This is a genomic window from Geofilum rhodophaeum (assembly GCF_002210225.1).
GTDB classification, from domain to species: Bacteria; Bacteroidota; Bacteroidia; order Bacteroidales; family Marinilabiliaceae; genus Geofilum; species Geofilum rhodophaeum.
In genome coordinates, this window is the sequence record NZ_MWUJ01000001.1 from 115,344 (window position 1) to 173,014 (window position 57,671).

Sequence of the window (57,671 nt, forward strand, 5' to 3'; positions counted from 1 at the left end):
GCGGCTGAAAAAGGATACTTTGGACAAAACCAGGAAGGCAAGCCCTACGTAATCGAAGACTTCTTCTTTGGCAAGGCCGCGCTGCTGGATGTCTTTAAGCCTGAAGCCAGCCATTGGTTTTGGCAAAAGCACCAAGCGCTGATTGAACAAGGCGTGGCCGGCTGGTGGGGCGATTTGGGTGAACCCGAAAAACACCCCGACAGCATCACTTACCACAAAGGACTCTCCCAGGATGTTCACAACCTATACGGCCACCATTGGGCCAAAATGCTGAGTGAGCGCTACCGCAAGCATCATCCCAAAGTACGTCTGTTCAACCTGGTACGTGCAGGCTATGCCGGCAGCCAGCGCTATTCCGTTTTCCCCTGGTCGGGCGATGTAGCGCGCAGCTGGAGCGGCCTAAAGGCGCAACTGCCCATTATGCTGACCATGTCGATGTCGGGACTCCCCTACATGCACCACGACGTTGGCGGGTTTGCCGGGGGAGAAATGGACGATGAACTCTACACACGATGGGCACAGTTGGGTGTTTTTTCCCCGATTTACCGCCCGCATGGGGCGGGAGTGCCCGCTGAGCCCATTTACTACAGCAGCGAAACCCAAAAAATCGTACGCGAATTCATCGAGCTTCGCTATCGGCTTATTCCCTACATCTACACGCTTGCCTACCGACAGACAGCCTTTGGTGAACCGCTGGTACGCCCCCTTATTTATGAACAATCTGACGACTATTTGGTGGACATCTACGACACCTATTATTTTGGGAAAAACTTACTGGTGGCCCCTGTTCTGGAGCCCGGCCAAACCAGTCGCAAAGTTGAACTGCCCTTAGGGGCCTGGTTCCATTACTACTCCGGCACCTTCTATTTGGGTGGGCGCACGGTAGAGGTGCCTGCCCCCCTCAACGAGATCCCCGTCTTCGTGAAAGCCGGAAGTTTCATACCCACCATACCGCTTCAGCAATCGCTCAATCAGCTCAACACCGACCAAATCACCATTACCTATTACCACCACGAATCGGTTAAGCAAAGCAAGGACGAACTCTATCTGGATTGTGGGAAAAACGCCAAAGCACTGGAAGAGGGAGCGTATCAACTTTTCACCTTTAAAGCTGAGAATACCGATAAGGAACTTTATATCGACATCTCTCACAACAACGGGGTTTACCTGCTTCGACCCGGCCGCCGAACCATCGTATTGGAAATCAATCATTGGGGTGGCAAACCCGAACAGGTGAAAATCGACGGAAAAAATGCTGAGTTTCGCTACCTCCCCCGCAATAAGCAAACACAAATCGAATTTACCATGGGCGCGGACCCCGTCAACATCCGCATCAGATAAATCAACCATAAACACAACTAAATGATCAACTACAAACTCAAGATCCTGGTAATCTTAATGGCAGTGTTCGCTGCCTGTAATCAAACCCCACCTGCCCAAAAGGAAGCACCTGTCGCAAGCCAGGCCCCCGTACCCCAATGGCTAAACGATGCCGTAATTTACGAAGTCAACGTACGCCAATATACCCCGGAGGGAAACTTTGAGGCCTTCGCCGACCATCTGCCGCGCCTGAAGGAGCTGGGCGTAGACGTCTTGTGGTTTATGCCCATTTACCCCATTGGACAGGAAAACCGAAAAGGAAAACTGGGCTCCTACTATTCCATCCGTGATTACAAAGCCGTGAACCCGGAATTTGGCACCTTTGAGGACTTCAAAGCCCTGGTGGATATGGCGCATGAAATGGGGATGAAGGTGGTGCTTGATTGGGTGGCCAACCATACCGCCTGGGACCATGCCTGGGTAAGCGAACACCCCGACTGGTACGAAAAAGACAGTACGGGAAATATGTTTGCGCCGATGGACTGGAGCGATGTGGTACAGCTCGACTACGACAACCCGGAGATGCGTGCAGCCATGCAGGATGCTTTGGCGTTTTGGGTAAGGGAGGCAAACATAGACGGCTACCGTTGCGATGTGGCCGGAATGGTTCCGGTTGACTTCTGGGAAGAGGCCACTTCGGACCTGCAGCAAATAAAACCCCTTTTTATGCTCGCCGAAGACGAGGACGAAACAGCCCTACTCAACAAGGCTTTTAATGCCAATTACGGATGGGCCTTACACCACCTGCTCAATGGACTTGCCCAGGGCACAGCCAAAGCTTCCGAACTGCGAAGCCATATTGAGGAACAACAGCAAAGATTGCCACAGGGTGCATTCTCCATGCAGTTCACCACCAACCACGACGAAAACAGCTGGAACGGCACGGCCTTCGATCGCATGGGCGCTGCTTTCCCCACCCTGGCTGCACTGACCTTTGTAGTAGAAGGCATGCCCCTTATTTATAGTGGCCAGGAAGCCGGACTCAACAAACAACTGGATTTTTTTGATGAAGACAGTATCGACTGGAGTGATTTGCGTCTTACACCCTTCTACCAAGAGCTCATACAACTGAAAAAAGACAATCCGGCACTCTGGAACGGCAACGTCGGAGGACGCATGGAATTCCTGAACAACACAAAGCCGGGGCAAGCCCTGGTATTCAAAAGAACACGGGACAACAACAGCATTTACGCCCTCTTTAACCTGTCGGACCAGCCGCTGATTTTGCCCCTCGGATTCGGTCTGGAAGGTCAATACGAGGACGCGCTTACAGGTGAAAAGATAAATCTCTCCAACGAAGATCTGAAGCTGGCTCCCTGGGCCTATCATCTGATCAGCGTAAAAGAATAAATTTCGCTTTCTGCACAACCCAATAAAAAGACCGGTTGCAGGCCAGCAACCGGTCTTTTTATTACTCCGTTTTTAATAGTTCCTGCAACTTCCTTAACGCGAAACTATTTCAATCTGGGCGCTGCGCAGCCCCCTGGCAGTGGCCCGCACCTTAATGGTCCCCGGCTCACGCTCACTACGCACCACCAACATGGCCTTACCCTGAAAGGCCTTGCGCTTATCGGCTACAAAAGGTGCATCCGTAATCATATCGGCACTGCTGACCGCCAAATTAGAACCGGCTCCGCTCACGCTGAAACTGATCTCATGTTCGGCATTCGGAACCAACACGCCGTTTTTGTCCACAACCTTAACCGTAACATACGAAAGATCCTGACCATCGGCATTGATCTCCGAACGATCGGCCTCCAACACGATCCTGGCAGGAGCCCCTGCGGTCTCCAGGCGATGCCGGGCGACCTCTTTACCATCAATTTTGCTGACTGCCTCAATCACTCCAGGCTCATAAGGGATGCGCCACGTCAGCTTCTGATGCAAGGCAGGTCCCAGGTTTATCGGATTCTCCGGATCGTATTCCTCTGCCGTATAGGCCCTGATGTCCTTTGTATAATACTCCTCCGGCACTTGCAACACCCCCATCGAACGACCATTCAAAAACAACTCTACTTCCTGTGCATTGCTGAAGGTGTACAAATCTACACTGTCGCGACCTGCCCAGTTCCAATGAGAGAAAAGGGGCTGATAGCGCAGTTGCACCTCATTCCAGTATTGCTGACGAACATCACTGTTGTCAAAAGCAGCAATATGTACCATCGGCTCGTCGCTGTACAAACTGTGGATGTAATAACTAAAAGGCTTCCAATGGTCGTTCCAGTCGATGATGCCATTGGTCCACCCTTTAGCCGGCCAGCCAAAAGACTCCCCGATATAGTCGGTGCCCCCCCAATAAAATAGGCCCACCGAACTGCGATGGTCAAAATTGAACCACTCATTGCCCAGGTTACCCACCTGGGCCTCGCTCAACATAAAAATCAACTGAGGATGATTGGCCTTATCCACCGGCCAAAATTCCTCCCGATAATTGGTACTGACCACATCCATATAGAACACCATCTCCGGTGGCCCCTCCCGGTAATAATTAGCGCTGCGATACGCTCCGCTGCGTCGCGAGGGATGCAAGCCCGCAGTAATAGCTCTGCTGGGCTCAAAAGACCTGATGTGAGCATATACGTCCTTGAGCATGGGTACCCCAAAATCGTATCGGGGACTGCGTTGCTGATACACCTCATTACCGGCACTCCATATAATGATGGAAGGATGGTTGCGATCACGCTTCAAAAAAGCCTCCAAACTTTGCTTCCAATGCGCTTCAAAACTATTGCCCTGACCAAAAAACTGGTCGGCCCACTTATCAAAGGGTTCATCCACCACCAACATTCCGTTGCGGTCGCACCAGTCCAAAATAAATGAATCGTGCGGATTATGGCTCAGGCGTATGGCGTTTACCCCCAAGCGCTTCAAGCCCTCCAAACGGCGCTCAAAGCCTCTTTCAAAGGCTGCGGCACCCAATGGCCCCAAATCGTGGTGAATATTAACTCCTTTGGCAAGCACCTTACGACCATTAAGCAGCAGTCCTTCCTCAGGCGTAAACTCCACGGTACGAATACCAAAGGGAGTACGATACAAATCACTCAGCTCCCCCTCTACTTCAACACGCGATACTACCTCATAAAGTTCAGGATGCTCAATATCCCACCTTCGTGGAGAAACCACTTTTGCCTGCTGTTTAAAATAATATACTTCCCCGGAGGCCACCGGAACGGTACTCGTCAATGTTTGCAGCACCTTTCCGTCCGGATCCTTCACATCCGAATGTAAGGTTACCCAAACACTGTCGGGGCGACTGTTCACCACCTCCGTCTGTACAGCCACCCGGGCCAGCTCATCGGTCACGAGCGGAGTGTGCACATAAGTCCCGTGATAATCAACATAAACCTCCTCTGTGACCAACATCCATACATCTCTGTAAATGCCCTCTCCGTTGTACCACCGAGAACTTTCCATATCCGTATTGTCGTAACTCACCGCCATTACATTAGGTGCTCCGGCTTTTATAACATCGGTAACGTCTACCATAAAGCCTTCGTAGCCATTCAACTGATGCGCCACCTCCTGGCCATTCAAAAACACTCTGGCATCGCGGTAAACCCCTTCAAACTCGAAAAACACCCGTTTTCCCTGCAGCTCCGCCTCAGGGGTAAAAACTTTACGGTACCAGCCCTTCTGCCGCGGCAAAAAACCATTCTTCTGATCCGAACCCAAACTGTCCTTTACAAAAGGACCTGCAATACTGGCATCGTGCGGAAGATCCACACTTTGCCAACGACTGTCGTCAAAGCCCTCTGCTGCAGCTTCGGTTGTTCCGTCCAGCGAAAACCGCCAGTCAAAATTAAACGAAATCCTGGTCCGCTCGGCCCTTAGGCCTGCAACTACCATAAGGAAAATGAAACTTGAAATAAGTATCCTCATAAACAATTCTATTTAGTTAACATCTGAACAATTAAGCCGACTAAGTCTTCAAAAATACCCAATACTGCAAGTAATCGCAATACACTATTTGGCACACATTTTGAACTATTTGACACCCATACAAAGACACAAAGGCAAAAAAAACTATCTTTGTTAGCAGACCGGCAAAACCTCCGGCTGCCCATCCCGACCCCGACCTCTGCTGTGCATTTCAAAAATCCCAAATACCACCATGACCGATTTTTTTAAATACTTAACATCCAGCACAGAAGACAAACAATGGGGCATCACCCTCAATGTCGTAGGCAAAGGTACTGTTCAGCCAGGGTCGCCCTATCCGGTACCCGACCATCCCAGCGCCTACGAATTCAAGTGGAAAACAGGCCGGGTATTGTCCGAATACCAAATCAATTACATTACCGAAGGCGATGGTGAAATTGAAACAGAGAACGGAAAAATAAAAATCAAAGCCGGCACGGTAATGCTGATCAAGCCAGGTATGTGGCACCGGTACCGACCCGACAAAAAAACCGGGTGGACCGAGCTCTATATCGGGGTTGAAGGAGACATTATTGACCGCTTGTTTACCAATCCCATTTTAAATGCCCGCAGTCCCATCATTGAATGTGGACTAAAAGAATCGGTACTCGACTGCTACCACCGCATTTTTGAGCTGGCCCAAAAAGAAAAGCCCGGTTATCAACTGATTGCCTCAGGTATTGCCATTCGTTTGCTGGGCTCCCTCGTGGCCCATGTAAAAAACCGTCAGTTTAAGGGCACCCCCCTCGAAGTCGCCATGGAAGACGCCAAATTTAAAATGCGTACCCAGCTCAACCAGGACATAGACTTCACCGAACTGGCCTCCTCTCTAAACCTGGGTTACAGCTATTTTCGAAAGATGTTTAAGAAACATACCGGCGTGTCACCCGGCCAATACCACCTCCACCTGCGCATTATGAAGGCCAGGGAGCTGCTTGCCTCCACCGATCTTCCAATCAAGCAGGTTGCGGTGGAAACCGGCTTCGAATCGATTCATTACTTCAGCCGCCTATTCAAAAACAAAATGGGCTATTCCCCCTCTGAAGTCCGCAAAAATTAAAAAAGGCCTCCTGAAAAGGAGGCCTTTTTTAATTAGATCATTAATGAGTGTAACATTAATAATATCCTTGATTTTGCAAGGCTTGCGCCTGCTCATCGCTCAAATTGGAGCCGTCTTCATTTAAAACGCCATCGATAAATGACTGAGGAATGGGACGTAAAACGTGATGCGCCTTCACACCATCGGCCTCAGGATTAAACGCTTGGGCTCTCACAACCAGGGTTTCGGTCCTGGCCAAATCTTCCCAACGAAGAAATTCACCATACAACTCACGTGAACGCTCATTAAGTACAAAGTGCAACATTCTCTCATAATCCCCACTGGCACCAACAGCCGATAAAATGGCTTCGTCTTCGGCAGGCAACTCGGTGTACGATGAAATTTCGAGACTGGATGCAGCTGTTGTCTCCGGAATATTCAAAGACTCGTAATAGGAATTACGGTTGGTATACGCATCGAAAGGCTCATCCAAACCTCCATTTGCAGCCTGACTCCCATCGGTATGCCAGGCGCGATCCTCACCAGAGGTGTACGCAGCCCTGCCACGCAACTCATTAATCACATCAATCGCCTCCTGATAGCTGCCTTTTCTAACCAAGGCCTCCGCCTTAATCAGGTAAGTCTCTCCAGTCCTGGCCAAAACTCCGTCGCGTTGACCATCTGCCTTTACTGCAGTTCTGGAACCATCCTCGTACTTGGACAAGGGAACGTAGCGGTTGTTGCCCCATGTTTGAGCAACCCATTCACCTCCGGAGTAGGCCACATAAGCATTAGGAACTACTCTACCTGTCTCCTCATCAACAAAAGTGTAAGATCCTGTTCCCATTTGACTTACATCAAAACGGGCATCATCTTCTTCATTGACAATATAAATAATACCCAAATCACCATTCACAATACCATGCTCATTATCTGGAGCAGCATTGTTCACGCGGTACTTTGTTTTGAAGGACTTCCAAAAACGAGAGTCGTTTTCCTTATCAAAGACATTCAATCCATACTCTGTTGTCCTCAAACGCTGAAAGTCCAAACCTCCGGCCACTGTTCGTGTCATCATAGGCAAATTGGAATATTGCGCCGGGAAATAACAATAGGTACGATTTCTAAAACGTCCCGCAGTAGATGCATCGTCATTAAACTGGGCAGCCATTAAAATCTCAGGCAGCATTTCTGCCTCACAATCTACTCCAGTCCAGTTCCAAAGATCTCGATAATCAGGGGCCAGGGGACGCTCTGCAATCACAAAATCGGCCAGCGTAATGATCTCATCCAAATCGGCATCCTTATAAGAGGCATTCCAATCTGAGTTACGCTCTGAATTACGGAACAACAAGGCTTTAGCCAGCATGTGAGCGGCCAAAGGTTTGGTAAATGTACCCTTGCCTCTGAATTCCTCCACGGGAAGCAGGTCATAAGCCTTCTCCAGATCGCTCACGAGACTGGCAACACAATCCTCTACAGAGCTGCGTGCAAAGTTGCGCTCAACACTATTGGAAGGAGTAAGTCTCAGCACCACCGGTCCATACTGCTGCACCAAACGCAGATAATTATAGCCTCTCAAAAAGTAGGCCTCTCCAAGACACTGCTCCTTTAAGGTTTCATCCTCAAAAACACTTTCATTGGCAATGATGATGTTGGCTGAGTTGATGCCAAAATACATCTGGTCCCACAAGTGATCGGGAGAAGGGTAGTTCTTATTGGCAGCACCGGTTACATAAGGCGCCAAACGGGAATCGTAAGTATTCCACATTTCACTGGTAAGGTCGGTTCCACTGGAGAACTCATCCGTTCCATAATTGGTAAAACCATAAGCCCACTCGTAAGCAAAATGATACCGAATGTTACCGTATAAACTTATCGCCAGGTCATTCAAGCCCTCTTCACCTTCAAAATGCTGGGTGCTAAAGGCTGTAGTAAGATCTTCTTTCAGAAAATCATCGCTACAGGAACTCACTCCGACTGTAAAAACAGCAGCAAGTGCGCCCAAAAATAAATTCCTATATATCTTCATAACAAAAATAGTTTAACTGTGAATCTCTGAACCTTTTTAGAAGCCAATATTTAAGCCGAAAACAAAACCTCTGTTATAGGTTGAGCCACCCAGATCCATATCTCTCCAATCAATGGCTGAGTAAATGGTGCCTGGATTTTTAGCCTGCACATACAACTTCACACTTTGCAAGCCAAGTTGATCCAATGCAGAGGACGGCAGATTGTATCCGAGCGAAATGGTTCGTATTTTGAAAAAGGACCCGGAACGATAGCCAAGAATAGAAGAGAAGGCATCTCCACCAGCCTCATTGTAAATAGGCTTTTGAAATTCCGCATCGGTATTATCCGGTGTCCAATAGTCGATCTCTCGCTGATTGTAGCGACCCAACTGACCTTCACCTCCGGTGGCTACCTGGTAGCCAAAACGACCATAGGTAATGACATCCAACTCAAATCCTTTGTAAGAAAAGGTGTTGTTAAATCCAAGAGTCCAGCGCGGATTTCTATTGCCAATAATCACACGGTCCTCCGAATCAATTTTATCGTTTCCATCCTGGTCGACCGGCTTGGCCATACCAACTTCAAAGTTGTGCCCATTGGCATTGAATCTATCCATTTCGGCAGCATCCTCCTGAGACCACAAGCCATCTCCCTCAACCCCATAGATAACGCTAATAGACTCTCCAATGAACCAGGTGTTGTCTACCATATCGTTTTTACCATAGGCCAACATTTCGATTTGATCCTTTTGCCAGGCTGCATTAATATTACTTTTCCATTGGAAATCACCTGTATCAATATTCAATGTGTTGACAGAAATATCCACCCCTCGGTTGGATGTTTCGCCTACATTGGCATAAGTCGATCGATACCCCGAAACGGTGGGGACAGACATATTCATCAACAAGTCTTTGGTCTGCGAAGTATAAACATCCAAAGAACCGCCAACGCGACCATAAAACAATGAAAAGTCGAGACCAAAGTTGTACTGTGTAGTGGTTTCCCATGTCAACTCTTGATTGGCCATAGGAATAAGTGTAGAAGTATAATTGGGCTCGTTAATGGAGTAGGCTTGCTCGTTTGCTCCACCACCAAAAGGAACAAAGAAGGACTGAATTCGAGCCAGGGTTTGGTAGGGGTCAACAGCAGCATTTCCGGTAGAACCAAAACCCAAGCGGGCCTTTAACTGGCTCACCCAAGACAGGCCTTGCATGAATTCTTCCTGCTCCATGCGCCAGCCAAGAGCTGCTGAGGGAAAGAAAGCCCATTTGTGGCCATCGGCCAACTGAGACGCCCCGTCCCAACGACCAGACACGGTCACCAAATAACGGTCCTTAAAGGAGTAGTTTAAACGCCCCATATAGGAGGTCAACTGGCGCTCTGTGAGTCCGGAACCAATTCCCACCTTTGCCTCTGAGGAAGTCACATCCAGCGAACCAAAAGCATTCCAGAGGTAACTTGCTTTGGGCACATTTTGACCGTCCATCGAACTGCTCTCCACATTCCAGGCAGAAGCCGTTTGAAGCAGGGTTAACCCAAAGTTATGATCCTGCACTGTTTTGTCGTACAGCAACATATTATCCAAAGTCCATGAAAAATCACGCTGGTTTCTCAAGCGGGCAAAAGAGGTTCCACCCAGACGGTTAACCGAGTTCCCATCAATATAAACTCCTTCCCGCCAGTTCCGGTAGTCGGGTCCAAAATTCACTCGGTACTTTAACCCTTCCAATGGAGCCAACATCTCACCCAGATCCAATTGACCATAAATACTAGCCAGAGCACGGAATGTTTGACGCTGTTGGGTAGACTGATTCCACTCATCGATTATCGTATAAACATTGCCGTCTCCACCCGGAGTCAGGATGCGCTCACCATTTTCATCATAAGGTACAGCATGGGAGAAAATTCGCTTAGCTGCATCATAAATACTATTGGGCCAGGTAGAAGAAGAGGCACCAAGAGTAGACATTCCATAATCCTGCTCGCTCCAGGAAGCATTGATGGAAGCACCCATACTGAACCAATCCTTGGGTTGCATATCCACACTAACTTTTGTAGTATAGCGCTCGTAGGCCTGTCCGATTTGTGTTCCTTCCTGATCCAGATAACCAAAAGAACCATAGGCCTGAACCTTCTCTGTTCCTCCACTAACACCCAATGAATGCTCCTGGGTAATGGCTGTTTGGGTCACAAAGTCGGTCCAGTCGGTAGACTTCACCTTTGAACCGTCCCAGCTGCCACCAGACCATCCTTGCATGATGTTCTCCCAGGCATAAGCATCGCCGCCAGCTTGAAAAATATCCTCATCGGTGTCAATAGTGGGCTGATCCCCTCTGGGATAAGCCTCTGGGTCCATATTGTGGTAAGCCCAACGTCTCCAGGTAATATAGTCACTGGCACTCATCATAGGCGCCTTATCCTGAATGGTTTCAGTAGTCAGCGTACCAGAGTAATTTACACTCATCTGACCCTCTTTTCCCTTTTTGGTGGTAACCAAAACAACGCCATTGGCTCCACGAGAACCATAAATGGCAGTAGCTGAGGCATCCTTAAGAATGTCAATAGACTCAATATCACGCGGGTTTAGGGTTTCAATTGCGCTGGAAGACATCAGCGGAATACCGTCTACAACATACAAAGGTGTATTACCAATGTAATTACCGCTGGAATTTTGAACCATGGAACGCATTCCCCGAATGGTAATGTTACCCAGTTCACCCGGACGCTCATTGGATGTAATGTCCACCCCGGCAGCTCGCCCTTGAAGCGCCTCCAAAGCATTAGAAACGGGTCGAACATTCAACTCTTCTTCTCCAACCCGAACCATCGATCCGGTTACGTCACTCTTCTTTTGAACACCATAACCAACAACCACAACTTCTTCCAGTCCCAACATATCTTCCATCATTACAACGTCAATAACAGACCTTCCTGAAACAGGAATTTCTTCGACCTGAAAACCAATGAAAGAATAAACCAGAACGGAATTGTCGCTGGGTGCTGTAATCTGATACTTCCCATCGATGTCGGTGATAACGCCAACCCCCGGGCTTTCCTTCACCGTTATGTTCACACCGGGCATTGGCAGCCCTTGCGAATCGCTAACGGTACCAGAAATTGCACGTCCCTGGGCAGAAAGGGAACCAATGGCTCCCCACAAGAACACCATTCCTAAAAGGACCAGCCGGTAAAAACGGCTACCATAAGAGGTCCCCTTACTTGATTGAGGTACTTCTCGAAGTCTTTTGTTCATAATCAGTTAAATTTGGGATTATTAAAAAGTCATCACATTTTGTAATGAAAAACAAATTTACTTGTGTTAACATCCTTTATCAATACACAAAATGATACTTTTTTTTAACTTTTTGGCACAACACTTAAAAACATGGCAATAATCACAACTATAACAACTTGCAAATAGAAGCATCAATAAGTACGGCAACAAAAAAAGACCGACCGCCTCCAATCCCGGAAACAATCGGCCTCTTTTGTTTTATCAACTAATAAATAAAAGAAATCTAAGGCCTACAACTTATAATTAAAGTAAATCATAGGTTAATATTAACACTTTCTTATTTTTCATTCATTTTCATCATTTCCAGGCCGGCATTAAGCACCAATCCCAAACCGTGCTTCTCGTTATCACCAACGGGACGGGTATAGTAGAAAACCAAATCATCAGAAATACCGGTTCCTACGCAAACATTGATAAACTTTCCCTCGGGGGTGATGTGGTCCTTTTTAAGAGCATTCCAACCCCGAAGGGCGATACGGCCGTAAGCCGGATCAATCCAACCCTGATTCACCGCTTTGGCAATACCGTAAACAAAAAGAGCTGTAACAGAAGTCTCCTGGTACGAGTCGGGCTTATCCAACAACTGCTTCCACATACCATCGGCATCCTGGTAACGAGAAAAACCCACAATCTGTTTCTCCAGAATGGCAATCAACTTGTCACGTCCCGGATAGTCCTCTGGGAGCACATCCAACAAATCGCTGATGGCAAAAGTAATCCAACCATTGGCACGCCCCCAATAGGCAACACCATTGCGCTCCAGATCTGAATACCAACAATGATAGTACAACTGCTTTACCGGGTCCCACAAATACTCATCCATCTTGGTAATCTGATGAATGGCATCGTCCCAGTACTTGCTTTCCCCCGAATAAGCACCCATGCGCGAAAGGAAGGACACAGACATGTACAAGTCATCGGCCCAAACAGTCATTTCACGCGGGAAAGTACGACACAAGGTCCCATCTTCCAGACGATCCTGTCCATTCAATACATGATTGGCTGCATTTTTAATGTACTCCTGATATTCTTTCTCAGGATTAATTGCATTTACATCAATCACGCTGGCCCCCATCGCACCGCAATCGTCCAACTCCTTAAAGTTCCACAGCTGACCAAAGGGCCAGTGCCAATGCTTTCGATCGCCCCGAAAGGTCTTTTTAAAATACGCGTAATTATCGAACCCAAAGGCCACATGATTGAGCGCGTAATCAACATACTTTTGCTCATTGAGATACTGCCCCAACTTAATGATGGCCATATTGGTTACCCCCGAAGAATAATGCCACTCCATCAAAGGGCTCTTAAAGCGAACATCCTCGCCTTTGGGAATGTCCTTGGTCGAATCGTATACCTTACCATCACTGACTCCTACAAACTGAGTCACGGGCTGCTCCAGTATATGATCTGCTATCAGACGAACAACCTCCTCATCAGAGGCCTTGGCAACATCGGCCTGGGTTTTTGGCTGTGCATAGGCCTGGCCCATCAGCACTCCTGCCATTCCAAACAACAATAGTGTTTTCTTCATCAAGTAAAAATTAAATAACTAATATTTCAACTACACAATAATTCTTCCAAAACATCAATTTCCATCGGGCTTGCTCACATTGGCACGCACACTATGGGGCAGTTTCCAACTGCTGAAGGGCATGGGTGCTTCTACATCAAAGGATGGCAAATCCCGAATCAAAAAGCGGTCCAAACGAGACGCAGATCCCTGCAGTCCCTTTACTACGGTCAGGGCAATGAGGTAGGCCCCGTAATTATTAAAATGAGTGTTGTCTTCCAAGGCTTTTGTCTGTCCCGGAAAACTCCCCGCAGGATAATGCACAAAAGCATTTTTCGATTCAATGGGCCCCAAAGCTTCAAAAAGGGTCGTGCTTAAGCGGGTAAGATCAACCAGATGCAACTGTTCGCTCCTGGCCACTTTTCTAACCGCATCGGGATAATCACCATGTGTATCCAGCTGCCTGCCAGCCTCATCAAAACGGCGGCGCTGAATGGGTGTAACAACAATGGGTACCCCGCCTTTGTCCTTCACCTTATTAACCAACTCTGTCATCAACGCGGTAAAAGAAGTATAGGGTCCAATACCTTCTCCCTTACGTTTTTGATCGTTGTGTCCAAATTCAATCAACACATAATCGCCCTGCTTCATCTCATGCAAAACTTTGGCAAAGCGGCCGGCGCTTTTGCTCGAGGCCAGGGACTCGCCCGACTCCGCATAATTGGCTACAACAGCCCGATCACCAAAAAATCTGGTAATCATTTGTCCCCATGAGGCATAGGGCTCATTCTCCTGATCCACCACCGTGGAATTGCCCACCAGAAACACAGTGGTTGTTTCTTTCGGCGCGGATTGAATCTGCACAGAATGAATGCTGGGATTTTGACCACTAAACTCCAGGGTGAGTTTCTCGTCCCAGTTAAGATAGCCGTATTCGCGCGACTTGCGCCGTATGGAATCGCCCTTTGCAAAATAGGGTGAACGTCGGTTAACCAGAAAAGAAAAGGTGCGCGTTTCCCCTGCAGGAATGTGCTCAGGACCGGCCATCCAACGACGCGACTCCGCCTTAATGGTGAGTTCTGAATCTTTGTCGGGATGACCGGCCACTACCGTTACCCGGTAGTGGCCTTCCGGTACAGCCACAGAGAAATAAAAGGGGGCTGCTGCGCCAAGGGCCACGGGAACACCATCCCCCGCCAGTACGTTTTCCACCTGGCTGTCCAAATCCAAGCCAAAAACCTTTTCAGGAGAATAGGTCGACAAAGCAGCCACCTTACAGCCCGCTGTATTGCTTTTGGTTGCGCCAAACTCAAATGTTAAAGCACCTCCATTATCCAAAGCGGCAGGTACCGAAGGCACCTCAACTTGCGGAATCAACCGCACCGGCCCCTTTAATCCCGAGGGCATAACGGGCCACCCGGCTGCATCAAAGGTCCGATAGGAAATATCCACAAAGTTAATCTCATGAAAAAGCTGCCATTCCATCTGATTTTGATCCATGTAACGAATGCGGTTGGCCATCAGGTTGGTCACCTCAATTTCCAGTTCATTGCGACCCACTTTTAAAAACTCACCTACTTCAAGAGTATGCGGCGGGCTCCATGAAATACCCAGGTCCTGTCCGTTTAACCTTACACGGGCACTGTGCAGCACCTCACCCAAATCAAGTCGCCAGCTGCCTGCTGCAGCCGTCTCCAGGTCAAATACGGTTCGATAAACTGCGGTTCCCGAAAAAAAGGCGGCCGCTTCATCGGCTCCCTGGGTCCATGGCTGCAAAACCTCCTGCTGCTGAGCAGCCGGAAGCTCCGGGCCACCAGCTACAAACTCCACACTCCAGTCATCCTCCAACACCAAAGCTTCGGCACCATCGGTTCGATAAGACCAAAGCGGCACCTGCGCCATATCCTTGTCCGTAAAAAGGACAAACATCGACGCACCGGAGCGCAATTGAAGACGCACAGCGGTTCCTCCCTCAACGGGTCGACCAACCAAACGACCATAGGCACCATTTTGCGGATCCAGCAAGAGCTTCCCTACGGCCTGTTCATTCAGCACCACTTCGGCATCCAAATCTTCAGCCGTATGGTTAACCAGATAATAGTATATGCCTTGATCGCTGTGTCTTTTAATGTATTTTAGTCCCAAATCGGTCAGGGTTTCACGCTGTACCCCGGCTAATTTTATGGCCGACTCAATTTGTTCGGCAACCAACAATTTGGCTTCACCGGATTGCCACTGGGCAACTCCGTCGGCAAGCGTTTTGGTACTGAAGCCCTTTCTTATGCCAGCCAAACGCTCCAGGCGCTCATCGAGTTCGTTCAAACCCGGCACATCGGTGGGAAAGGACTGAAAAATAACCGGAACACCCTGCTCTGCAAGGGCTATAAGCAGCTCCAGCGTCTCCAACGGCATGCGGGTACATTCCGGAACCACCACCGCTTCGTAAGCATTAACCCCGTCGGAGGTCACCAGGCCCCCTTCATTAGGCTTAAGCGTCTTGAGCAAGGCATCCGAAACAAAATCAAAAGCATAACCCTTGGCCTGCAACTGCTTTACCTGCTCAGAGTTTAACCACTCCCGTGAACCATGAACCGACATCATTTTATCCAGTCCCTCAGCATTGTGCCAGGTATCGTAGATGGGCCAATAAACCAAAACATTGTTGGCCGCTGTACCTCCTTGTAAAATACTCTGACAACGAGTTATGTAGGTATTTAATCCCCCTATATGCGGCCAAAAACTATTGCTGGGTGCAAAATGCACCGAAGCGTAAAACAACCACCCCGGCCAGGGTGCCGTCTTGGGAGAAAAGGTCGATCCGTGGTAAAAAATATGGTTAACGCCCGACAAGAAGAGCTGCTCTGCTTCGGGCTTGGCCTGGGATAAGGGCACTCTGAAATGCTCCCCCAACCAGGTGAAACTTTCGCTCGACACCAACTTTTTTCCGCTGATGTTGGCGGCTGAGGCAGCCATCTTTAAAAACAGTTCGTTGTGATCGGCCTGCTTCACGTAGCCCTCATCCCAAAAGAATCCCTTAATGGGGAAGTAAGTCCCCCCAAAAGTCTCAATCTCTGGAATATCCACCGTGGCATACACATCCAACAAATTGGCAGGGGACCCGTGCGACTGGTTACGCGAAACAGCGCCCTTTTCGTTGGTCCAGGCAGTCCACCGCGTAGAAAAGCGCTCGATCAAGAGCTCCGACATCGTTTCTCTGTAGTCGGCCTTCACCCGTGCACGAACATCCTCATCGCCCCCTCCGGCCAGTTCTCTTAAGTAGGGGGTAAGACTGTAACCGCGTCGGACTTCAAATTCTTTTTCAAAGTCAGCTCCCCAGCTGGCACCAAACAACTCATAACTGTCGTTAAAAAAGGCCCTCACCCCCGGCACATCACCGGCAAAAACCGAATCAAAACGAGCCAGGTACTGTCCGAGAGCATCCTTTGAAAAATGATCAAAAGTATAACCTGCACCACCCGGTGCAGCACGTTTAACCTGCTGGCGGGTACGTCCGTTAAAGGCTGCCAAAACCTGCCATTCGCCTTCGGAGGGTTTCCAGTTCAGAACATCGCCATCCACCCGGTCGCTGAGCTCCTGAATTTCGCCATGGGGACCATAAGCTGTAACTGCAATCAATTTCACCACCCCCAGGGCATGCTGTTTTTCATCGGCAATTTGCAGAACCAAAGGCTCCGAAGTTGGAGTCAGCTTATAATCCTGAATCACCAGACGAGCTGCGGCCAAATCTGCACCGATGTGAGGTCCCCCAAAAGGCCAGCCGGTACCGTTGGTCATATCTACCCCCAAGCCAAGGGAATCGGACTTTGCCACCATATACTGCAGCAATTCCATCCAACGGGGCGAAAGATAGGAAACATACTCCTGCTCATAACCCTTAGCCCCGTAAATGGGGGCAATCTCCACTCCGCCAAAACCCTTTTCAGCAAAAGCTTCGAGGTGCCACTTCAACTCCTGTTCGTTTACCGCACTTCCCATCCACCACCAACGCGTCCAGGGTTTCATTTCTTTAGTCACCTCAGGCCATACGGTCAGCTCTTCCTCTGCCGGAGAGGAGCAGGCCCCCCAAACAGTCAGAACGACCAAAACAACCGGAATCATCTTTTTCCACTTACAGCATTTCATAAGTTTCCTATTTTAAATAAACCATCAATAACTCACCAAAAACCGAAGATCGGTTTGTGCCGGCCGGGGGTTTTTAATCCACAGGCATTTTGCCTCTTGATCGAGCAACCACCCTGCCGCCCCGCGCTGAAAATCCGACCAGCGTTCAAAACGCTCCAAGCGTGCTACCGACCGACCCAGCGTAGCCAATACTTCGCGGGGAAGGTCGCCACGCATCAGCTGCACCACCAATGGTCGTCCGCTCTTTTGTTCCGCCCATCCCGGAATCACCAACTGAAAATATTCCATGGTATTGGAAGTCAACACCTCGGCGGGCTGTGCAGACTCTCCATACCAAAGAAGGCGTCCTGTAAGACCCGGAAACACGCATAAATAAAGTGACTTTTGTTCCTGCGCATGGTCAAACAAGGACCTTCCGGACAAGGGCAAAACCCCTCCGGCCTTAACGTACAAGGGAAGCCTGGCCGAGGGGATTTTTAGTGTACGTCCCCCCTCCAGTCTTTCCCCGGTATAATAATCGTACCAGTTACCTGGTGGTAAATACACCTCCGCATCCACTCCTGCGGCAGCAGAACCGGGGGCAACCAACAACTGTCCACCCAGGACATATTGTCTTCTCCAATGAAGCGCTTCTTCATCTTGTAAATAATGCAAATACAAGGGTTGAACCGCAGCCACAGCGCCATTTTGCTCCGACCGGGCCAAACCCTTCAGCCAGGGTGCCAGCTCTTCCTCCAGACTGGGAGCTTCCTCAAAATAGGGCAGTGCACCTTGCGATACAGTTGACTGTTCCCAATTGCTTAAGGCCTCGGTCAGTGACTTCAAATCGGGGAAACGCCCCAAATCGGACTGGAAAAAACCAGCGCTCGCCTGACCCGCTTCAAAATGCAGCTCGGTTAAGCTTTTTGATTTCGACCCAGATGGAGGCGAGAACACCGAAGTATGCAAACCGTGTCGATCTACCTCCAGGCGCAAATCAGCGGTTTCGACTACATAATTGCGCCCTTCTCTGATCAGAGAAAACTCCGGCCCATCTTCCGCTCCATCCAAAAACCAAAGAGAATCGCTCACCTGCGTGGGGGTGCCTCCTTCATCCAAATAAACGAAGCGAAACAAACTGCTGCTCAGCCAATCAATCCGCAAACTGCCCGCGCTGCCATAGAAATGCACGGAAGACTCCGACTGCCAGGGTTCTTCCTCCTTGCAGCCGAACAGCAAAAAAATCACCAGCAATATAAACAGGCCCCTGCTCATCCTTTCATGGTTTTTTACCGCAACCCCTACTCCATATAAAACACCTCTTCGAGCGGGATGGTAACCGGAGAGTTGTCTTCGTTCACCTCCATAATGTCGGCCATGTGGTCCCACCACTTTTTTACCACCGGATTGTCGCCCATATCCTGGGAGGAACTATCCCCCTTCTGTTTCTGAACGCCAAAAAGGATATTGGTTTCTTCATCCAGGAAAATGGAATAATCGTACACCCCGGTATCCTTAATCATTTGAGCCAACTCGGGCCAAATGGCATCGTGTCGCTTCTTGTACTCCTCGCGGCAACCCGGCTTAAGAAACATTTTAAAAGCAAATCTCTTAATCATAACCTTTGTTTTACAATTACTTAACAGTCTCGGCAGCACCAATAAAATCGGCGAGTGCGCCAGCCGGATACTCATTCAGCAGGTATTTATTCAGGGGGTTGCCCGGGTGCTCACGAATGCCCTCTACCACCAACGATGCGGCTAAAACGGCACCTTCGGCTGTGGGGTGGGTATGGTCACGGGCAAAGAACAGCACATCGGTGACCTTATCGGGCCCCAGGGCGTTCATGGCATCGGCCAACTTATGATTCAAATTGATGAACATTACGCCCTCCTGCTCGGCCACTTCACGCGCCCACCCCCCGTAAGAGGCATCGTTATAAGGTATTTTACCTTCCTCGTTCCACGAATTTCGGGGAATGGGAGCAATAAGGACTGGTGTTGCCCCCTTATCGCGGATTTCCTGCACGTACATGCGCAAATAGGCCCCGTAGGAATATACCGTTTCCTGCTCCCCGGTCAGAATGTTGTCGATGAGCTCGGACTCGTCGCCGGTTCCGCGAATGGTACCCCGGGCACGGGTGGAATCATTAAGGGCACCGGCATCGTTGTGCCCAAACTGAATAAAAACAAAATCGCCAGCTTTTAAACTATCGAGCGTAGGTTGCCAAAGGCCCAGTGTGCGATAGGTGCGACTGCTGGTGCCTCCGCGAGCTACATTCACCACCTCTACCTGCGTGGAGTCGAAAAAATAAGCAAAAGGGGCGCCCCAGCCCCATAGGCCACCGTCGCCACGCCCCTGCCCGTTCTTAACGGTAGAATCGCCAATGGTGTAAATCACAGCTTTAGGCTCCGGATCAGCGGTGCAGGCCAGCAAGGCTACAGCGGCCAGACCGGCAAAAACAAGATTCTTAACAAATTTCATTTTTTTCAATTTAAGTCATCGACAGTACGAACTGTCCTTATTCTATTTCAAACTTTAGAGACACGGGCTCAAGACCCTCGCCAGATACCTTTAACTCAAAACTGCCGCTATCGCCTGTGGCACGAACAATGGCCATGGCCTGTCCCCGCGCGGTGCGACGTTGGGGACCCTGAAAGGACTCATGACTGTCGCGGGCCCCGTTGTCCACACCCAATAACTCCCCATTACCCAGCACTTCAAAAGTCAGCACCTTATCGCGATTGGGAGAAGGGATGCCGTTTTCATCAACCAATTGCACCCGAACCACACTCACATCGTCGGGCGAAGCGCTTAAGGTACTTTTGTGCGCCGCAGCGGTAATGGCTACAGGCTGCCCGGCGGTTTGCATTTCATGAACGGCAACCACCTCCCCTTTGTTGCGGGCAACCGCTTTGAGCGAACCGGGCTGAAAGGTCAAACGATAACGCACCGGAGAGGCATCGTCTGGACGCTGCTTAACGCCCAGCGACTTCTCGTTATGAAAAACTTCCACCTCCTCACAATTGGTGTAAATCTCCAAATGCGCTTCATCGTAGGTATCAAAATCGGTAGGCGTCCAGTCATCAACCAGACCACCCTGTCCGAGGTGGTGCTCACGACGGAAGACATGAACCATGGGGGTTTCTGACCACCAACTTTGGCGTTCGTAAGTACGGGGTTTGGCAAACCCTGCCCGGTCAAGCAAGCCAAAATCATGAGACACCTCCGGCCAGTCGGCCTCTCCCAAATAATCGTAGCCGGTCCACAAAAAATGCCCGGCAATGGAAGGATTATCGCGCCAAATCAGGAAGGCCTGTCGGGTATGTCCGTTCTCTGTGCCAATTACTTTCCAATCGGGATTGGCTTTAGAAGCCTCTGCCAACTCATTCTCCCGGTAATTCTGACCCACTACATCCATCATTTCGGCAAAACCATTCTGATAAACCCCGGCCTGATTGGGACGGAAAAGTGCCATGGTAACCGGACGCGTACCATCCAGCTCATGAATCAGGTCCTGCTGCTTTTTATAAGTCTCAAATCCCTGCTCGTTGTTCAAATTATCACGAATTTCGTTGCCAACGCTGATGATGAATATGGAGGGATGATTGCGGTCACGCAAAGCCACCGCCCGGGTGTCTGCCTCCCACCACTCATCAAAATAAAGCTGATAGCCGTAATCGGCATTGTTCTTCCGGGCCCTCCAGGTATCAAAAGTCTCATTCATCACAAAGAAGCCCATGCGGTCGCACAAGTCCAAAAACTCGGGAGCAAAAGGGTTGTGTGCCGTACGAATGGCATTGATGCCCAGCTGGTGCAAGCGCTCCAAACGCTCTTCCCAAACACCCAAGGGCACGGCGGCGCCAACAGCGCCACCGTCGTGGTGCAAACAAACACCTTTAAGTCGGATGTTCTCCTCATTCAAAAAGAAGCCCTTAGCGGCATCAAAATAAAACGAACGAATTCCAAAAGGCGTGCGCAAGGAATCTACTTTAACTCCTTCTACCCAGACTTCGGTCAGACTCTCATACATACTCGGGGTGCTCAGCGACCAAAGCGCAGGGGCCGACACCTGAAGATCCTGCTCAAAAGTAAAGCGCGCTCCGCCAGCAACACTTTGGCTCACTTTGTCTTCGGCCACCAGACTGCCGTCCGGCCCCAATAAACTGCTTTTTAGTTCCACCTCTGCAGCCTCACCTCCATTAACGAGGGTGGTCTGCACACTCACCCTAGCGGCATCCGGACCCACCTCGGGAGTGGTCACAAACACCCCATTCTCCTCAACATGCACCGGCTCGGTAACCACCAACTTCACGTTGCGATAAATACCTGCTCCGGTGTACCAGCGCGAGGCAGGCTGTAAGCTATTGTCGAGCCGAACAGCCAAAACGTTTTCTTTTCCGTAAAGCAGGTGCGGAGTAAGCTCGTAACGAATGCCCACATACCCGTTGGGTCGATGCCCCAAATGTTCCCCATTGATGTACACAGCGCTGTTGGCCATCAAGCCGTCAAAATGAATCCACACTTTGCGGCCTTCCGCCGAACGCGGAACGGCAAAGCTTTTGCGGTACCAGCCAATGCCGGCAGGCAGATAGCCCCCACCTCTGCCGCTGGGGTTATCGCGATTAAATTCACCCGCTATACTCCAATCGTGGGGAAGGGTAACCACCTGCCAGTCGCCATCACTAAAACGGGCCGCTTCGGCCCCTTCGGCCTCACCCTGGAAAAATTTCCAATTGTCGTTAAACGACGACTCAACCCGTCCGTCCGGATAATCCGGTGCGGGTGCTGAACAAGCCGTAAGCAGTGCTAAAACGAGCACCGATACCCCAAGCCAAAATTTTTGAAATAATTTCATCATTGTATGTTTATAGTTTGTTACTGATCCTTATTCGGGCATATAAACCACCGGTGCCGGAGGGGGAAAATCCATATCTCCAGCCATATAATAACCTGGATGCGGCGGCTGATTGTACGACGAATTTTGCCAACTGATGGCTGCCCGATAAACGGGATCGTGCATCAGGGTATACAAACGATGCCTGGTAGGCATGGTGGTGGTGTACACCCGAAGCGCCGCATTGTCGTCGCGACGCAAAACAACTTCCTCGCGCCAGTCGCCCAGCAAATCGGCCTGCAACACCGGAGTGGCCTTGGTTCCATTGATGGAGTTGGCCCCTTGGGCATCCAACAAAACGGTACTGCTGTTGTTGGTAATGCTCCACTTTTCTATTCTTCGTCCCGAAAGCAGCTCACGACTCAGGTCGCCGTCCCACCATACAACAAAGTTCATCGAACGCGGTCCACGGCCCACCCGCTCACCGGCCATGTTAAAGAGTCCCATCCCATGCGTACCCCAAAAGTGAAAACCGGGTACCTCGGGATCAATTTCAGCGCCTACCCCACGACCTACATCGTTGGGGTTACGGTGGTTGAACAGGAGTTCTCCGCTATGGGCGTGTCGCAAAGAAAAACCATGTCCGCCACTCTCATGCGGCATAAAAATCTGCGGGTAGTCAAAATCTTTAAGCATATAGGTCACATGCGTAGCATCTCCATGCCCCATACCAGTGGTGTGCATACCTGTGCCGTCCGAGGCAATAACGGCCGATCCGGTAACAATATCGTGCTTCCCGTCGCCATTGGCATCAATTACATGTATGGAGTGGTTGCCCTGACCCGCATAAGCTTCGTTGCCGGGGGTATCCGAATCGAAAGTCCACCTGCGCGTCAATTGCCCCTCGCGCCAATCCCATGCAGCCATAGTCAAACGGGTATAATACCCCCGCTGAAAAACCGCCGAAGGTCGCTTCCCGTCCACATAGGCCACAGCGGCATTGTAGCGGTCGATCCGATTGCCGTAGCCATCTCCCCAATCGCGCACCCGGCCACGCTCGGGCCAATAAGCCTCAGTAGCCAGCTCTTTACCGGTGGACCCGTCGAAAACCGAAACATACTCCGGGCCTTCAATAACGTAACCCGTCTCGTTGGTGTAGTTGATGCTGTGGTCGGCATCGGCTGCCGCTCCTTTTGAAATATAGGCCCCTGTACCGTCGCGAGTTCCCGGTGCGGTCTTCACCATTACCTCAGCCCGGCCATTGCCATCAAAGTCAAACACCAAAAACTGCGTATAATGGGCACCCGACCGGATGTTGGGTCCCAGCTCTATGCGCCACAAATGCGCTCCTTCGAGTGTATAAGCATCTAAAATGGTTTGATCGGAAATGCCCCGGTGCGAATTATCCTTGGCATTACGAGGGCTCCATTTCACCACCAAATCGTAGCGGCCGTCTCCATTCAAATCTCCTGTACTCGCATCGCCGGGCGTATATTCGCCGCCATTGGAACCCACTACAGGGCGTTGCAGCGGAATATCAAAATAGCCCGCAGACTCCCCTTCGGTTTGGGTCAGCATTAAAAAACCTGCTTCCTGCTTCTTTTTCTCCTTACCCTGCACCACCGGTCTCAAACGGTATTTGCTGTCGGCCTTTGCTCCGGCATCCCAGTAGCTGGTTGCGTCCACTAAAGGTGCGGCATTAATTTTCTTTCCGTCTCTATAGATGTTAAAACCCAAATCGTAGGGCTCGTCGCCCAAAAGCCGCCACGATAAGTAACAGCCGCTGTCCTTTACTACAGCCACGGCTCCACGGTCAATTTTCTCGACCTGCTTTTGTGCCGAGACTGTTGTTACCAGCCCCAACAGACAAAGCATCAACCCCAAGCTCCTCCATCTTTTACCCATAGCACACATTTTTACAATAAATTCAAAATTACGCAAGTCTGACTTAAGCATCAATGCACAAACTGGCAAAACTTTTTAACTATTTGATACAATTAACAGCATTCTTTTGCGCTAAAGACAAAAGGCTGTCTCCCCAAAGAAAACAGCCTTTTGAGACCTTGACAAATCAGGTGGAATTACTTTACCTTATCGCCATTAACTACTACATTCTTCATAACAAACCCATCCACCAAATGCTCATTAATCTGAGGATCTTTAGCCTCCAGGTTCAGATTCTCAAAGGTGAAATTGGAAAGACGGAAATCAAAAGCATCAATAGCCCCACGCGGATCGGCAGTCTCCACGCGGAACACCGTATTGCATTCCAGGTTAATGTTACGCATGGTAATGTTGCTGGCATAGGACATAATCACGTCGCGTCCTTCGCCCAAATCGAAAAACTGGGTCCAGGGACGAATATACAAGAAGTTGCCTACATGGCTGCCCTCAATGTCTTCAATGAGTACATGCTCATAATTTTGAGGCGTGTCGGGGCGCATCTTTAACCAGAACAAGCGCTGGGCGTGATTGATTTTTATGCGACGCAAAATAATGTTCTTATTGTGAATGGATTCACTACCAAAGGTTAGCGCGCCGTGACAAAAACCATAGGTGCAATCCTCAATCAGAATATTATAATTACCTCCATTATCGGGATTTTTATCGGCGTCCACACCTTTGCCTCCTTTGAGTGCAACCGCATCGTCGTTAACCGACATATAGCAGTCCTTTATCAGAAAATTGGAGCAGGCATCAATATCCACAGCATCGGAACTGGGGGCTTTCACCGGCTCGGCCGGTGAAGTGATGGTGAGTCCCAGCAATTTCACATTTTCACACTTGTAGTAATGCGAAGTCCAAAAAGGCGAATTCATCAAATGCACACCTGAAAGCTGTACATTTTTACTGTTGGAGATGTAAACCAAGCGGGGCCGCATTTCATCCACATTGGTGCAATCCGGATTAAAAGCCCTGCGCAGCCAAAAAGATTTCCAGTAACGCAAGCCATTCCCGTCGATGGCGCCCTCGCCCGAAATGGTGAAACCATCAAGACCATCGGCATTAACCAATGCAGCGAAATATTTCCTGCTTTGCCCTTCAATGCGGGTCATCAACAGTTCAAAATTACTGATGTCGTCGCTGCCCTTTAGTTTTCCACCTTCTTCTACATGCAAATGGGTGCCTTGTTTAAAAAAGAGCGAGCCACTCAAAAAAACTCCCTTTGGAACTATAATCACCCCGCCACCGTTGGCATGAGCCTTATCAATTACCGCTTGTATGGCTTCTGTTTGAACCAGCGTGCTGTCGTTGATCACCCCATGTTCGGTCAGCCGATAGTGCGTCCCCAGGGTATGGATATCTGTCGGAACAATCTCCTGAAACCAGGACGACATGGGCGTCCCATCGGGCCAAACCTCCTGCTTTTTATCCTTTTTCTTGCTTCCAAAGGCCAATGCAGGCAGCAGCATCAGCATCACAACCAAAATCTTCTTACTCATCATACCATAGTTTTAGGTAAGTAAACAATTACGCTGTCTCTGCAAATTTGCTATAATTGGACGAGAAAAACAAGCTTCTTGTTTATACAACCTTTACTGCTTTACAAAGCGGGCACTGAAAACCTGTCCATTTTCCCACACCCTGAGAACATACACCCCTGCACGTAAATCGCCAAGTTCAAGATCGAGCACCCCATTCTGAAGAACCCCTGTTTTAAGCTGAGCCCCCAACAAATTAAAGACTTCAACACGCGCCGTATATCCAGCCCCGCCCTTAAATACGATATGGGCCGTCTCCCGAACCGGGTTGGGGTACACCTCCAGTCTCCTCTCCGGATGCGGCTGCCGGGTCACACTTGTCCCCGTGTCGGTGTAACGTACAATTTCTATATTGGGCACCGGTGCACCATCGGGAAAATAGTAGCCGACGTGCGCCGGTTGATTATAACCCACATTTTGCACAGCCACAGCCATGCGATAAACAGGATCATGCATTAGGGTATAATTCTTCCTTTCGGTAGGAAACCAGCTGGAGAAGATCAACAAAGCCTCATTACTGTTCTCCCTATATACCACCTCCTCGCGCCAGTCGCCCATAATATCGGCCACCAAATTGGCGTCGTTTTTTGTATAATGAATGGTTGAGGCCCCATAATACCATGAGGTCAGATGCCGCCCGCCACTGTAGCCGCCATTAATATTGCCCCCGTTGCGCAAGTCCTTTTCAATATCGCCGTCAAAGTACAAGGGCTGGTCGTAGGCATTGTATTCGGTACTCAGCACAAAGCCCGACTTATTAAAATTACCCAACCCAATACCTACAGCCTCTGAACCCGGATAGCGGGGATCTACATCGGCCGCCCAGCCCCGTCCAATGTCGTTGGGACTGTCCACCCGCCATAGAATTTCACCGCTGCCGGCTTTGCGCATCGAAATCCCATGCACCTTGTCTTCATGTGTCTGATAATACTCCAGTCCTTCGACAAAGGGATCGTGATCGGCCAAGGCATGCGAATCGCCATGCCCAAACCCTGTACTGTACAAGCCGCTGCCATCGTGGTCGATGGCGGCTGCACCGTAAATGTACTCGTCGTTGCCGTCGTCATCCAAATCGCCAATAACCACACTGTGATTACCCTGAGCAGCATAAGCGCCGTTGCCCGGGGCATTGCTGTCGAAAGTCCACACCCGCGCCAGTTCCTCGTTACCATCCCATTTGTAAGCGGCCATACCAACACGTGTATATACCCCACGCTGGAAGACCAAGAGCGGTCCGTGCTCCAAAGTATAAAGCACGCCACCTTTCAGGGAACTGGCACGATGGCCGCGGTCGTCTCCCCAGGTGGCCTCATGCTGACTCACCGGGCCCAGTTGCGGCCAGTGCTCCGCAGTCGCCAGCTCAGCCCCGGTAAGTCCGTCAAACACCGTAATAAACTGAGGGTCCTCCATCAGGTTGCCCGAAGAGCGGGGCAGCACCAAATCGCTGGGATAATCGGCAGCGGGACCTTTATCAATGGCCTTTCCGCTTCCGTCAATGGTACCGGGGCCCGACAAAAAAGCAACTTCTGCCCTGCCGTCCATATCCAAATCGTAAACCATGATGTTCAATTTGGCAGTAGTCACATTAGGGCCACCATGGATGCGCCAAAGGTGCTTGCCGTCCAGATCCACGGCATCCAGACAGGAATAGGCACCGCTACTCGACTCCCATTCATAAACAAACTCATAACGGCCATCGCCCGTGAGGTCCCCAACACTCATGTCGCCGGGAACAAACTCCACGCCATCTACAACCGGAGCCGGAGGCAGCGGCACCCGTTTCAAGGGCACATAGTCCCTTCCGGGATTGGCAACCGGTGGATACAAGGGCCACACTTCACTTTCGGCCGACAGTTCATTTGCAGCACTTTCTGAAATGGTTTCCACCTGATAAAAAGAGGCGGCACTGCCGGCAACATCCATATAATTGGTCTTTGTAGCAATGGGCGCAGCGTTAATTTTTTCTCCATCACGGTAAATATTAAAGGCCACATCTTGCGGATCGCTGCCCACCATGCGCCAAGACAAAAAAATGCCGTTACTGGTCTCCAGGGCCACCAGGCCCCGGTCGAGGTACTCCATAGGGCGCTGCGCCGAAAGCGACCACTGAAAAAGACCCTGCAACAAAAACAAGCTCAGAAAAAAGGAAAACACTTTCATTTTCATAGATATAAATTTAAGGCAAGTTTACAGCCTAAGCACTGAATCCCGCCCATCATTTTGTTGCAAAAATCTATCATCTGCCCCCGAAACACTACAAACCCAGCAAAAAACTTTCGGCCTTATTCATAAAAAGATTATGCCCTTGATTATTTAAGTGCGCCGTATCATCAACACCTTGAAAATACTTTTGTCTAAAGGCCGCATCCCAAACATAAACACCGCTGTATTTTTGGGCATTGTAAATCGGAATGGAGAATTGCCCACAAACCTCCTCCATAACCGCAGCAACCTCAGTGAAGTTTGGACGAGGAACCCGCCAACTCGTATAGAAGGCAATTTTTGCGGACGGATACTTAGCGATAAGCCCTTCGCACAAAAGTTTCAACTGCTCACGAAATTCCTCCAGGCTTCCCAACCTATCGAGGTTATCTGCATCGTTATGACCTGCAACCACCAACACATAGTCGGCCGAATCGCTCATCTCGGAAAAGCGCTCAACGATGGAAGGACCAAAACCTTCCGCGCTGCGATCAAAAGCAATACAATTCCCATTACGCCCATAATTATTATAGCTCATCTCGTATTTATCGGCAATTTTGGCATGCCAGGTCTCCGCTACAGGGCGCCGATGATTTTTTACGTAACTGTCACCAATTATGTTCATGGTTTTCCCGTAAAGGGGTGACTTTTGGATTAACTCCTGCTGGCCCCAAAAAGGCACAGTCAACATCCACATAAAAAAAGCAAATCTAAATCTCTTCATCTTATTCTTATTTTTAGTTTTAAAACATCCTAAGCTTCCCCATGCTATTATCGCCTGCGGTAAGCGGTGGGCGACATATCCATGACTTTTCGGAACTGCCTCGAAAAGTAAAACTGATCATCAAAGCCCAGGCGACCGGCGATTTCGGCCACCGAAAGGTTTTGCTGATCCAATAAGCGACAGGCCTCCTGCATCTTCAGTTGAATAAAATAGGCAATGGGCCCCTTGCCCATTCGGGCCGCAAACAAGCGAGAGTAGTGCGAAACAGAAAGACCTGCCGCAGCAGCCAGCTCGGGCAGCCCAATTTGTTCATTAAGCTGTTCCAGCATAAAATGAATACTGCGACTCACCGGATCGTCCTTCAGCGGCTCATTGACAGCCCTGAATTGCACCAAATGCGTAAAAGAGGCCAGCAAATGTGGCAAAAGCAGATTAACATACTCTACCAACTCAGTACCAAAACCCTGCCGAAGGTTATAAAACACCTCATTGAACAACTGCAGGCGGTCGCGCACCCGTGAATGAGAGGAACGCTCTACAGACACCGGCACCAGAAAAGGACGCGCCAGGCACGCTGCTTTTCGTCCCGAAAAATGAATCCAGTAAAGCGACCAGGGCCGAGACTTATCTGCTGCATAAGCATGGGGCGTACCCTCCGGAATAATAAAAAAGTGATGGGCAGGCAAGGGAATGCGCCGATCATTCAGCACGATTTCACCCCCACCCTCCACATTATAGAGCAAAATGGTTTGGGCCACCCCTTGTGGCCGCTCCCGGTAATGATGCAAAGCCTGGGGATAAAAACCAATATCGGTCAGGTACAAATCGCCACAAAGTGGCGAACAACGCACCCCGTCCAACACTCTTTCAGGAATAACATAACTCTGTTGACCGGGAAAACCATCTTTTTTCTTCATACACAAACCACAGGTATAATGAATAAACCTTATTTGCCACCGACCACCCAATACACATAAAAAGCCTGACAAACAAGACACAGATATGCATAAACACCAATACGGCATACCACAAATATGATAAAATTGTGCATATTATAATAAAATTGTTCATTCTAAACATGCGCACTTGCCCTTATTTTTGAACAACAAAACTGAAACAGCATGACTGCAGTCCGTTACAACCAACCTTTCATCCTTGGCATCACCCTGGTATCTGCCCTGGGGGGACTTCTTTTTGGCTACGACTGGGTAGTGATTGGAGGGGCCAAACCCTTTTACGAGCGCTTTTTCGAAATCACCCACTCCCCTTCACTGCAAGGCTGGGCCATGAGCAGTGCGCTGATTGGCTGCCTGCTGGGGGCAGTCGTTTCGGGATGGCTGGCCGACCGCTTTGGACGAAAGCCCTTGTTAACCACGGCGGCTGCTTTATTTACCCTCTCGGCCCTGGGCACCGGGGCGGTAGACAGCTATACCCCCTTTATCCTGTTTCGTGTACTGGGAGGCTTGGGCATCGGAATGGCCTCTGCCATTTCGCCCATGTACATTGCTGAAACGGCTCCCGCCGCTTTCAGAGGCCGTCTGGTGTCGGTCAACCAACTGACCATCGTCATCGGCATCCTTGCCGCTCAAATCACCAACTACCTCATTGCCGACACCGTAGCACCCGGCGCCGGGGATACCGACATTCAGCTTTCGTGGAACGGGCAATGGGGCTGGCGCTGGATGTTCTGGGCCGAAGCCTTTCCGGCTCTTATCTTCCTGGGACTGTCCTTTCTGATTCCTGAGAGTCCCCGCTTTCTGCTGAAAAAAGGACACCAGGCCAAAGCCGCCACCCTGCTCGGTCGCATAGGAGGTAGGGATTATGCCCAAACAGAAGTCCGGAACATACTGAGCTCCCTGAAAAAGCAAAGCGACAAAACGGAGCGCCCCCAAAGCACCTTACTGAGTAAAAAAATACGTCCGGTACTGATATTGGGAATCGTACTGGCAGTATTTCAGCAATGGTGCGGCATCAACGTTGTTTTTAACTACGCCGAAGAAATTTTCGTCGCCGCCGGCTACACCGTCAGCGACATGCTCTTCAACATCATCATTACCGGCACCATCAATCTGGTTTTCACCCTCGTGGCCATGCGTATGGTCGACAGTCTGGGGCGTAAAAAACTGATGCTGCTGGGGGCAGGGGGACTCACCCTCATCTATTTTCTCTTGGGGGGCAGTTATCTGCTGGGACTACAAGGCATCGTTATTTTAGTGTTGGTGTTGTTGGGTATTGCCACCTATGCCATGACCCTGGCCCCGGTCACCTGGGTCATCTTGTCCGAAATTTTTCCCAACCGCATACGGGGTGCCGCCATGGCAGTGGCCACAACGGCCTTATGGGGAGCCAGCTTTCTGCTGACCTTCACCTTCCCCTTCCTGAATCGCCTGTTGCAAGCCGGGGGCACCTTTTGGCTCTACGCCTTTATTTGTCTCCTCGGCTTTTTATTCCTTCGTAAAAAATTGCCGGAGACCAAGGGAAAGACCCTCGAAGAGATTGAAAAACACATCCACCAATAAGCCAAAACACTACATCAACAACTTGAAAAACCACCACTATGAATGTTAAAGCCTGGGGCGAAAAAATAATTATCCCGACCTACGAGACGGGCGCACCTGAGAAAAACCCCATATTTCTGGAAAAAAGGGTTTACCAGGGCAGCAGCGGTTCGGTGTACCCCTACCCGGTCGTTGAGAAAATAGCCGACGAAAAAAGCGACAAGGAATGGCAGGCCATTTACCTCGAAAACCAGTACCTGAAAATTATGATTCTCCCGGAGCTGGGCGGTCGCATTCAAATGGCCTACGATAAAATAAAACAACGCCACTTTGTCTATTACAACAGTGTGATAAAACCGGCGCTGGTGGGACTAACAGGACCGTGGATTTCGGGGGGAATTGAGTTCAACTGGCCGCAGCACCACCGCCCCAGCACCTACGAAGCGGTAGAAGCCCTCATTGAAGAAAACCAGGACGGAAGCGTTACCGTGTGGTGCAACGAACTCGAACGTATGTTCCGAACCAGGGGAAGGGCCGGGTTTACCCTACACCCCGACAAGGCTTACCTGCAGATAAAAGTCAAACTCTTCAACGGCACGCCACATCCACAAACCTTTTTGTGGTGGGCCAATCCGGCAGTAAAAGTCAACGACCACTACCAATCGGTTTTCCCACCCGATGTGAATGCCGTATTCGACCATGGAAAGCGCGATGTCGCCAGTTTCCCCATAGCCACCGGGCACTACTACAAAGTAGATTATTCGGCCGGCGTAGATATTTCGCGCTACAAAAACATTCCTGCCCCGACCAGCTATATGGCCATCCAGTCGAAGTACGACTTTGTTGGCGGCTACGAAAACGACACCCAGGCCGGTTTGCTGCATGTGGCCGACCACCACGTTTCACCCGGCAAAAAACAATGGACCTGGGGACATGGTGATTTTGGCCGGGCGTGGGACCGTAACCTGACCGACGAAGACGGTCCTTACATCGAGCTGATGTGCGGGGTGTACACCGACAATCAGCCGGATTTTGCCTGGTTGCAGCCTTACGAAGAAAAAAGCTTTGAGCAATACTTCATGCCCTACCGCGATTTGGGGATGGTTAAAAACGCTACCCGGGATGCCCTGCTCAACATCGAAGTCGAAGCAGGAGGCTTGCGTCTTAAACTCTACACAACAGGCACCTTCCCCAAAGCTCAGGTCGTGGTTAAGAAAGGAGAAAAGCTCCTCCTCGACACCCAGATCGACACCTCACCCGCCATGAGCTTCAACGAAATAATTCCGGACGAGACTGAGCTGAGCGACCTCCATGTCGCCCTCCTGAGCAAAGATGGAAAGGTGCTGGTCGACTGGCAAGCCGAGCCTGAAACACTACAACCCATGCCCGAGCCGGCACAGGCGGCAAAGGATCCGGAAGACCTCCGCAGTGTGGACCAGCTTTACCTGCAGGGTCTGCACCTGGAGCAGTACCGCCACGCGACTTACGATCCACGCGACTATTATCTGGAAGCCCTGAAACGGGAGCCGGAGGACTGGCGCTGCAACAACGCCATGGGCCTGTGGCTGCTGCGCAGGGGCTGCCTGCAAGACGCCGAACCCTTCCTGCGCAAGGCAGTAAACACCCTTACCCAAAGAAACCCCAACCCCTATGAGGGAGAAGCCCTGTACCATCTGGGTTTGTGTCTGCGTTTGCAAGGAAAGGACGAAGAAGCCTATCGCTGGTTCAACAAGGCTGCCTGGAATGCCGCCTGGGTCGACAGCGCCAGCTTTCAGGCGGCACGCATGGCCATCGAAAGGGGCGACCTGGGAAAGGCCCTGGAACTGACCAACCGCTCCCTGGCCCGTAACAGCAACAACCCCAAGGCGCACCACCTCAAGACCCTGGCACTTCGCCTGGAAGGTCATAAAACGGAAGCCTTGCAGGAAGCCGAAAACGCCCTGGCTATGGACCCTTTCAACCATGGCCTGCGCTTCGAGCTGTGGCTGTTAACCGGGTCGGCTGCGCACCTGAAGGAGGTGCAGGGACTGGCGGGACCCAACATCCACACTTGCCTGGAATACGCACTCGACTACGCCCATGCCGGCCGTTTCAAGGAGGCCTGTGCTTTTCTGGAAAAGGTGGCCGATGTTAAAGGGCAGACCTACCCCATGACGCACTACCTCACCGGCTATTTCGAGCTGCGGCAGGGAGAGCGGAACTTGGCTGCCGATACTTTTGAAAAGGCGGCCGCCTGCGCCCCCGATTACTGCTTTCCCAACAAAACAGAAGAACTGCTTGCGCTGGAAGCTGCCGTCAACCTGCGGCCCGGGGACGACAAGGCCTGGTACTATATGGGCAACTTTTGGTACGGCGCCCGGCAGCACAACCGGGCCCTCCAATGCTGGGAACAATCCCGCAGTCTCAACGACCGCTTCCCCACGGTGCACCGCAATCTGGCCCTGGCCTATTACAACAAACAAAACAAGCCCCAAGCAGCACTGCAGGCACTGGAAAAAGCTTTTGCCCTGGCGACCACCGATGCCCGCGTGCTGATGGAACTCGACCAGCTCTACAAAAAATGCAACAAAAGTCCGCAAGAGCGATTGTCCCTGCTGCAGAAACATCCCGAACAGGTGACTTTCCGCGACGACCTGTTTCTGGAGTTGATCAGCCTCTACAACCTCACAGGAAAAGCGGATAGGGCCCTTGCGCTGTTGCTGCAACGCCGCTTTCACCCCTGGGAGGGTGGGGAGGGTAAGGTAACGGGACAGTACCTGCTGGCCCGCACCCAGCTGGCCCAAAAGGCCCTGCAGCAGAAAGATTACCCGTCGGCCCTCTCCCATCTTGAAGCCTGCTTTTCCTACCCCCACAACCTGGGGGAAGGCAAATTGCCCAATGCGCTCGAAAACGACACCAACTACTGGCTGGGCATCACCCACCAGGCTATGGGACTTAGCGCTGAGGCCATAAGCTGTTGGGAAAAGGCCGCCCAGGGCAACATAGAAGCCTCTGTAGCCCTCTATTACAACGACCAGCAGTCCGACCAACTCTTTTATCAGGGACTGGCCCTCCGGGCCCTGGGCAGGGAAGAAGAGGCGCGCAGCCGTTTTTTCAAACTGCTGAAATACGGCGAAAAGCACCTGTTTATCCCCTTTAAAATGGATTATTTTGCCGTTTCGCTGCCCGATTTACTTATTTTTGAAGAAGACCTGCAAAAAAGGCAGCTGCAAAACTGCCGTTATTTAATGGGACTGGGACTCCTGGGTCTGGGGCAGAAGGACAAGGCAGGGGTGCAGCTGAAACAAGTGCTATCTGAAAACCGCTACCACCAGGGCGCCTGGCTGCATCAGCAACTTTTCGACCTTTAAACACAAAGCAAACGGACAAAAATCCAAGGATATGAAAAAAATACTAATGGGAATGGCAGCCGTGTTGCTGCTGGGCACTTTGGCTTGTCAGCAAGCCAAAGAAACAACCATAGATCTTTCAGGAAGTTGGCACTTTCGCCTGGACGAAGAAGAAAAAGGCGAAGAGGAACAGTGGTACAGGACCCGGCTTCCGGGAGAAATACAACTCCCCGGGGCACTCAGGGACTATGCCATAGGCAATGAACCGACCCTGAAGACCGACTGGACCGGCAGCATCTACGACAGCTCCTGGTACTTTAATCCGGCCATGGAAAAATACCGGCAAGCCGGCAACATCAAATTCCCTTTTTGGCTGACCCCCGTAACGCATTATAAGGGCATGGCCTGGTTTCAAAAGGACCTGGATATTCCGGCGCATTGGGCGGGAAAGGACCTGATACTGGACCTCGAAAGGCCGCATTGGCAGACCAAAGTGTGGCTCGACTCGGTGGTCGTTGGCAGCGACAACAGCCTTTCGGTACCTCATCGTTTCACCATACCGGGGCGACTGGTAAGCGCCGGACAACACCGACTCACCGTGCGGGTCGACAACGCCATTCGCGACATCGATCCCGGCATCAACTCCCACAGCCTGTCGGACCATACCCAGGGCAACTGGAACGGCATTACGGGCAGCATGAAACTGTTTCCTTTGGACAACATCCATTATAAACAAGTTAAGCTGAGTCCCCGCTTGGCTGAAAACGCGCTGAAGGTGGACATAGAACTCAACACAGCTCCTTCCGGAGGACGTATCACCTTTAAACTGACCGGGAGCAACCACAGCCACAGTCTGTCGCCCCTCACCCTCGATTGGCCGGAGGGCCAGAAAAAAGCTTCCTTCAACATCGATATGGGAGCAGACTACCAGACCTGGAGTGAATTTGCACCCAACTTGTACGAAGCCACGCTGACCCTCGAAGACCAGGAGGGCCAGCAAATACAGTACAGCAGTCCCTTTGGTATGCGGGAGTTTACGCTGGCCGACAAGCATTTTGCCATCAACGGCACCCCCACCTTCTTGCGTGGCACCACCGAATGCAGCGTTTTCCCACTCACCGGCTATCCGCCTACCGACGAAGCCTCCTGGGCACGCATCTTTGAGATTTGTCGAGACTTCGGCCTCAACCACATGCGCTTCCACTCCTACTGTCCCCCCGAAGCCGCCTTCCATGCCGCCGACAAGGCCGGCATTTACCTCCAGGTAGAAGGGCCCAGTTGGGCCAAGTATTCGGTGGAACTGGGCTGGGGACTGCCGCTCGACGACTACCTGATGGAAGAGACCCGGCGCATCATCGACACCTACGGCAACCATCCCTCCTTTGTCATGATGGCCTACGGCAACGAGCCCTCCGGCAACTATGTTGCCTACCTCGAGGACTGGGTGGACCACTTCAGGGCCTACGACAATCGCTTTTTGTACACCGGGGCCTCCACCGGAGGCAGCTGGGCCATCATCAACAACAGTGACTTTTTTGTCCGTGCCCCACCCCGTGGTTTGGAATGGAACAAAAAACGTCCGGAATCGACCTTCGACTACCGCAACAAGACAGAAAACCTGGAACGCCCCTACATCACCTTTGAAATGGGCCAATGGTGCGTCTTTCCCAACTTCGACGAGCTGCCCAAATACACCGGGTCACTTAAAGCCAAAAACTTTGAGCTTTTTCAGGAACATTTGGGCGATCAGCACATGGGCGATCAGGCGCGGGACTTCCTTATGGCCTCAGGGAAACTGCAGGCCTCCAGCTACAAGCAGGAAATTGAAGCCACCCTGCGCACCCCCAACCTGGCCGGCTTCCAGCTCTTGAGTCTGAACGACTTTTCGGGTCAGGGCACCGCCCTGGTGGGCGTGCTCGATGCCTTCTGGGACGAAAAAGGCTACATCAGCGCCTCCGAGTTCAGCGCCTTTTGCAATGAAGTCGTTCCCCTGGTGCGCCTCGAGCAATTCACCTTTGAAAACACCGATGTACTGGACACCTGGATCGAAATTGCCAACTTCAGCGGACAAGTCATCGACCCGGCCGAAGTAAGCTGGCAACTCAATACGGAGGATGGCGAGATTGCAGCCGAAGGAGTTTTTGCCGACCTCACCATTCCGGTAGGCAACGAACACCGCGCCGGTCGCATTCAGCTTCCGCTCGACTTTGTGCAAAGCGCCCAAAAGCTCCGGCTTTCGGTCACGCTGGACCAATACCAAAACCATTGGAACCTGTGGGTCTATCCCAATACTCCGATTCAGGAGCCCTCTCAGGAGCTGCTCCTGGCCAGCGAATGGACGCCTGAAGTGGAGAAAGCACTGAACGAGGGACAAAAAGTACTGCTGTTGGCTGCCGGTAAAGTAGAAAACGGAAAGGATGTGGTGCAACATTACAACCCGGTATTCTGGAATACCTCCTGGTTTCGCATGCGCCCGCCGCACACCACCGGACTGTTGATTCAGGACAGCCATCCCATATTCCATGATTTCCCCACCGATTACTACAGCGACCTGCAGTGGTGGGAGCTGACCAATCGTCAACAGGTGATGAACCTTGAAAATTTTCCCCGGTCCTTCCGCCCGCAAGTGCAACCCATCGACACCTGGTTTTTAAACCGTCGACTGGCCCTGCTTTTCGAGGCCAGAGTTGGAGCGGGAAAACTGGTGGTATGCAGTGCCGACCTGAGCAACAATCTGGAGCAGCGCCCCGCTGCTCGGCAATTAAGACACAGCATTCTGACTTATATGCAAAGTGAAGATTTCGCGCCCACCGAAGCAGTAGATGCGGCCATAGTTGGCGAATTATTCGAAGAAAAAGAAAGGGCCGTATGGCAATCCTATGTTAATGAAGCCCCCTGACAGACCTAAAAAACACGACAACATGAATAAACTCTTTTTCTTGCTGCTTTTCGCCTGGGGGCACAGCCTCCAGGCGCAAAACAGTTACACGCTGTCCCTGCAACACCAGGCTGAAAGCATTCAGCGGGAACACCTAAATCTGGGAGGAACCAATCCCCGGGGCGAAACCATTGACGTCAACAGTCACTACATCGAAAAAAACGGCAGCCCCTTCTATCCCATCATCGGAGAATTTCACTATTCCCGCTTCCCCAAGGCCTACTGGGAAGAGGAAATTTTGAAAATGAAGGCCGGAGGCATCAATACCATCGCCACCTACGTATTCTGGAATCTGCATGAAAGGCAGCCCGGGAATTTCGACTGGACAAACGATCTCGATCTGCGTCATTTTTTAGAGCTCATCCACAAAAACGAGCTGCAGGCCATTGTTCGCGTGGGACCATTTTGTCACGGCGAAATGCGTAATGGCGGCATACCCGACTGGCTTTACGGTCAGCCTTTCGAGATCCGCAGCAACGATCCGGGCTATCTCGACTATGTAGATCGCCTCTACGGACAAATTGGTCGACAACTGGAAGGCCTGCTTTACCAGGATGGCGGTCCGGTAATCGGCATTCAGCTCGAAAACGAGTACCAACATTCGGCGGCCCCCTGGGAATGGGGCTATCCGGGAGGCAAAACCGAACGGACCGTAGCCAACCGCGATGCCGCTCAGGTACACAATCAAATTACGGTAAGCGACGGGCAAAATCCCTGGTTCGAATACGGCAAGCTGCACATGAACAACTTAAAGCAGCTGGCCCAAAAAAATGGGCTGAATGTGCCCCTTTACACCGCCACCGGCTGGGGAAATGCCACCATCGTCGAGCAGGGCAGTCTCCCGGTAACAGCCGCCTACGCCTATCCCTTTTGGGCCAATCCCTACCCCTCTCCCTTCTATTTGTTTAAGGACATCAAGCACCAGCCCGATTACAGTCCCGTCAGCTACGACACCAGTCTTTACCCCTCCCTGTCGGCCGAAATTGGCCCCGGCATTCAAATCAAATACAGTCGCCGCCCCTTTGTCCCCTATGAAAGTGTGCTGCCGCTTATGGTACGCACCGTCGGCAGCGGCTCCAACGGCATTGGTTACTACATGTACCATGGTGGATCCACCCCGCAATTCGACGGCAAGTTTTACAACGAAGAAGCCAACGGCATTCCCCGCGTAAATTACGACTTCCAGGCACCCCTGGGTCAATACGGCCAGGCCCGGGAGCACTACCACGACCTGCGCCTGCTGCACAGCTTTTTAGACAGTTACGGTTCAAACCTCGCACCGATGACTACCCTACTGCCCCCCGAAGCCGCCACCCTGAAACCAGAGAACACCGAAACCCTGCGTTACGCGGTTCGCACAAAAGACAATGCCGGCTTCCTTTTCATCATCAACTTTCAGGACCATGCCGAAGTACAAAGCATCGAAGACGTAAGCATTGAGCTGGAAGGCGACGGGGAGTCCTTTCGCTTCCCCAGACAAGGCAGTCTCAACATCCCCAGGGCCACATCGGCCATCTTCCCCTTTAACCTTCCGCTCGGAGGCGCCACCCTTAAAACCGCCACGGTTCAACCCTTTACCGCCCTTAAAGGCACCAAGGGCTCCTACCATGTTTTCACCATGATCGATGGAATCGCCGCCGAGCTCAATTTCAGCAGCGAAACCAAAATCACCGGAAGCTCCAATGCCGACCTCACAAAGCACCCAGGCAGTCTGACAGTCAAACCCCAAAAACCAGGCCCCTTCTCCTTCATGGCCAATGGCGAAAGCATCCTGGTGCTGCCCATGAAAATGGCCCGAAACGCAGTGAAGATAGGGAAACAACTCTACTTTTCAGAGGCACTTCTGCTCGACAACCAGGAAGGCCTGCAGTTGATCAGCAAGACTACCCACAACCTCATTCATGTATTTCCGCAAGGGCCGAACCATTTTGGTGCATCCCATGCGCAAATCAAAACAGAACGGCCCATAGCTAAAAACTTTTCGAGTTTCAGCGTTCACTTTGAAACGTTCACTCCCGAATACGAATGGGAGCAGGTAAGTGCTCAAAAATACCTCCTGCGCCTTAACACCGATTTTCATCACATCAACGACCTGATGGTAAGCATCGATTACGTTGGCGATCGCGGCTTGGCCTTCATCAACGGCAGCCTGCTCACCGATCACTTTTACCACGGCCGCCAATGGGAAATCAGTCTGAAAGCAGTAGCCCCGGAACTAGAAGAGAACAGCATCCTGTTTTTCTTCCACCCCATGTATGACGACGCCCCTTACCTAAAGGACATTAAGCCCCTCCCTGAATTCAAAGACGGCAAAGTACTGGAAGTAAAAGGACTCCAAATTGTGCCCGAGTACAAAACCCTTTTGAAGCTTTAAAACTCCTTCAAAAAAACATCGATAAAAAGCAAAGGCCCCGGTAATCGCAATTAATAAACCCAAATGCCACAGTACAGAAAACAGCAAAGCAGAGGTCTGAAACACTACGCATTAGCTATTGGAGCATTTACGAAACGATGGATCCACGTCGTAGTCGATAAAAAATGTGAGAAAGCAATGGATAATAGATATGCTGTGTATTTTGAAAATAAAGTGAATCACTAAATTGGTTGTTATTTTGCTTTAGGAGGTAATTTTGGAACAGTTTACCCTGATACAACGCTTCCTATGTTTATTTCAACCCCAAAGGGTACCAGTATTTCATTCCAAAAAAACCCCATTCTAACTTAATTTAAAAGGTCAACAGCACCCTGTTTCAGGGGTATTCCTGAAACAGGGTGCTGCTGTAAAACCAAGTTTTATTGCACCACTACCTTTTGCTGTTGAATGCCCGTTTCGGTGCTCAATTGTAAAATGTAAACCCCTTGGGCCAGCTCTGCAGTCGTCCAGGGAATGGAATAGGCCCCTGAAGCGCGCCAACCCTGATCGAGCACCTTCACCAGACGGCCATTCAAATCATAAAGGGCCAAACGCAACTGCTGATCGTTCCCGAGCTGCAACTTCACTTCTGCACTTCCTTTAACCGGATTTGGCACCACACGCAGCTCATTGACCTCTTTCGCCGTCAAAGCAGATACGCTGCTGAGCACCCCGGCATCGGCAACCACAAAATACATCAATTTTGAAAGTGAACCATCGTTGGTATTACCTCCCAACATTACGGTCTCCCCTGCAAGGACGGATTTCTTATACAAATTGGCCGGAGCCTCGGCGCCGCTGGCATTTTTAAACTTAAGCTCTTCTCCGGTCAGCTCCCAAGCAGACAACCAACCGGGCACTTCAGTAATCGTCTGATGATGCACAACATAAATCTCCGCATCTTTCTGCGCCACAAAGGTTGCCAGCGTTAAGTCGCCAGGATATTTACGCGACTCCATACTCGTGCGGATCCACTCCTTCTCATTCAGGAAATCAGGACCGCTGCCATAGTAAAAAGCCATATCGCCATAAACAGATTCTTCACCATTTAAGGAGGTTTTCACCTCCCAATATGGAGCGCCAGCAAAATCATGTACCAATAAATCCTGAACCACTTGACCCGACCCCCTATTTACATTATCCAAAACTTTAACTGCGGGGGCAGCCATTGGGAAATCCATATCGGTAGCCAAATAAAAGCCCGGATGCGGTGGCTGATTGTAGGAGCTGTTTTGCCAGGAAATGGCACAGCGGTATACCGGATCATGCATAAGTGTGTACAACTTATGCTCCGTTTGAATCGCAGTAGTATAAATACGCAAAGCTTCCGCATCGTTTCGTCTGAAAATCACCTCCTCCCGCCAATCGCCAAACAAATCGGCAGACAGCGCAGGGGTGGACTTGCTGCCATTGTTGGAACTGGTACCATTTCCGGTTAAAATAGTTGTCCCCAAATTGGCTCCAATACTCCACTTATCGATGCGATTGCTGTTTAACAACTCTCTACTTAAATCTCCATCCCACCAAATCAAAAAATTGGTAGAAGAAGGGATATTGCCCACACGAGTGCCATTAAGATTAAACAGGCCATGACCTGCGGCCCAGAAATGAAAGCCTGGGTGTTGGGGATCTAATTCAGCTGCTGCTGCGCGACCAATATCGCCAGGGGCAGGATAATGAAAAAGCACCTCCCCATCATCGGCGTAGCGCAGCAGCACCCCATTACCACCACTTTCGTGTGGCATCCAAATCATGGGACGAGCATCCTCCTTTTTCATATAAGTGATGTGCGTGGCATCGGCATGGCCAAAACCGGTCGTGTGCATTCCCTTGCCCTCGGAAGAGATCACTGCAGCACCGGTAACCAAATCATGCCTGCCATCACCATCGGCATCCACGGTATGCAGGGAGTGGTTGCCCTGACCAAAATACGCTCCGTTCCCTGTCGTATTCGAGTCAAAAGTCCACCTCCGGGTTAATTCACCATCCCGCCAATCCCAGGCGGCAAATGTCATCCGGGTATAGTACCCCCGCTGAAACACCGCTGAGGGACGCTCCCCGTCCACATAGGCCACTGCCGCGTTGAAACGATCTACCCGGTTTCCATAATCATCACCCCAGGCCGACACCGTTCCTCGTAAAGGCCAATAATCGGCTGTTGCCAACTCCTTCCCGGTTGCACCATCAAAAACAGTCAGATACTCGGGACCCGACAAAATATAACCATAAGGATTTCGATAAATGGCACTGTGATTGGCAGAGGCTGCCGGCCCCATACCGATGTAAGCGCCGGTGCCGTCTTTGGTACCCGGTGCCGTCTTTACCATAATTTCGGCTTTACCGTTTCCGTCAAAATCATACACCAAAAACTGGGTATAATGGGCACCCGCCCGGATATTGGGTCCCAGATCAATACGCCACAAATGCGCACCATCCAGGGTATAAGCATCCAGAAACACATTGTCGGTGATTCCCCCCTGCGAATTATCCTTGGCATTGTCGGGATCCCATTTCAAAACGATCTCATATTCCCCATTGCCCAGCAAATCCCCCACACTGGCATCGTTGGGATAATAATAGCCGCCTTGCGCACCTTGGGCGGGCCGCTTAAGCGGAACATCGAACCAGGCTCCGGTCCCTTCACGATTGTCGATGTTTCGAGCCGCATAAACTTCAGTCTGTTCAACCCCGTTAATTAAGGCCTTAACTACATAACTACTTCCCACAGGCGCTGAAGCATCCAGATAGCTACTCACATCAGTTACCGGTTCCTCATTAATTAGAACTCCATCGCGGTAAATATTGAACCCGGTCTCCCAAGGCTCTTCACCCAGCAAGCGCCAGCTGAGCCAATACCCATCTCCTTCACGCACAGCCACCGCTCCCCGCTGCAGCTTTTCCACTTGTTTCTGCCCCTCTGCCGAACCCACACTCAGGCCAACAAGAACCAATAAAACAATCCATTCCTTTCGTAAACTACACTTCATATCTTCTCTGTTAAATTCCCACTATTTGATCTTCACTTTTCGGGTATAAACCCCGGTTCCATATTGTAATTGCAAAAGATAGAGCCCCGCAGGCAAGGTCGACACATCCACCTCAGCGGAGGCACCAGGCTGTAACTGCTCCACCACCTTTTGTCCCACCATATTGTAAAGCTGCAGATGCAAGGGAGCCATCGCCGTCCATTCCCTTGGCCACTCCACATTCATCAATGTTTTCACCGGATTCGGGTAAAGCAGCACCTGATCTTCATGTTCGTTTGCAGAAACGGAAACCGCCTGATCACTCACCTTTAGTATACCATGGGAATAGAGCTCAGAAAGGTCCCAATGCAAGCCAGTTGCCGGACTGGCAGGCAAAATCTGCTCAAACTGCCCGTTGATACTTCCGGCATTCAATATTTGATAGCTTTGCCCTGCAGCGTAAGCACCTCCGGAAGCCACCACAGCTAAAACGCCATTGGCAGAAAATGAGCCTCCAACAATCAGGCAGTCGCTTACGCCCGTCTCCCGGTTGAGCCGAACTACCAACCCTGCTCCTGCATCCATCTGTACACCTTGATCAACCGTTAAAGAGGTGCCCGTAGTAGTATAACCGGCAAACAAGCGTGCACCTTCTTTAATACGCAAAGAACCGGCAATGGTTCCCGTGCCATTGATGCTGCCACCATTCTCCACAATTACAGCCCCCGTACCTGTAGCACTTCCGGAAGCATTGAGCACCGACAAACGCCCCTGGGCAACCGTAGTGCCCCCGGCATAAGTATTGGCAGCAGTGAGACTAAAAACACCCGTACCCGTTTTAAAAAGACTTCCGGCGCCAATAAGGCCTTCAAAGGTCGTACTGTTGTTTCGGGCCCCAATCTCCCAACGACTGTTGTCTTTGAGGCTTCCCTTACCCTCCAGCGCACCCAGCTTAACTGTTCCCGAAGACAGGTGATATAAGGTAACGCCCTCTCCCAAATTAACCAGAGCACCCGGATAGCCGTAGCTGTTCTCCACCCGAAAATCTCCTCCGTCGCCAGATTTAAAAACATTAATGCGACCGGTAAAAGCAGACCAATTGCCCCTAAAATCGGTGCGGACAAAGGGGATGTAAACATTAAAATCGCCGGCACCGCTTAGGGAACCCGTATAATCGCCTCGGCCGTCCATATAAATACTGCCCGTTTCACCTTCCGGTACATCCATATTCCAGGTCCATGTGCTGTAGGAGTGTGCATTATCATAACTCTCCAAAACGCCGCCTTCAAAAACCACCTTCTTACCGGGGTTCGTCGTCTCATTAAGCAAGCGGACCGTTCCCTCCCGGATCAACAACTCATCGTGACTGTTGGTTCCGCCAAGGATTAGTTTGCCAGAGCCGGCTTTAGTCAGTTTACCACCAACCAGTTTCTCGTTCCAATACAGTTCACCAACATTCACCAGCGTTCCGCCGGCCGCACCCAAAGTCATAGCCCTATCGGCACTTCCCGCTTGAGTAACCTCAAGCAGCCCCCCGTTTAAAGTCAACAAATTGGCATCAGAGCTGGGCACACCCAAGGCCCCGTTGGCTGTTGAACTGGGCATGGCAGACACCACCAGCTTCCCGCCCTCAACGACCACCGCACCGGTAAAGGCATTCACATTATCAACAAACAGACTGCCGGAGCCGCTTTTCACCAAACCCGTGCTTCCGGCAATGGCGCCCACTCCACTAAAGCGGTAAGTGTCTGCAGTATTCACCAGCACCGATGAAGGCGTCAAGGTCTCTGCGAGTTCCACCTCCATGGCTGGTGCGGTATCGTCAAACACCACCTCATCCTGATCCACAAAATAGGTCGCTGTCGACTCGGCTGTTCTAAAACTTTCTGCATCGGCCAAATTCCAAAGAGCACCGGCTGCCCCGTTCCAATAAATGGTTTGTGGAGCGCGTACTTCTTTTACAAGCAATTGCAAAACATTTCCTTCCTGCTTTAATTCATAGGGAATTCCGGTTAAGCCCTCTACTTCGAAAGACTCCGGGAGAAAAACCACCGATTCGGGTAAGCGCACCAGGGGATAAGTCCCTGCCGTTAATGCTGCGCCTCCGGTATTAAAAACCAAAACGACATCCTGTTCTACATCTATTGAACCATTCAACTCCAGAAAATCAGCACCCTGCTCATTCAAATCGAAAACCAAGCGGGCACCCGCATCCATATCAAAAACTCCTGCTACCTCAGAGCTGCCTGTCACCTCCTGCCCCCCGACAAAAAACTCGGAGCCAAAACGCATTTGCAAGTCGCTGCCCAGCGAACCAGAGAGTGCCATACGTCCAAAGAATTCGAGCAAAACAGGACTGTTGGTCAGACTGCCTTCCAGGTTTAGTAGGCCGGCCCACACCTCTGTAGCGCCTGTATACGAATGAGTACCACTGAGCGTAAAAGTCCCCTTACCCGATTTAGCCAGGAGCATGCTCCCACTCAGTTCTCCGGAACTTGCATTCAAATTAATATTATAGGGTGAATTCACGCTCAAAACCGAAGGCGACACATCGTACTGCAACAGCACTTCTGCGTCTTCACCGGCACCTGCGTCAAAAAGCAAGTGTTCGCCATCCGTAAATGCGACATCCACACCATCCTTTTTCCAAACCTGTGCCTCTTGGGTCCAGGCCCCTCCCTGGTAAACAAGTCGCCCGTTAGAAAGCGCAGGCGGAGGAGGCACAGTTTTACCTTCCCCTTCTCCCAAAAAGAAGCTGACATGCGGCGGCTGATTGTAGCCACACATCTGCCAGGTCACTGCCTGTCGGTACTGGTGATCGTGCATCAAGGCATACACCCGGTAAGGACTGGTGGCAACCGTAGTATAGACTCTAATGGCGGTATTGTCTTCCGTACGCCACACCACCTCTTCACGCCAATCGCCCAACAAATCGGCTTGCAAGCCTGGTGTTCCCTTGGTATAATTGTTCGAAATGGCACCCGAAGCCAACAAAACCGGTCCTGAGACTCCGTACTTGTAGATGGCACCCGTTCCATAACCGGTCGAAGTAGAGAAACCGGAATGATCCAACAGTTCCTCCAGCAAATCTCCATCCCAATATATCCGGAAGTTTTCGGGTCCTGCTCCGCCTCCAATTGCATTGCGCGAACTTGCCCCATACATGGTACCCCCTCCCCAGATGGCTTTTCCTTTTATCTCATCTGAGATATTGGCTGCAATAGCCCTACCTGTATCGAAACCTGTACGATTATGAATCAATATTTCACCGGTCCCTGCATCGTGAAAGACCGTCCCCCAATCCGGGGAGTTTTCCAAACATCGCCAGGCTTCCTGACCCTCCCGAAAAGGGTCCAGATCACCTATATGCATAGCGTCTCCGTGTCCCAATTGAGTAGAATACAAACCACTGCCATCGTCATCCACCGCCATCGAGCCCCACACAATTTCATCACGTCCGTCCCCATCTACATCGGCAATGGTATAATTATGATTCCCCTGTCCGTAATAGGGACCACTGTTGCCCGAACTGAAGGACCAACGAAGCACCAGCTTCTTGCCCACCACATCGTAGGTACGCATCTCTGTTTTGGTGTAAATTCCTCGACCAATAAACAAACTGGGTTTCAGTCCGTCGAGATAAGGGGCTCCAAAAAAGTACTTGCTGGCTCTATGCCCGTAACTGTCTCCCCAATCGGAGGATTGCCCCCGCGGAATAAAATCAACCCGATCCAGTTCGGCTCCCGTTTCGCCATCTACCAGAGATAAAAATTCCGGACCTTCATTCATATACTGCATATTGGGTGTAGTTCCCACCGAATAGCGGTAATTGACAATACCATCGCCATCGGTATCACCTATTTGACTTCCATCACCAAAAATGGTGCCCTCCGAAGTCCGCAAAAACACCTCTGCTTTGCCATCGCCATCAAAATCAAAGGCCGCTATATTAATTTCCACATCGGGTAGTATATTGGGACCCACATTGATTTCCCAGAGGAAAGTTCCGTCGAGCCTATACGCTTCAAAATAAGAATAATGGGTATTGTCTTCGTTCCACCCCTTGGCAATCCGCTTAACAATCAGCTCATAACTGCCGTCGCCATCCAAATCGGCAGCCGTAATGTCATTTATTTCATACACCGAGGTATTCCTCGGTTTCAGCACCAACTCCAGGTACTGTTGTTCCCATACTTCAACGGCTTGTGACTGCTCTACAGCCACTCCGTCCTTTAAAACTTCTATACGATACCGAGAGGCAGATGTCCCGCCGGCATCTAGTAAATTACTCACTTGTAAGGGAGCTTCATTCACAAGAACCTCATCCCGATAAACATTATAGGTATAACCATACCACTCATAACCATTCAGACGCCACGACAAAAACACCCCGTCGCTCACCTGTACCGCGACTAAACCACGGTCAAGTACTTCCATTTGGCGTTGCGCCCGTCCTTCGACCATTACAAAAAACAAAAGCAGCACAAACAACCATCCCTTTAACACAGAAAATCTTTTCATTACTATAGTATTTATAGTCTTTCCGGACAAAAGCCGCAACCGGTATCAAAAAAACCATCTGCCCGAATTAAAACAACTGGCCAGATGGTTAAGAAAAAAGCAACCCGGCCCCTTTGGCCGGGTTGCAATAAAAGTTTAATTAATGACTACACGCTGCACACCAACACCGTCGGCAGAAACAACACGCAGGATAAATACACCTTTGTTGTTAATGGTAACAGTATTGCTGCGACCGCTGAACTGCTGACGCTGAACTACGGCACCGGTAAAGTCAATCACCTCAACCACGTAACTATCGGCATCCACAGTCAGGGTAAAAGTGCCCTCACTGGGGTTGGGTGAAACACCTAGCGGCAATACTTTTACATCGCCAATAGAAGTTCCAACACCGGCATCCACCGAAGTGATTGCTCCATTGGAGATGGTAACAACAACAGGAACTGCCATAATATTAACATCCTGGTCTGCCTCATCCTTCAAGATGGCCTGATAGGTAATCAGGTGCTCCCCATCAGCCATAAAGAAAGGCTCCAAGGTATAGCTCAACTCTGCACCACCCAAATCAGAAACAGCATATTCAGTTTCCCCTGGTGCCTGCTCAAACCAACCGCTTGCTTTAGCACCTTCAGGAAGAACTACCGAGAGGGTATAAGACCCGGCATCCTCCACAAAATCAACCTTAAAATCAAAGACTACGGCTTTTACAAAGTTATTGGTACGGGTTCCGTCGCCAGCTTCAGCTGCTACAAAATAGGTACCTGGGGTATCGAAACTTACCACACCGGAAGCTCCTGTAACAGGCGTTGCGAAAGAAGTCCATTCACTCAATGGATCTTGATTAAACTTCCATTCAAAATCGGCCAGCTCCCCAGTATTAATCAAACCAAAAGCAGGAGACACCTCTCCAACCGACAAATATAAAGTCTCACCCTGCTCTATCGAGAATTCACTCATATCCCTGACATAAACAGGAGTGATGTCTTCCGATGCACTGAAAAAAGAGACCGGCTCAAAGCCCTCATCGCTGTAAAAGCGATTGTTGGCCATGTAGGCTCCAACTTTTTTGCTGGCATCACCCATGAAGATAAACTGACCATTATCGGTAAGTTTGATGCGTGAAAATTCAGCGTCCTTATTCCCTGAAATACGAGCAATACCGCCTCGGAATAAAACTTTTCCATTCTCAGAAACATGTACTTCACCTCCAGCAGATATTCCACTACTGTTGGCCAGCATCAACAATCCACTATCCCAGGCATCCATTACGTCAAAAACAGCCACACCTGTTCCTTTTACGATCAGGCGGGAATGATTCTCACGCAACTCCAACCAACCGTTGGTTCCAATCTTACTAAAGGTTCCGGACTCAACCACAAACTTACCGGCTCCTACTTTCTCAAAACGGCCGTCAAGATAAAGCACATCACCCTCGCCCGAACGAACAATCAAGGTAGCCTGGACAGCCTCTTCAAGCACAGTTTCGACCTCATCAACAATTTCGGTAACTGCCGCCTTATAATGCAGCTCTGTTCCATTTTTGATGGTGATTTCACCGGAACCTGGGTAGACTACAGGCCAGTAGGGTGCATCCACGGTAACAATCACGTTATTGTTGTGCGGATGGGCAGCTGGGGTCCAGTTGTAGGCGTGACTAAAGTCATCACTATCTGCACCGGTCCATACCAGAGCCAGAGGAGCATCGGCTTCATCCTGAGCATTAACAATCAACTCGGGACTGGTAGCCAACTCACCGTCAATCATCGCCTGATAAACCACATAATAAGCACCGGGGGTATCGAATTGAGGCGCATACTCCAGCGCGGTCTCAGCTGTGGCAAATGACTCATAAGGCCCACCGGAGACAGTTGCAAATTTCCACTCACCAGGCTCGGCAGTAATCCCATCCTTGATAACAGCAGTAACAGTTGCTCCGGCTCTACCGCCTCTTACATATTGCATCTGCAGGTGATCGAGGAGAATCAAATCAGGAGCTACCAGGTACTCAATCTCATTAGATTGAACAACTTCGCCGCCTGCAAGGGTAACCTCACAAACCATGAAATAGGTGCCGGCAGTAGCAAAGGTGGGAGAAAACAAGTTGGATTCTGTACTGGTTGACATAGTCACATCGTATGGGCCTCCTGATTGTGTGCCGTACTTCCATACAAACTGTTGCGCACCTTCAAGAGCGGTATGCATAGCAATCCCAACTTCTGCACCAGCAACACCCTCAATCACCCGTTCTACCCGGGGAGCAAACCGGCTGGTTAAATGCAAATAGGCAGTCCCTTGCGGCTTAGCGTACACATAGGTCATATCTTCTGCCATATCGTAATAAAAGATGGGATAAAAATTTTCACCACCAGTCAACTGACCTGTTCCCAGGCGTGTCCCCAAATAACCGCGATGATCACCTTTCAGGCGAATAAAGGCGTCGTCCTCAATGGTCAAAACACTGTTTTCGGGGTTGGAAGACCAACGATCAATGATTCTGGCCGACAGATACAATTCACCCTGGTCCCTCAAAAAAATCTTTCCACCGCTTACAGCATTTCCATCCTTACTAAAAAGAAAATAGGAATCGAAAACACCACGACCTGTTCCTTCAATGATCAATTCACTGTCCAAGTTCTCCAGGTAGAAGTTCCTGTTGGTGGACAAAATTCCGGAAGATACCGTCACACGCCCTCCCAAATAAGTAGAATTACCAGTGATACGGGTTTGTATGCCTTCGGGCATAGCGAAAGTAATCTCCCCTTTTGGATGTTCAATTATATTAAAGGTGGCTTCCCCATTTTCATCCACTACAGGATTGCCTTCGGCATCTACAATCGGATCTTCAAAATAATAGGATGCAGCAACACCCAAAGTCCTTATGAACAGTTCCGAATCACGATTCACTACCGGGTGATTGGGCGCATTAGGATCAGCATAATCACCTACATGCGGAACGACAATATCGTTGCCGTCCATTCCTCCAACCGGAGTCCAGTTCTCAGGGATACTGGCATCCGTACTTACACTTCCATTCCAGGTAATGGTAACCGGATCCTGCGCCTGCAGGGCGGTCATGCCCATCAACCCAACTGCTCCTAAAAGCAGCGTGCGTACTGGCTTTGAATAAAACTTCTTCATACAATAGATTTTAAGGTTCAACAAAAAGCTATAAGACTTCTTTTTCATTAAAACAATGCAACACTTAACAAATCAACACATAAGTGAAACAAAACACACCTAATACAGGTCGGAACAACATCACAGCGGCACCGCCGTTGTTAATACAAGTTAACAAATATATACATTCAAAAAAACTATTCCAACAATTTATTTCAGATCGAAGGGTAAAAACCAGTTATCGGGATTCATTAAGCGGGTCCTAACAGCTTCTGCTTTTGCAGGATCTCCGGCAGCCTCGTACTTGGCAGCAATACGATCGGCCAGAAAAGAAGCATCCCCACGACGAATGGCCACCCGAACCAAATCTCCCCAACGCTGTCCTTCAAAAGCCAATTCGCGCCCACTCTCGGCAATAATCTGATCTTCAAGATAAAGCATGGGATCCACATCAGCAGGTATGCTTATCGGACTAAGACTAACCCGCCCACGTACGCCAATCCCCCGGTGCCATAATCCTCTGTAAATCGAAGGAATATCTCCATCTGAAGTTTGTCGGGCATCAAAATCAAAAGGAGCCGGTAAAAGAGTCATGCTACTATCCACCTTTACCCCGTTCTCTTCCACATACTCATACACAATGTTTCCCCAGGCATCGGTCTCGTAGGAAATATTTCTGTAGGTGTAGTCGTTGTCAGCATGCATCGATGATCCGGGATAGGCAGCTCTAACACCATTGTTTAAAAATGCGGAAGCCAAATAAGTTTGTCCGGCGCGATTAGCCGCTTCGGCATAGCGTAAGTGCACCCCGGCTGCCCGCCATAAAGGAAGACGTCCCGGTCGCTCAGCGGGGTTCAACTCATCAAATTCATTAATAAATTTGGTAATAACGGGCTGGCTGCCCTCCATTCGGTAAGAACCACTGTTGCCAAAGGCATCGGGCATATTACCCCTAAAATCTCCCAAAAAGCCATTGGCCTGTTCCTGCACATTCCAATCCGCTATAATCGCTTCGGAGGGGCGCAATTTGTATTCGCCATTTTGTAGAGAAAACAAATCGTAAAAGGGACTGGGTTCATAATCGGCATGATAATTCAATATCCAGATCCATTCCCCATAGTAATTAGCGTCTCCATAATCTTTAAACATCAAGGGCCAAAAGTTAACCACGCTGTTCAAGTCCTGATCAAAATAGCGTAAATACCCACTGTTGTATTTACTGGAGGAGGGGTCTTCGGAGCGGGAGTTATCTCTGAAAGGCAGCTTGTATTGATCAAACTCAGAATAGCGACTGTAACCACCATGACTTCTTTCGAGGACCGCCTGATACAGAGAAGCGGCCTGGGTATACTGTCCTTGCCACAAATACAAGTCAGCCACAAACAAAAGCTTATCAATAAACATGGTACGGGTATGGAAACCGTCAATTGGCCCATACAGAGATTCATCTGTATATATCCCCAGGGAGATTTCCCTTTCAGCCAGGTCTGTCAACAACTGGGACATCATTTCTCCCACCCCCAAAACGGGGGCATCTCCAGCTGCCAATGCATCCAAATCATCAATGGTCTCCACAGGCTTGGTAATGTAAGGTACTTCCCCAAAATGCAGCACCAACTGATAGTACAACCAACTGCGCAAGACCATCACATCAGCAATCCTGGGCAAATAGGCCGTTTCATCCAACTTTAACTCCTCCAGCATCCGATCAAAATTACTGATCACACTGTTGCAATTATTTATCAACAAATAAAATGGCTTAGGATCAACCCAGGGATTTTCTTCCCCTACAGCTCCATGCTCCGACAACTGACGCAAGTTATGATCTGCATTGGCACTAACATCCATTAAATCTGCACGCAGCTCATTGAGAACAACAAATTGTGGTCCCAAGTCCATTAACTGTCCATAGAGTCCCCTGATGGCAGCATCGGCATCAAACTTATCCCGATAAAACTCATCCTCAGTCAATACGTCGACAGGCTCGGTATTCAACATATCGCTACAGGCAGTAAACCCACCTAAAACGCTGAACAAAACCAAGAATCCGGCCGAAATTGTTTTTATATTCTTCATAGTTGAAAACATTTCAAAATCCTAACAAATACTGCTTACAAACCTATCTTAACACCAAACATAACGGTCTGGGTCTGAGGAATCAACCCCAAATCAACTCCTTGCACCATGGAATACCCACCTGCGCTAAACTCAGGATCAAGGCCTTTGTATTCGGTTAGTGTCAGCAAATTATTCGCCGATGCAAAAACTTCTATACTTTGTATGCCCAACGGCTTTACAGGCAAGACATAGCCCAGGGTAACATTCTTCAAACGCACAAAACTGCCGTCTTCTATCCATCGATCAGAAAACCGATTATTCGCTATTACGTCTCCATAACTGGCTCTTGGCATATCCGTCTCCTGCCCCTCGTACTTCCAACGATTCAAAACTGCAGCAGTCTGATTACCAAACCCCTCCATCGATTCCAATTGACGACGCTGATAATTATAAATATCTCCACCAACAGAAAACGAAATCAAAGCATCCAAAGTAACACCCTTCCAACGCATTCTGGAAGTCAGTCCCCCCACAAAGTCAGGTGTTGGATCCCCAATAACAACCATATCCTGCTCATCAATTACATTATCCGTCTCCGGGTTACTGTTAACAAATACCACGTCGCCGGCATTAAAACGAGCCAGGGAAGTGTTAGGTAGGCGTGTGTACAAGTCTGCAGCATCTGCAGCAGCCTGGGAAGCATACACCCCGTTGGTTTCATAGCCATAGAAAACACCAAGCGCTTCTCCTTCACGATTCAGCATATTAGCGCCAAACATTTCTGTAAGGTTACTCCCGTTCCAAGTCTTCAAGACTTCGGTGGAGTAGGTGGACACATTTAGTCCCAAATCCCATTTAATGGGTTTATTCATTACCTGAATGTCCATCGCAAGGTCTATCCCCTTGGTTTGCAGCTCCCCATAATTTACCAGAACTTCATCAAAACCACTCAATTCAGAAGCAGGAACCCGCTCCAACATATCGGTAGTGGTATTCTGGAAAACATCAAGAGATATGCCCAGGCGCTCATTAAAAAATGCCATATCTAAACCAGCGTTTATCTTGGTATTGGTTTCCCATTTCAAGGAGGGATTGTACAAATTACCCATCACAACTCCCTGGAAACTATAAAAGTTTTGTGTGGCATAATAACGTCGGGCCGAAAAATTGCCAATATCATCGTTCCCGGTCATTCCGTATCCCACTCTTAACTTAAGCAAGTCAAAAAGCCCCACAGTACTCATAAATGGTTCGGAAGTCAAGAGCCAGCCTGCAGAAATCGAAGGAAAAACACCGAATACGCCATCCATCATTTTTAAACCCTCAGCCTCATCGCCAAAACGGCTGCTGCCATCAAGCGATAACGCAGCATGAACAAAATAGCGCTTCAGATAACTGTAATCAGCACTCAGGTAACCGGTAAGTGAATTCCACTCGCCCAAATAACCACCCTTTTGCCGCAATAAAGCCAATCCATTGCCCAGCGTACGAATCATATCGTTGGCCGAAGAAAAGTCTTCACCCCAGTCCTCTTCGTTGTCATTCAAATTCATGCGTAGGCCGGCAAGCACATTCAAACTATGACGATAATCAAAGTTTCGATTGTACTGCAGTTTAAGGTCATTGTTAAGCGCCATATGACGGACCACCCTAGCCTTCATTTGATTGGTGATGGTGCCCCTGGGAGTCTCCTGCGGCTGAACGCCATACGACGGGATAAAAACCGACTCTCTGTCTTTATCAAAGGACAAACCTACCAGATTGCTGACCGAAAAATAGTCGCTGAACTTGAAATTAAAATTAAATGAACCAAAAAAGCGATAGTTCATGTCACGCAAAAGGTGATTATCGAGGATGGCAGAGGGATTACTAACCCCAAGGAAATCATAATCCTCCAACACAGAACTGATATAACCTTCCTCGTTACGAATATTGGGATAAAGGAATGGAGCTTTCTGCCTGGCTTGAGCAACAGCATCTTCTGTTCTGCCAGCACCGGTTCCTCCTAAATTCTTATCGTGATAACTGAATGCTATATTTGAATTCAAATTAAAAAAATCTGAGAATTCAATATCTGAATTAAAACGTAGGTTAAAGCGAGAATAGTCCGAGGTTTTTACCGTACCCTCATTCTTTAAAAAACCAACAGACAAAGCATAAAGAGCAATATCATCTCCTCCTTTAATGGCTAATCGATAGGCCGATGTACTGCTCTGATCTAAAGTCTCCTTTTGCCAATCGGTATCATTATTGAAAACGTAATAATCCGGATGACCAGCTACTGAGGAAGAACGCAGCCGTTGAGACAAGGCCTCATACTCCTCCCCTGCATCGTCCAACATATCCAACAGATAACTTTTGTAATCAGCCCCATCCATCAAAGGGTAGGTTTCTGGCATCAGGTTAACACCACCATACATTTTAAAATCAATGGTGGTGGCCTGCTTGCGAGCCCTTTTTGTAGTGATCAGGATTACCCCGTTGGCCGCCTTTGCCCCATAAATGGCGGCCGCATCCTTCAACACTGTTACTTGCTCAATATCTTCAGGATCAATTCCCGAAAATGCATTAACCGAGTACCCCTCAATCATCGAATTGCCATAAGCTTGAATGTCGTAAATCATGCCATCAACAATCACCAAAGGCGCATTACTGGTATTTATGGAAGAATAACCGTGAAGCAGTAAATCAGCACCAGCACCTGGCACGCCTGATCGGGTCCTTGCCTGGAGTCCGGCTACGCCACTAGCGAACAAAACTTCAGGAGAATCCTTACCAGCCAGATCACCAACCAGTGGGAAGTCAACCACCCCATTTGCGCGAGCCGAATAGACCCGCTTTTGATTGTAAGCCCCCATTTCAACAGACTGCTGAAAGGAAGCTCGTACGCCCTCCTGCAAATACACCTCCACTTCATTACGACCTGCCAAAACCACCTCTTGGGGATGATACCCGGCAGCATGCACCACAATCACATCATTGAGCGACCGAACGGCAATACTAAAGGCCCCGTCTATATCAGAAAACTCTGACGAAAAGGAGACACAAGTAACATCGGCAAAAGCAAGGGGTTGACGTGTAGCTGCATCATAAACAACACCTTTTACCTTTATATCGTTTGTTTCATCTGCCTGCTCCTGGGCATGAGCCACGGCAAGCACCGTAGACAACAATGCAAGTGAAACAAAAATTCGTTTTAAAAATCTCATAGTCATTGCCATTTATACATTAGTTGAATTCGGGAACGAGTTGGATGTAATCGAGGGTAACTGCCATACGGGTATAAGATTCACCGTCCGGTATTAATTGGAAGAAGACCTCTTCAAAAGTCGGGTTATTGAAGGTCCCGACAAAGAACTCATCGGCTTCGGGGTCATCAGAGTATTCTGTCAATTCCACAGGATGAAAAGTAGTACTAACACTACCGGTTATGGGCAATCCAAAATCCGTTGGCACCCCCTCCTCGTCCCGCTCTATGGGCTTGACTGTACCCAGGCGCTGCTGTAGAACAACATCAGTCGGATTACGCATGCTGGTGCGGAAGTTATTCACTGCCCGCCAATAGACGCGGTATTTGGCAGAAGGTAAAGCACCTCCACTGAGCACCAATCCTTCGACCAAAGCTTTACTGCCGTGGTTATCCAGCACAAAATCTTTCCCCCCCGAGGCCTTTGGGTTGATGCGCAAGTATCCTTGAGCCGATCCGGCATCAACATCATAGCCAAAATAGCGCTCTAATTGTTCAGCCTCAATCTTAACCGGAAGTATTTTTGCTTCTAAGGGGATGGGGCAATCCTCCATCACATACACATACCCGTTACTGGCTCGAAAACTGCTTATCACTTTTGCCGGGTCAATTACTATGGAAACACCGGAAGGACTAACCAGTGTCCCTGAAAATTCTTCGGGAGCATAGGCCTGGTCAAAACAATAATCCCGCAGTACCTCCATCTGAATATTGACAGAATCTCGTCCATCAGGATCCAGCCTCTTGTCGGTATGCCTGCGAAAATAGGGACTAAATTTCTCGAATTCTGCCTGCCAGGCAACATCCCCAACAATAATATAAGTAAAAGCCGAGTCCTCTGAGGCCAAATCGGCGATTTGCATATTAAACAAATTTTTGTCTACAAATACCGAATCATAAATAACTTGTCCATCCTCATTATAACCTGTTGCCTCTGAACTCTCCTCATCAAAATACCTCCCCGTTAGCGAATGAACAAAATCAACCTGTTTATTGGACGAAGCCTGTTCTGACAGATATTCCCAAACGGTAGGACGAACCTCCAAAGCCTGTGCCATCGAATAAGCATTACCATTAAGCACTACAGAAGGTGAAGCATCCAACTCCACGCCATCTAAAACAGCGGCATCAACATCCAGCAACAACCGCTTCCTACTCTTCATCTTCAACATAGGTTCCTTTACGCTCTTTAAGGCCAAGCGCCCCTCTACGATGTGGTGCGCCACAAACAGTGCCTTTTCTTCTGCAGTTTGCGGTATGCTGGCCATGGCATTCATAGCCTCATTTGTCGGTGGAAACACGGTATACAGCAAGGAGGAAGACAGGCTGTCGGCCCAAGTAGTGGATTTGAGCAAGGACACAAACTCCGAATACTCTGATTGTTCTTCCAAATAGGCCAACAGACTGATGTTTTGAACATCTTCGTTCAAAGCAGTATGCTCTTCCCACCTGTCGCTGCAGGCTGATACCAAAGCAGCCATCAATAATGGAAACAGTATCGTAAATAATAGATTCTTTTTCATGTGCTTATAATTTTCTCGTTTCATGCATCTCATGATTTCCTGTGCAGCTGACTTTGCTATTACTGCGCATTGCCTGACAGGTACTCCTGATAAGCAGCATTAATTTCTTCCTTGGTCACCAATTCTCCGGTTTCTGTATTTACACGAGGCCAGAGTTGATTCTCCTCAACCGGAATAAAATGGATCATATCAAACCAGGCCCCATTGGTTCCGGTAATGCCTACAAACTTAACCCGATGCGAACCGGTTGTCTCTACATTTATCACGCCTGCCAACTGTCCGGTCATACGACTGGCACCAGAATTATGCATGTAGTTCAATTCTGTTACATTTAAAGTATCCGCATCAGCTTCTCCTGCATTTATAATGGAAGTAATTCCGATGTCGTCAGGATTCCATCCATATAGCTTGAATCCCTCCATCTCAAATTCTTCTTCGGGGGTTGTGTTGTTAAGCGTAATCCGATTATTGATGATATTGGTTAACACCTCATCGTTGAAATAGGCATAGTATATGGCCTTACGGTTATTATCACCATAGAC

At 49.7% G+C, this 57,671-nt stretch carries 28 protein-coding genes (2 of these 28 cut by a window edge); 7 read left to right on the forward strand and 21 right to left on the reverse strand.

Annotated features, from left to right (window positions below):
* On the forward strand, positions 1 to 1,341 hold the 3' portion of the coding sequence (locus tag B4W65_RS00425) for a TIM-barrel domain-containing protein (protein ID WP_088653136.1). Its footprint begins 1,077 nt before the window's first position; only the last 1,341 of its 2,418 coding nucleotides appear in the window; its start codon lies beyond the left edge, outside the window; the stop codon is at positions 1,339 to 1,341.
* Between the two features lie 21 nt (positions 1,342 to 1,362).
* Positions 1,363 to 2,730 (forward strand): alpha-amylase family glycosyl hydrolase, encoded by a 1,368-nt coding sequence (locus B4W65_RS00430; RefSeq protein ID WP_088653137.1) that lies wholly within the window; start codon positions 1,363 to 1,365, stop codon positions 2,728 to 2,730.
* A gap of 93 nt (positions 2,731 to 2,823) precedes the next feature.
* Here the strand turns inward: B4W65_RS00430 and B4W65_RS00435 are convergent, their stop codons facing one another.
* A complete protein-coding gene (locus B4W65_RS00435; RefSeq protein WP_088653138.1) occupies positions 2,824 to 5,259 on the reverse strand; it encodes a glycoside hydrolase family 2 TIM barrel-domain containing protein in 2,436 nt (811 codons plus the stop codon).
* A gap of 232 nt (positions 5,260 to 5,491) precedes the next feature.
* Here B4W65_RS00435 and B4W65_RS00440 point away from each other — a divergent pair, with 232 nt between their 5' ends.
* A complete protein-coding gene (locus B4W65_RS00440) occupies positions 5,492 to 6,358 on the forward strand; it encodes an AraC family transcriptional regulator (protein WP_088653139.1) in 867 nt (288 codons plus the stop codon).
* Between the two features lie 55 nt (positions 6,359 to 6,413).
* On the opposite strand, the gene B4W65_RS00445 is transcribed toward B4W65_RS00440, so the two are convergent.
* The 13 genes from B4W65_RS00445 to B4W65_RS00505 all read right to left on the reverse strand — a co-directional run bounded on the left by B4W65_RS00445 (position 6,414) and on the right by B4W65_RS00505 (position 29,439).
* Positions 6,414 to 8,369 carry a RagB/SusD family nutrient uptake outer membrane protein gene (locus B4W65_RS00445; protein ID WP_088653140.1) on the reverse strand — a complete coding sequence of 652 codons (1,956 nt, stop codon included), beginning with the start codon at positions 8,367 to 8,369 and terminating at the stop codon, positions 6,414 to 6,416.
* Positions 8,370 to 8,405: 36 nt separating this feature from the next.
* Positions 8,406 to 11,603 carry a SusC/RagA family TonB-linked outer membrane protein gene (locus B4W65_RS00450; protein WP_088653141.1) on the reverse strand — a complete coding sequence of 1,066 codons (3,198 nt, stop codon included), beginning with the start codon at positions 11,601 to 11,603 and terminating at the stop codon, positions 8,406 to 8,408.
* 319 nt (positions 11,604 to 11,922) lie between these two features.
* Positions 11,923 to 13,176, reverse strand: coding sequence for a glycoside hydrolase family 88/105 protein (locus B4W65_RS00455; RefSeq protein WP_088653142.1), 1,254 nt, complete (start codon positions 13,174 to 13,176; stop codon positions 11,923 to 11,925).
* A 54-nt stretch (positions 13,177 to 13,230) separates the two neighbouring features.
* Positions 13,231 to 17,298, reverse strand: coding sequence for a glycosyl hydrolase (locus tag B4W65_RS00460; protein WP_088653143.1), 4,068 nt, complete (start codon positions 17,296 to 17,298; stop codon positions 13,231 to 13,233).
* Between the two features lie 24 nt (positions 17,299 to 17,322).
* On the reverse strand, positions 17,323 to 18,552 hold the full coding sequence (locus tag B4W65_RS00465; protein ID WP_088653144.1) for a TIM-barrel domain-containing protein: 1,230 nt from the start codon (positions 18,550 to 18,552) through the stop codon (positions 17,323 to 17,325).
* 26 nt (positions 18,553 to 18,578) lie between these two features.
* Positions 18,579 to 18,896, reverse strand: a complete 318-nt coding sequence (gene rhaM, locus B4W65_RS00470) for an L-rhamnose mutarotase (protein ID WP_205741183.1) — start codon at positions 18,894 to 18,896, stop codon at positions 18,579 to 18,581.
* A gap of 16 nt (positions 18,897 to 18,912) precedes the next feature.
* Positions 18,913 to 19,761: a rhamnogalacturonan acetylesterase gene (locus B4W65_RS00475; RefSeq protein ID WP_088653145.1), complete on the reverse strand. Its 849-nt coding sequence runs from the start codon at positions 19,759 to 19,761 to the stop codon at positions 18,913 to 18,915.
* 37 nt (positions 19,762 to 19,798) lie between these two features.
* On the reverse strand, positions 19,799 to 22,138 hold the full coding sequence (locus B4W65_RS00480) for a glycoside hydrolase family 2 TIM barrel-domain containing protein (protein ID WP_088653146.1): 2,340 nt from the start codon (positions 22,136 to 22,138) through the stop codon (positions 19,799 to 19,801).
* A gap of 27 nt (positions 22,139 to 22,165) precedes the next feature.
* Positions 22,166 to 24,019: a rhamnogalacturonan lyase gene (locus B4W65_RS00485; RefSeq protein WP_205741184.1), complete on the reverse strand. Its 1,854-nt coding sequence runs from the start codon at positions 24,017 to 24,019 to the stop codon at positions 22,166 to 22,168.
* A gap of 176 nt (positions 24,020 to 24,195) precedes the next feature.
* A complete protein-coding gene (locus tag B4W65_RS00490; RefSeq protein ID WP_088653147.1) occupies positions 24,196 to 25,560 on the reverse strand; it encodes a rhamnogalacturonidase in 1,365 nt (454 codons plus the stop codon).
* A 90-nt stretch (positions 25,561 to 25,650) separates the two neighbouring features.
* Positions 25,651 to 27,762 carry a rhamnogalacturonan lyase family protein gene (locus B4W65_RS00495; RefSeq protein ID WP_088653148.1) on the reverse strand — a complete coding sequence of 704 codons (2,112 nt, stop codon included), beginning with the start codon at positions 27,760 to 27,762 and terminating at the stop codon, positions 25,651 to 25,653.
* An 88-nt stretch (positions 27,763 to 27,850) separates the two neighbouring features.
* Positions 27,851 to 28,522, reverse strand: a complete 672-nt coding sequence (locus B4W65_RS00500; RefSeq protein ID WP_088653149.1) for an SGNH/GDSL hydrolase family protein — start codon at positions 28,520 to 28,522, stop codon at positions 27,851 to 27,853.
* A gap of 47 nt (positions 28,523 to 28,569) precedes the next feature.
* Positions 28,570 to 29,439: an AraC family transcriptional regulator gene (locus B4W65_RS00505; RefSeq protein WP_158522738.1), complete on the reverse strand. Its 870-nt coding sequence runs from the start codon at positions 29,437 to 29,439 to the stop codon at positions 28,570 to 28,572.
* Positions 29,440 to 29,643: 204 nt separating this feature from the next.
* Between B4W65_RS00505 and B4W65_RS00510 the strand changes: the two genes are divergently transcribed.
* The 4 genes from B4W65_RS00510 to B4W65_RS00525 are packed head-to-tail and all read left to right on the forward strand — an operon-like array spanning position 29,644 to position 39,661.
* Complete coding sequence (locus B4W65_RS00510; protein WP_088653151.1) at positions 29,644 to 31,041, forward strand: sugar porter family MFS transporter; 1,398 nt, start codon at positions 29,644 to 29,646, stop codon at positions 31,039 to 31,041.
* A 38-nt stretch (positions 31,042 to 31,079) separates the two neighbouring features.
* Positions 31,080 to 34,370, forward strand: a complete 3,291-nt coding sequence (locus tag B4W65_RS00515; protein ID WP_088653152.1) for a DUF5107 domain-containing protein — start codon at positions 31,080 to 31,082, stop codon at positions 34,368 to 34,370.
* 31 nt (positions 34,371 to 34,401) lie between these two features.
* Positions 34,402 to 37,248: a sugar-binding domain-containing protein gene (locus B4W65_RS00520; protein WP_205741185.1), complete on the forward strand. Its 2,847-nt coding sequence runs from the start codon at positions 34,402 to 34,404 to the stop codon at positions 37,246 to 37,248.
* Positions 37,249 to 37,270: 22 nt separating this feature from the next.
* Positions 37,271 to 39,661: a beta-galactosidase gene (locus B4W65_RS00525; RefSeq protein WP_158522739.1), complete on the forward strand. Its 2,391-nt coding sequence runs from the start codon at positions 37,271 to 37,273 to the stop codon at positions 39,659 to 39,661.
* A 419-nt stretch (positions 39,662 to 40,080) separates the two neighbouring features.
* Here B4W65_RS00525 and B4W65_RS00530 read toward each other — a convergent pair whose 3' ends face one another.
* The 7 genes from B4W65_RS00530 to B4W65_RS00560 all read right to left on the reverse strand — a co-directional run.
* The gene (locus tag B4W65_RS00530) at positions 40,081 to 42,687 is read right to left on the reverse strand and encodes a rhamnogalacturonan lyase family protein (RefSeq protein WP_088653154.1); all 2,607 of its coding nucleotides are present in this window, start codon (positions 42,685 to 42,687) and stop codon (positions 40,081 to 40,083) included.
* A gap of 21 nt (positions 42,688 to 42,708) precedes the next feature.
* Positions 42,709 to 47,187 carry a rhamnogalacturonan lyase family protein gene (locus B4W65_RS00535; protein ID WP_088653155.1) on the reverse strand — a complete coding sequence of 1,493 codons (4,479 nt, stop codon included), beginning with the start codon at positions 47,185 to 47,187 and terminating at the stop codon, positions 42,709 to 42,711.
* Positions 47,188 to 47,322: 135 nt separating this feature from the next.
* Positions 47,323 to 50,322: a T9SS type A sorting domain-containing protein gene (locus B4W65_RS00540; protein WP_158522740.1), complete on the reverse strand. Its 3,000-nt coding sequence runs from the start codon at positions 50,320 to 50,322 to the stop codon at positions 47,323 to 47,325.
* Positions 50,323 to 50,511: 189 nt separating this feature from the next.
* Positions 50,512 to 52,377 carry a RagB/SusD family nutrient uptake outer membrane protein gene (locus B4W65_RS00545; RefSeq protein ID WP_158522741.1) on the reverse strand — a complete coding sequence of 622 codons (1,866 nt, stop codon included), beginning with the start codon at positions 52,375 to 52,377 and terminating at the stop codon, positions 50,512 to 50,514.
* Between the two features lie 35 nt (positions 52,378 to 52,412).
* Positions 52,413 to 55,568: a SusC/RagA family TonB-linked outer membrane protein gene (locus B4W65_RS00550; RefSeq protein ID WP_158522742.1), complete on the reverse strand. Its 3,156-nt coding sequence runs from the start codon at positions 55,566 to 55,568 to the stop codon at positions 52,413 to 52,415.
* Positions 55,569 to 55,587: 19 nt separating this feature from the next.
* Positions 55,588 to 57,129: a fasciclin domain-containing protein gene (locus B4W65_RS00555; protein ID WP_158522743.1), complete on the reverse strand. Its 1,542-nt coding sequence runs from the start codon at positions 57,127 to 57,129 to the stop codon at positions 55,588 to 55,590.
* Between the two features lie 59 nt (positions 57,130 to 57,188).
* A protein-coding gene (locus B4W65_RS00560) for a fasciclin domain-containing protein (protein WP_088653160.1) crosses the window boundary here: on the reverse strand, positions 57,189 to 57,671 show its final stretch. 1,329 nt of this gene lie beyond the right edge of the window; the window shows 483 of its 1,812 coding nt (coding positions 1,330-1,812); its start codon lies off the right edge, out of view; the stop codon is at positions 57,189 to 57,191.

What these genes read in the sequence shown, in the direction of transcription:
- B4W65_RS00430 (WP_088653137.1), top strand. Translation starts at nt 1,363, where the DNA reads ATGATCAACTACAAACTCAAGATCCTGGTAATCTTAATGGCAGTGTTC.
- B4W65_RS00435 (WP_088653138.1), bottom strand. Translation starts at nt 5,259, where the DNA reads ATGAGGATACTTATTTCAAGTTTCATTTTCCTTATGGTAGTTGCAGGC.
- B4W65_RS00440 (WP_088653139.1), top strand. Translation starts at nt 5,492, where the DNA reads ATGACCGATTTTTTTAAATACTTAACATCCAGCACAGAAGACAAACAA.
- B4W65_RS00445 (WP_088653140.1), bottom strand. Translation starts at nt 8,369, where the DNA reads ATGAAGATATATAGGAATTTATTTTTGGGCGCACTTGCTGCTGTTTTT.
- B4W65_RS00450 (WP_088653141.1), bottom strand. Translation starts at nt 11,603, where the DNA reads ATGAACAAAAGACTTCGAGAAGTACCTCAATCAAGTAAGGGGACCTCT.
- B4W65_RS00455 (WP_088653142.1), bottom strand. Translation starts at nt 13,176, where the DNA reads ATGAAGAAAACACTATTGTTGTTTGGAATGGCAGGAGTGCTGATGGGC.
- B4W65_RS00460 (WP_088653143.1), bottom strand. Translation starts at nt 17,298, where the DNA reads ATGAAATGCTGTAAGTGGAAAAAGATGATTCCGGTTGTTTTGGTCGTT.
- B4W65_RS00465 (WP_088653144.1), bottom strand. Translation starts at nt 18,552, where the DNA reads ATGAGCAGGGGCCTGTTTATATTGCTGGTGATTTTTTTGCTGTTCGGC.
- rhaM (WP_205741183.1), bottom strand. Translation starts at nt 18,896, where the DNA reads ATGATTAAGAGATTTGCTTTTAAAATGTTTCTTAAGCCGGGTTGCCGC.
- B4W65_RS00475 (WP_088653145.1), bottom strand. Translation starts at nt 19,761, where the DNA reads ATGAAATTTGTTAAGAATCTTGTTTTTGCCGGTCTGGCCGCTGTAGCC.
- B4W65_RS00480 (WP_088653146.1), bottom strand. Translation starts at nt 22,138, where the DNA reads ATGATGAAATTATTTCAAAAATTTTGGCTTGGGGTATCGGTGCTCGTT.
- B4W65_RS00485 (WP_205741184.1), bottom strand. Translation starts at nt 24,019, where the DNA reads ATGGGTAAAAGATGGAGGAGCTTGGGGTTGATGCTTTGTCTGTTGGGG.
- B4W65_RS00490 (WP_088653147.1), bottom strand. Translation starts at nt 25,560, where the DNA reads ATGATGAGTAAGAAGATTTTGGTTGTGATGCTGATGCTGCTGCCTGCA.
- B4W65_RS00495 (WP_088653148.1), bottom strand. Translation starts at nt 27,762, where the DNA reads ATGAAAATGAAAGTGTTTTCCTTTTTTCTGAGCTTGTTTTTGTTGCAG.
- B4W65_RS00500 (WP_088653149.1), bottom strand. Translation starts at nt 28,522, where the DNA reads ATGAAGAGATTTAGATTTGCTTTTTTTATGTGGATGTTGACTGTGCCT.
- B4W65_RS00505 (WP_158522738.1), bottom strand. Translation starts at nt 29,439, where the DNA reads ATGAAGAAAAAAGATGGTTTTCCCGGTCAACAGAGTTATGTTATTCCT.
- B4W65_RS00510 (WP_088653151.1), top strand. Translation starts at nt 29,644, where the DNA reads ATGACTGCAGTCCGTTACAACCAACCTTTCATCCTTGGCATCACCCTG.
- B4W65_RS00515 (WP_088653152.1), top strand. Translation starts at nt 31,080, where the DNA reads ATGAATGTTAAAGCCTGGGGCGAAAAAATAATTATCCCGACCTACGAG.
- B4W65_RS00520 (WP_205741185.1), top strand. Translation starts at nt 34,402, where the DNA reads ATGAAAAAAATACTAATGGGAATGGCAGCCGTGTTGCTGCTGGGCACT.
- B4W65_RS00525 (WP_158522739.1), top strand. Translation starts at nt 37,271, where the DNA reads ATGAATAAACTCTTTTTCTTGCTGCTTTTCGCCTGGGGGCACAGCCTC.
- B4W65_RS00530 (WP_088653154.1), bottom strand. Translation starts at nt 42,687, where the DNA reads ATGAAGTGTAGTTTACGAAAGGAATGGATTGTTTTATTGGTTCTTGTT.
- B4W65_RS00535 (WP_088653155.1), bottom strand. Translation starts at nt 47,187, where the DNA reads ATGAAAAGATTTTCTGTGTTAAAGGGATGGTTGTTTGTGCTGCTTTTG.
- B4W65_RS00540 (WP_158522740.1), bottom strand. Translation starts at nt 50,322, where the DNA reads ATGAAGAAGTTTTATTCAAAGCCAGTACGCACGCTGCTTTTAGGAGCA.
- B4W65_RS00545 (WP_158522741.1), bottom strand. Translation starts at nt 52,377, where the DNA reads ATGAAGAATATAAAAACAATTTCGGCCGGATTCTTGGTTTTGTTCAGC.
- B4W65_RS00550 (WP_158522742.1), bottom strand. Translation starts at nt 55,568, where the DNA reads ATGAGATTTTTAAAACGAATTTTTGTTTCACTTGCATTGTTGTCTACG.
- B4W65_RS00555 (WP_158522743.1), bottom strand. Translation starts at nt 57,129, where the DNA reads ATGAAAAAGAATCTATTATTTACGATACTGTTTCCATTATTGATGGCT.